Below are 57,671 nucleotides of genomic sequence, written 5' to 3'. Positions count from 1 at the left end.
CGAGCAGGCAGCCTTTTTTGTTGCGGATGTAATAACCGCCCCAGGGGTACGGCGCCTGTTCACGGCCGCCGCGGGCCGCATACTCCCACTGTGCTTCAGAGGGGAGCTGGAACTTATCTTCCGTGAATTGTCTTTTGGAAGCGCGGTAATCTTCCCAGAACTTGCTGCGCCATTCGCAGAACGAAGTAGCCTGGTGCCAGTTTACACCCACCACCGGGTAGTTGTCAAACGCCGGGTGCCAGAAGTACATGCGCGTCATGGGCTCGTTATAGGCGTAAGAGAAATCGCGTATCCAGCAAAGCGTATCCGGGTAAATGGCTACGTCTTTCTTTTCAATGAAAGTTGAGCGGGGCTTGTCTTTATTCTCACGCAACTTGGCCTTATCCCAGTTGAAAGTTTCCTGGTGATAAAGCAGCTTGCGCACGTCTACTTCCTTGCGGCCGTACAGGCGGTCTTCAGCAGAATAGATCATGGCGTCTACCTTTTCATAGGTAGCCTTGTCTTTCCAGTTGATCTTCTGCTTCCAATCCACGTAATCCTGCCCGTCTTCATTCTTCACATGGCCCATGAGCACGTGCGCAATAGAATCCGTTACCCAGTACACGAACTGGCGGTATTCATTGTTCGTGATCTCCGTGGCGTCCATGTAAAAGCCGGAAATGGAAATAGCCTTGTTCCTGGCGGTATAGGCATAGTTCACATCCTCGTCACTGGGGCCCATGTGAAAGGTACCGGAAGGCACGTACACCATTCCATAAGGTACGGGGGGGGAGTATTTTGGGCGGGGACTAACGCCAATCAGTTGCCCCTGCGCATTTTTCGGGGTTTTACCACCACCGCAACTGGCCAGCAGTATCGGTAGCAGTACAACCATCAGCCCACTGCAATAATTAAGCTTCATAAGGGTGACTTTCATTAGAATACGATTTTTCTTTAACCTGCCAGATGCATCTGCCCACGCGCAATATCTGTTTTTTAGTCACACTTTTCACCTGGTTGTTTATCAGAAAGATAGCAAATGTAATAATTATTTTTAATCCGTAGTAAGTTTTCCCACAACTTTTTCAATTCCGCTAATCAGGGCTACGTAACACATTTAAACGTTGCTTTTAACATTTTATTATGCAGTAAGGCGTAGCTTTTAAGATTTAACCATGGCGGCAAACCTACGGGGGCCTTCTCTAAAGGCTTGCCTGTCAAGGATATAATCGTATTTAATATAAATATAATATTTATTTAGAAATATTCAATGTTAATTTTTCGCTTTAAAACCAAATATATCAAAGGGAATGCAATTTACAACAAAAATCAGATTAAATTAACTATTTCTGATATGTATTCCACCGGTTTAATACAATGATAATCCTGGCAGAGATAGATCAATGTTTTGCCCGGCTGGTGACGGCCCTGCAGCAGCGGCATGCCCTCCTGGTCTCCCTCAGCGCCCAGCAGCACCTTACCGGGGATGTACAGTTTGTTCAGTTCTTTCATCATTTGCCGGTACCCGGCGCCAGACACGGCCAGTTCCGTAGTACCCTGTACCAGCCTCAGCATCATGGCCGCCCACACGCCAAAAGAGGTGGGGTAACGCACCACTGAACCGGAGAGGCTGGCCGTCATGCCCAGCGCCCGCTCCGCCCAGTCTTTCCTGTCAAAAACAATGGACAGGTGCCAAAGGTTATGGGCCATTACCGCGTTGCCGCTGGGCACCGCGCCGTCATACACTTCTTTCTTACGTACGATAACGTCTGCCTGGCCGGATGCGGTGTAATAGAAATAACGCGCGGTTTCGTCACCAAATTGTTCAATCACCGAATCCGTTATGGCGGCGGCCTTATGCAGCCAGTCCAGCTTTCCGGTAACTTCCTGCATCACTATCAGCGCACGGATGAGATAAGCATAGTCATCCAGGAAAGCCGGGTAGCGGGCCGTTCCTTTCTTGTACGTATGCCAGAAGGCCGGGGCTGCCCCGTGCTGCTTCATTTTTTCCCAGATGCACGTCATGGCCTTTTCCGCCATGGCCAGCCAGGCCTCCTCGCCAAAGGCGGCGTACGCTTTGCAGCAGGCATGTATCATCAGGGCGTTCCAACCCAACAGCACCTTGTCATCCAACCCCGGCCGCACGCGTTTACCGCGTGCCTGCAATAGCACAGCACGGCATTTTTCCATATGCGCCTCCAGTTCGGGAAGGTCCATTCCCAGGTCCGCGGCCACCTGCGCCGGCGCTTTGGGCACCCAGAGAATGTTATGATCTTCCCAGTTGCCATGGCGGCTTACATCGTAATATGCGCAGAAAGGGGGCGCATCATCTCCCAGCAGGCTTTCTATTTCTTCCAGTGACCATACGTAGAACTTGCCTTCCTCCCCTTCTGAATCCGCGTCAAGCGCGGCATAGAAACCGCCCTCCGGAGAAGTCATTTCCCGCTGTATGAAGGCCAGTGTTTGGGCCACCGTGCGTTCGTACACCGGGTTGCCGGTAAGTTGCCAGGCCTCGCAAAGCGTATCTATCAGCAGGGCGTTGTCATACAGCATTTTCTCAAAATGCGGGGCCAGCCACTTTTCATCTGTGGAGTAACGGGCAAAGCCGCCGCCCAACTGGTCGTAAATACCGCCGTACACCATTTTGTTCAGCGAAAGCAGGGCCTGTTGCAGGGCGGCCTCATCTTTTCCGGTGCGGTAATAGCGCAGCAGGTACTGTATGGTGAAACTGGCGGGGAACTTGGGAGCACGGCCAAAACCGCCCCATTCCTTGTCCGCCTGGCCCATCATGGCCAGCGTAATGTCTTTGCACTGGGCCTGGGTGAACAGTTCTTCCCTGGGTAATTGCATGTTCACCAGCTCCATACCGAACTGGTTGCTCTGGTGCAGGTGCTGGGTAAGGTTGGATGCCTGGCTTTCCAGCTCGTCCCGCTTTGTTTTGAACGCGTCCGCCACGGCCAGCAGCACGTCTGTCCACGAAGGCCGGTTAAAGGCTTTACGGGGTGGAAAGTAGGTGCCTCCATAAAACGGTTGCCGGTTGGGCAGCAAAAACACGTTCAGCGGCCACCCGCCGGAACCGGCCATGGCCTGCAGCGCGTCCATGTAGATATGATCTATGTCCGGCCGCTCTTCGCGGTCTATTTTGATATTGATGAAATGCTCGTTCATGATGGCGGCCACGCTTTCATCTTCAAAACTTTCCCTTTCCATTACATGGCACCAGTGGCAGGCGGCGTAGCCGATGCTTACCAGAATGGGTTTGTCTTCATGCAGCGCACGTTCCAGGGCTTCCTCACCCCAGGGGTACCAGTCTACCGGGTTATGCGCATGTTGTAAAAGGTAGGGGCTGGTTTCCTTTGCCAAATGGTTCATGGGAATCAATTACGGATTACGGATCAAAGCGTTTGCCGGCTACAGTTGTTGGCCGGTGGAGGCTTCTACCCAAAAATAAAACGAAAAAAGGGAGCATCTGACGATGCTCCCAAAAAAGTTAAACAGCGATTGAAATTTATTTTTTCAGGCTCAGCAGGAACTGTTCGAGCGCGGCCACCATAGAAGGGGCTTGCGGCGCAGGGGCTTTCACATCCAGCCGGAGGCCGGCTTCTTCTACCGCGGCAGAAGTGGTAGGGCCAAAGGCGCCAATGTGGGTGCCGTTCTGCTTGAACTTGGGCATGTTCTCAAAAAGTGATTTTACACCGGAAGGGCTGAAGAACACGATCATGTCGTACTCCGTATTTGTCAGTACCTCCTTCACATCGTTTGAAACGGTTTTGTAAAGAGAGGCGATGGCATATTCGCACTTGTTGGTTTTCATCCACTCCTCGATGTCTTTTTTCTGGCTGTCTGAGCTGGGGAAAAGGAACTTCTCGTTTTCCCGGTGCTTGTTCATCACTTCCAGCAAGCTTTTAGTGGAGCCGTCTGCCCCATAAAAAACCTTGCGTTTACGGTAGAGGATGAATTTTTGCAGATACAACGCAACGGCTTCTGTAATACAGAAGTACTTACAATCCTGAGACACCTTTACTTTCAGCTCCTCGCAGATGCGGAAGAAGTGATCTACCGCGTTCCTGCTGGTAAAGATCACTGCCGTATAGGTAATGATATCTACCTTCTGTTTCCGGAAATCCTTGCCCGGCACTCCCTCTACCCTGATAAAGGGATAAAAATCCAACCGCACGTTGAATTTCTTCGCCAAGTCATAATAAGGTGATTTCTCTGTCTCTGGCTTAGGTTGGGAAATTAGGATCGTTAGTTGTTTCTCCTGCAAATCTTTTTTTGGCCCGCCTTTTATCATACGTAATTTGCTCTTGTTTTAACAATAGCAGTAATCTTACGGATTACCAGTTAACCAAAGTAAAAGTACCTTTGTAATTATTAAAACCGGCACTACTTCGAATGCGCAAAGGTAAAGAAAAAAATGCAATTTGCTGAAAGAGAGATATTGGCGGATCAAAGAATAAGATCTTACGTACCGGTATACAACCAGTAATACTATAAAAAATATCGAAATATACAGGCTTGTACCGGCTATTTCAGGCGTACAGAAGGCCAGTATCACCAGAAAAGGCGCCAGCATAATACCCAGCACCTTGTTGATCAGGTACAAGATAAATACATAGGCGTCTATCAGTTCCTCGTTGCCGAACAGCCAGCCACAGAAGCGCAGCACCACAAACTTCACCAGGTAAATAATGCCTACCAGCAGCATCAGGCCGGGTATCAGCATCCAGGCTATGGCGTTGGTGGGGTAATTGAGCCGGTACATGAGCAGGTACAGGTACAGCCCCATGCTGATGGCAAAAAAGAAATTGAGTACAAAGTTGGGGAACGGAGATTGAGACAACTGGTCTTTCAACTGGCGCTGGCTGAGCGTGGGGTTGAAAAAGGCCCGGAAGAGGTCTGAAAAATATTTGAGGTAAGCCGTGCGGATCACACCCAGCAGCAGCAGTACGCCGCCCACCAGGTACACCAGCCAGTCCTGGCCGGGATCTATCCGCAACGGATTAATGTCGTATTGCGGTGTTTTATTAGCTGCCTGCAGATAGCGGTTGGTCCTTGCCAGTTGCTGCAGCACGGTATCATAAGGGTTTACCCGGGGCAGGGCGGCCTTCGCGGAATCTGCCACACGGCGGAGCGAGTCTGCCACATGCAAAGAATCTGCCGTAACTTTGTGCGTTTGCGGCCGTGGGGCAACGGTACGGGCGCGGCGGGCACTGTCTGCCTGGCTGAATGCCGGCAGCGCGCTCCATATCATTAACATGAACAACAACCAGGTACGCAACGATCCAAATTTTTTTATGCTGTTAACTATTCTTGTTCCAAAAATATCAACAAAACTCATATGTATTTTCGAGGTTTGCAAATTATCCCGATAATTCTTTCTTAAAACAGATCATGGCCGGTATTTATCTTCATATTCCTTTTTGTAAAAAAGCGTGCCACTATTGCAACTTTCATTTCTCCACTTCCCTGCAAAACCGGGAAGAACTGGTGGAATGCCTGCATGTGGAGGCCGCCATGCAAAAAGACTACCTGGCTGGCCGGCCGGTGCAAACCATCTATTTTGGCGGGGGTACGCCCAGCCTGTTGCCGCCCCCGGTCATCAGCGGCCTGCTGGACACGTTGCGGTGCCACTATAACGTACAACCGGATGCGGAAATTACACTGGAGGCCAACCCAGACGATCTGGAGGCCGCCACGCTGGAGGGACTGAAGGCTGCAGGTATTAACCGCCTCAGCATCGGCATCCAGTCTTTTTTTGAGGAAGACCTGCGCTGGATGAACCGCGCGCATAACGCGCAGCAGGCGGAAGCATGCATTGTGCAGGCTCGCGCCGCGGGTTTTGACAATTTCAGCATAGACCTGATCTACGGCGGCCCTACCCTCAGCCATGAACATTGGCGGCAAAATGTGGCAAAGGCCGTGGCCCTGGAGGTACCGCACCTCTCCTGCTACGCGCTCACGGTAGAGCCGGGCACGGCGCTTGACCATTTCATACGGCACCATAAAGTACCGGCCATTGACCCTGACAGGGCAGCGCAGCATTTTGAACTGCTCATGCAATGGCTGGAAGAAGCCGGCTACGAACACTACGAAATATCCAACTTTGCACTGCCGGGCAAGCGCTCCCGCCACAACAGCAGCTACTGGCAGGGCAAGCCTTACCTCGGGCTGGGACCTTCCGCCCATTCTTTCAACATCAGCTCCCGGCAATGGAACGTGGCCAACAACGCGCTTTACATACAGGGTGTACGCAAAGGCAGCCTTGCTTTTGAGAAGGAACTGCTCAGCCCCCAGATGGCGCTGAATGAGTACATCATGATCTCTCTCCGCACCGAAGCGGGTTGCAACCTGGATGTTGTGGCGGAGCGGTTCGGGCCTGAAAAGAGCCTCCAGCTCCATGCCGCGGGTAAAGAATTTATTGAGAAAGGCTGGATGAAGGAAGAAGCAACCACCTTGCGGCTCACGCGCGCGGGCAAGTTTTTTGCAGACGGCATTGCCGCCGCCATGTTCTTTTAGACCAACCCCTTTTCCAGTTCAAAAAAGGCCTCCTCCGTATGCAGCTGCTCCCAGAGTATGGCGTATACTTTTTGCGCAATGGGCATATAGGCGCCTATTTCAGCGTTGATCTCGTGTATGCACCGGCTGGCGTAATAACCTTCCGCCACCATGTTCAGTTCCAGCTGCGTGGCCTTTACGCTGTAACCTTTGCCTATCATGTTACCGAACATGCGGTTACGGCTGTGCAGGGAGTAGCAGGTTACCAGCAGGTCTCCCAGATAAGCGCTGGCATTGTAATTATGTACCGTAGGCTCCTTGCCGGCGCCTGCCTGGTTTTGCTCGTATTTTTCCAGGAACTCCTGCATTTCGCGGAAGCAGTTGGTGATGAATACGCTCAGGAAGTTGTCCCCATACTCCAGGCCATGCGCAATGCCGGCCCCCATGGCGTAGATATTCTTGAGCACGGACGCAAACTGTACGCCCATCACGTCTTTATTCACAATGGTTTGCAGGTAGCTGTTGTTGAACAGGGTGGCAATGGCCTCCGTTTCCGCGGTGTCCATCCCTGAAAAGGTGAGGTAAGACAGTTTTTCACTGGCCACTTCTTCCGCGTGGCAGGGGCCGGTGATGGTGAAATACCGCTCCAGCGGCAGGTTAAACAACTCGCCCAGGTAATCGTTGATCAGCTGGTTGGTACCGGTTACCAGGCCTTTGATGGCAGACACCACCTTTTTCCCTTCCAGCGCGTTGGGCGGCAGCGCGTCCAGCACCGTGCGCAAAAAAGCGGAAGGCACCGCCAGAATGATGGTATCGCTGGCTTTCACTACTTCTTCCACCCGGTGGTCCAGCTGCAGCAGGCGGGTATCAAAATAAACGGAAGTGAGATAGTGCTTGTTATGATGGCGCAGCTGCATGTGCCGGATGGTATCTTCATTCCTTATCCACCAGTGGATGTGCTGGTTGTTGTCTGTCAGTATTTTGGCGAGGGCGGTGGCCCAGCTGCCGCTTCCAATAATGCCGATATGATTTCCCATGCTCAACGTTTCCTTAATTTCCTGCAATGTAACAAAAAAGCAAAAGCCGGGAAAACGCCCGGCTTTTACATTGCTTTATATAGCGGCAGTTACTTACCGCCTTCAAAGAGTTGCGATTTTGGCACCACCTTTACCTTCTTGCCGTTTTCCAGTGTGCGGGAAACCGCTGTGTACGGGCCGCTTATCACTTCTTCCCCTTCCTTCAGGCCGCTTGTGATCCGGATGTTGTTATCGTCCTGGATGCCAGTGCTTACTTCCACCATTTTAACCGTATTGTCTTTCTGCAGCACAAACACCACTTCTGTGAAATCTTTCTTTTCATTGTCTGCCGCCGCGGCTGGGGTTGACGGTGTGGCGCCTGCCGGGGCATTCGCCTTTTTATCTTTACCGGCGGTGTGTTTGGCCGTATCTGCCGGGTTGCGGGTGGTTACAGCGTTGATGGGAATGGCCAGCACCTGTTTTTCCGTGCGGGTCTGTATGTCTACATTAGCGCTCATGCCGGGGCGGAAAGGAAAGCGGCGCTTGTTTTCCGGGTCTAGCAGATCTTTATAGGACTCCGGCAGAATACGGATATGCACCACATAGTTGGTTACCTGCTCTGCTGAAGAGGTGGAAGCGGTGGCGGTAGCCGCCCCTTTGCTGGAGCTGGCTATCTGCGTTACCACGCCTTTGAACTTGCGGTTATTGTATGCGTCTACTTCAATAATGGCGGAGTCTCCGTATTTCACCTTGGGAATATCGTTCTCCCCTACATCTACCTGCACTTCCATGGTATTCATATCTGCAATGCGGAGCATTTCCGTACCGGTCATCTGTGCGGTACCTACCACGCGTTCGCCCTTCTTTACGGAGAGCAGAGACACGGTGCCGCTCATGGGCGCCTGTATGGTGGTGCGGCCCAGGTTCTTGTTGGCTTCCGTGAGGTTGGCCTGCGCGCTGGCTACAGCATACCGGCTGCTGTTAATACGTTGCTCGGCCGCATTGTAATCTGCCAGCGCTGATTTGTAGGCGGCTTCGGCCGTTTCAAATTCGGAACGGGAAATCACCTTCTGGCGCAGCAGCTCGTTGTTGCGGTCAAAAGCGGCCCTAGACTGGTCCAGCTTGGCCTTGAAGGCGTTGAGAGACGCAGAGCTGTTGGCCAGTTCTGCCTGCTGCTGGCTAACAGAGGCGGCGGCACGGTCTCTCATAGACCCGTAAATATCCGCATATATCCTTGCCACTACCTGCCCTTTTTTCACGGAGTCCCCTTCTTCCACCAGCAGGTCGGTAATTTCGCCAGACACGTCAGAGCTTACCTTCACCTCTATTTCAGGGAAAATTTTACCGCTGGCGGAAACCACTTCAATGATATCTTTTTTGGCAACCTTGTCTGTAGCCACTTTGGTGCCTTCATCCTGGCCGGACATTTTGGTAATTACCAGCAGCACTATAATGGCTGCAAAGCCGCCAATGATCCAGTAAAGCAGTTTCTTCTTCTTCATATACGCTAGGTATTTCTGTGTCCGGCAATCGCTACAGCGATATTTTCTGGTCGCGGTAGAACTCCAGCAATTTTACTTTAAATATATAATCATACAGGGCAGATACCCGATCTATCTGCGCCTTGAAAAGATTGGTTTGAGTGGTGATGTACTCTACTGAATTCATAAGGCCCACTTCAAATCGTTTGGTGGCAAAATCATACGCTTTCTGCGAAGCCATTTCCGTGGTGATGGCCGCGTTGTATTTCTGCAGGGCGCCTATAGCGTCTGCGTGGGCGGTGTACACATCCTGCCTCAGCTGCAGGCGGTTCACGTCCATGGTGAGCTTGCGGTTCTCCACTTCAATTTTGGCCCTTTCCACCTCAGAGCGCTGCCGCCAGCCGTTGAGGATGGGGATATTGAGGGAGAGGCCGAAATTCTGGCCAAAGTTATTGCTCAGCTGGTCACCAAACGGCGTAAGGCGGGTGCCGGGCCTTTCAAAGCCTGGCTGCACCACGTTGTAGATGGTACCACCTACGTCTACGAGACCAATGGTATCTATTTTGGGCCGGGGCGAGCCATAGGCCTCCCGGGTAGTATTGGCATAGTTGGTACCGGCGCCGGCGTAAAAGCGAAGGCTCGGGTACAGGGCGCCGCGGGTTGAGGCCAGCGACCGGTCCGCCGCTTTCACCAGCATTTCATCCGCCTTGTATTGCGGCTGGTTGGCTATGGCGGCACTGAACACCATTTCTGGCGATGTTTCGAAGAGATTGAGCAGCGGCGCTTTCAGCACGTCTTCGGGCAGCTCTGTGCTGAATGGTACTGTAAACTCCAGGTTCAGCAGGGCCTTCATTTGCAGTACGGTGGTAATGGCGCTGTTTTGCGCGGCAATGAGCGTAGAACTGTCCCGCGCCAGCTGCGCCTCCATATCAGCCTGGTTGCTTTCCGGCACAGAGCCGGCGGCCACCAGTTTTTTGGTGTTGTCCAGCTGCGCCTGGCTGAGCGCTACCTGAGACTTCCCTATTTTCACCTGCTCGCTGGCCAGCAATATTTGCAGAAAGGCATTGGCAATATTCACCCCCATGTCATTACGGGCCTTTTCCAGCTGGAAGTTCTGGGCATACAGCTGGTATTTGGAGGCCCTGATGGCGTTCTGCTTGGTGAACCAGCCAAAAATGTCTGCGGAAGCGTCTATACTGAAGCCGGAGTTGAAGAGGGACTGGGTAACGAAGGTGTTCTGCGTAGGGTCAATAGAACGGCCGAAGCGGTACCCCCCGTTCAGGCCCGCATTGATGGTGGGCAGCTGGGAGAGGCGGTTCTGCTTCAGGGTAAGCGCCGCCAGCCTTTGCTGCAGCTCGCTTTGTTTGAGGGTCAGGTTATGGGCCAGCGCATAGTCCAGGCAGCGCTGGTAGCTCCAACTATCCTGGGCGGCTACAGGGCGCGGGTTCGCAAACAACAACATTACTGAGATGGATGCAAATACAACGGACTTTACTTTCATATCCTGACAAAAATATATTAATTGAAATAACACCTTTCGCGCCTTCTTGATAAATGGCAAATTGTTATTAGGTGTGGCGCGGGGCCACACGAATTTAAGGCAAAACATCATATGATGAGTTTTTAGCTTACGGAATTTCAAAAAAGCGCCTATTGCACTTTGCCGTCACTGATCTGGATAATACGGTTCCCATAGGCGGCATTGGTTTCTGAATGGGTGACCTGTACAATGGTTATCCGCTCGTTCCGGTTCAGGTCTGCAAACAGTTCCATGATGGACCTGGCCTGGTCTGAGTGCAGGTTGCCAGTAGGCTCATCCGCAAAAATAACGGCCGGCTCGGCCACTATGGCACGGGCAATGCCCACCAGCTGCTGCTGCCCCCCGGAGAGCTGGTTGGGGAACAGGTCTTTTTTGGCCACAATATTGAACCTGTCCAGTATATCTGCCACACGGCTCTTGCGTTCCGAGCCGGGCATGTTTTTATAGAGCAGGGGTGTTTCTATGTTCTCATACACGGTAAGTTCATCTATCAGGTGATATGCCTGGAATACGAAGCCGATGGCGCCCCGGTGCAGCTGGGTGCGTTTTTTATCGTTCATTTTCTGCACCAGCTCCCCCTGGAAATAGTAGTCCCCCTCAGAGGGCTCTTCCAGCAAACCGAGTATATGCAACAAGGTAGATTTCCCGGAACCGGAGGGGCCCATAATGGATACAAATTCCCCTTCGTGGATATGCAGGTTCACATCTTTCAGGATTTCCTGTTTCCCGAAGCCTACCGGGTAATGTTTGGTGATGTTGCGTAACTGGATCATGATGTTAGTTAAAATATGTTGAAGGTTTACTCTGTACGTAGTGATTTTACCGGGTTGGCCAGCGCCGCCCTGATGGTCTGGAAGCTGATGGTAATAGCCGCCACCAGTATGGCAATGAGGCCGGCGGCGAGGAAAATCCAGATATTGAGGCGGATGCTGTAGGCATAGTTGTTCAGCCAGTTGCCCATTACCAGCCAGGCCAGCGGTACGGCAATGAGGATAGACAATACCACCAGTTTCAGGAAATCTCCGGATACCAGCATGGTAATACTGCCTATGCTGGCCCCCAGCACCTTGCGCACGCCAATCTCCCGGGTGCGCTGGTTAATGGCCATCATGGCAATGGCAAACAGCCCCATGCAGGAAATGGCAATGGTGAGCAAGGCGCCGCTTACAAATATCCGGGAAAGTTTCTTTTCGTCGTTGTAAAGGCGGTTGGTATTTTCATCCAGGAAAGAGGCGTTGAACGCCGCGCCCGGCACGGCCGTCTTCCAGGCCGCTTCTATCTTCTGCATGGAACCTTGCAGGTTGGCGGGGCTTACCTTCACAAAAATATAGGACGGCGGGTCTTCCCGGTTGGACAGGAACAGCGTGAGAGGCGCTATCTCTTCGTGCAGGGACTTGAAGTGATAGTTCTTTACCACGCCCAGCACTGTGTATTCTTCCTTTGCATTCTCATCAAACCGGATGCGGTGGCCCACTACTTCTTTCACCCCCAGCTCCCGGGCCATGTTCTCGTTGATGAGCAGCCCCAGGGAGTCTGCCGCCATGGCGCGGTCCATATCCCTGCCGGCCAGCAGCCTGAGGTCAAGCGTTTTTACAAAGTCATAGTCTATGCTCATGATGTGGGTCTGCACTTCCCGGTCGTTGTGGTCAAAGGAGAGAATGGAGGTAGACATGCTGCCGTCTTTTCCCCTTCCAAAATTATTGGACGAAGCTGAAACCGCCAGCACGTCAGGGTATTGTTTCAATGCCGCGCGCAGGCGCTGCAGTACCTGGTGCCCGTCGTGCCCATTGCCTACCGGTACGCTCACTACCTCATGCGTATTGATGCCCAGCGGTTTACTGTTCAGGTAGTTCATTTGCTGCCAGGCCACAATGGTGCAGCAGATCATAATACAGGATATAACGAACTGCGCCACAATGAGGGAGTTGCGGAGGTAGTGCTTTCTGCCGGTGTTGATCTTGCCTTTGAGCACCTGCAGCGTTTTGGAGCTGGCCAGCACCAGTGCCGGATAACCGCCCGCCAGCAGGGAAATGAGCAAAAAGCACCCCACTATGCCTGCCATGATCTGCGGTTTGAGCAGCAGGGAAAGCGGCAGCTTGTTATTGAGGAAAGCGGTGAAACCCGGCATGAGTATGTACGCCAGCGCCATGCCCAATACCAGGGAAATAAAGAACAGGATCATGGCCTCCCCGCATAGCTGCAACACCAGCTGCAGCCTGGCCGCTCCCAACATTTTGCGCATGCCTACTTCCTTGGCGCGGGTAAAGGCGCGGGCCATGGTAAGGTTCATGAAATTGATACTGGCTATGAACAGCAGGAACACGGCAATGAACAGCAGCATGTACAGCACCGGCCGCTTCATTTTACTGAGGGAAGAAACAGGGTCGAAATGCACATTGTCCATAGATACCAGGCCCAGGCGCATGTACTCCTCCCCTTTGCCCGGTTTGGCCCCCATTTTTTTCAGCTCGTCGATCCTTTTGGCGTAGTGGGACGCCATGAATTTTTTGGCGGCCTGCTCAAACGCCAGCGGGTTGCCGCCGGGCTGCAGCTGCACAAAGGTGTGCAGGCTGAAGTTTTCCCATTCGTTCTGATCACTTTTGTAAGCCGGGTTGTTTTCGATGCGCAGCAGTACGTCAAACCGGATGCTGGACTCGTCTGGCGGGTCTTGCAGCACGGCGGCCACCTTGAAGCTCTCCCAATTGCTGCCCAGGCGCAGCAGCACCGTTTGGCCTACGGCATCTGCGGTCTTGAAATATCTTTTGGCGGTTGTTTCCGAGATCACGGCATCGTTGATGCCCATGGCGGTGCTGCCGGATATAGCGGGAAAGGTGAACATCTGCAGGAAGGTACTGTCTACACAAAGCAGGGTTACCTCCTGCGGCAGGTCTGTAGTACGCATGCTGGCGCCGCCGTTAGAAAAACGGGTTACCGCCTTCAGCCCCGGCATTTCCGTGGCCAGCGCCGGGCCCATGGGGTACGGCATATTGGAGCGGCCGCGGGCCTTGTCGTTATACGCTTCTTCCATATATACCTGGTACAGGTCTTTCCTGTTTTCGTGGAACTGGTCAAAGGTAAATTCCCGATATACAGTGAGGCTGAGCAGCAGGGCCACAGCTATGGCCATACTCAGCCCGGCAATGTTGATGGCAGACACCTGTTTGGATTTCCAGATGCTTCTCCATGCAATTTTCAGATAGTTCTTTATCATGACAAATCATTCAGATCTTAAAGATTTCACCGGGTTCATCCGGGCTGTTTTAATAGACTGGTAGCTGACGGTAAGCATGGCCAGCACCAGCGCCAGTACAGCGGTTACTACCAGTACCCACCAGGCTACCTCCACATGGTAGGCAAACCGGTTCAGCCATCCATGCATGAAATAAGCGGCGAGGGGCAGCGCTATAGCAATGGCTACCAGCACCAGGCGTAAAAATTCCTTGCTGAGCAAAGCCAGTATTTGCACAACGGTGGCGCCCAGCACCTTGCGGATGCCTATTTCCTTGGTGCGCTGCTGGGCGGTGAAGGTGGCCAGCCCGAACAAGCCCAGGCAGGCAATGAAAATGGCCAGCAGCGTAAATGCGGCGGCCAGCCGGCCAATCACCTGCTCACTGGCATACATGGCGGCAAAAGACTCGTCCATGTACTTGATGGTGAAAGGATAATCGGGATTGAACTGTTTGTATACTTTCTCTATACTGGCTATTGCCTTGTCTGTTTGGCCGGGTTGTATACGTACCAGCACAAGCCAGTTGCCGGCAGCCTGGTAACGGATCAGCAGCGGGCCGGTTTTTATTTGCGCATGGTTGCTGGCAAAATCTTCCGTTACGCCCAGCACTGGGCGCTGCACCTCATCTACCGAGATGAGCCTGCCCACATACGGCTTTTTGAGCTTCATCAGTTTGGCCGCCGTTTCGTTGATCACCACGGCATTGGCATCAGACAAATGATCTGCGGAAAACATCCTGCCTTCCAACATACGTATCTGCATGGTTTTTTCCAGGCCAAAACCAGCCCATAAATTATCGATCAATATGTTTTCATCTTCGTTCTTGCCGGGCCAGGATACGTTGCTGCTGTTGTTGTTCACGCTGATGGGGATCTGGTCGGCCTCTGTTACGGACACAATGCCCGGCATGCCCAGCAGCGCGTTTTTGAAGGCGGCGTTGTTCTGGGCTATGCTGCCTTCATTCTGGAAGTAGACCACCTGGTCTTTATTCAGGCCCAGGTTCCTGTTCTTGATAAAACGGATCTGCTGGTATATGAGAATGGCCCCTACAATGAGCACGGTAGACACCACAAACTGGAAAACCACCAGGCCCTTCCGCAGCCACAGCGCACTGGCCCGCAGGCGCAACATGCCACCCTTGAGTGTTGCCACCGGGTGCAGTGACGAGAGGTAAAACGCGGGGTAGCTGCCCGCCGCAAAACCGGTGAACAATGCCAGCAGCAGCAGGCCGGTTATGTTATACCAGGTAAAGAGCCGTACTGTGAGCGTAACATTTACCATTCTTTCAAAAGCGGGCGTAAGCAGCCACACCAGCAACAACGAAAGCACAGTGGAAATAAATACCAGGGCATAAGACTCTCCCAGGAACTGCCCTATGAGGGCGCCTTTGCCGGCCCCAATACTTTTGCGCACGCCCACTTCCCTGCTGCGCTGCGTAGCCCGCGCGGTGGAAAGGTTCATGAAATTAATGCAGGCTATCAGCAGCACAAAAACGGCTACAATGATGAACAGGCGCACGTACTCTATGCGCCCGCCGCTCAGCTTACCTTTCTCAAAGCGGCCTTCCAGGTAAATGTCCTGAAAGGGATAGAGGAACACGTCTGTTTTGGCGTCTGTTTTGTTGCGTTTTATGATGTCTTTTACACGGGCGTTCATTTTCTGAATATCCGCCTGCGCATCCGCCAATATGTAGGTACGGGGCGCATTTGCCCCCCATTCTTTCAGCCACTGGTTTTCCGCCACCAGCCTTTCTATGGACAGCAGCCATTCAAATTTGAAAGTAGAATTAAGCGGATGGTCTTTGATAACGGCGCTTACCTGGTAATCTTCCTTATTGTCAAGCCTCACCACCTGCCCCACTGCTTTGCTTTCTCCAAACAGGCTGCGGGCCAGCTTTTCCGTGATAACAATATCATTCGGGCGCTGCAACGCGGTGGCCCGGTCCCCTTCCAGGAGGGGAAAGGAAAATACCTGCAGCAGGTCATTATTGGCATACTGCCCCGCCATTTTCACATTCTTGTCCTTCACACGCAGCAGCTTGTCTGAGCTCCAGGAAAGGATACCCGCTTTGAGGATGCCCGGTATTTCCGCTTTCAGCTGGTCTGCCAGCGGGCCGGGGGTAGCGGTTACGGTGAATATATCGTTCTCCGCCAGGTACTGGTGTTCATATACCTGGTAGATGTTTGACAGGTTTTCATGATGGCGGTTATAGCTCCATTCATTGGCCACCCACAGCAGGATAAACATGCAACAGGTAAGCCCGAAGGTGAGCCCGGCAACATTGATCACTCCAAACATCTTGTTGTTCCAGAGGTTCCGCCATGCAATCTTTACATAGTTCTTCCACATGCTATTCTGTTTTAAGTGATTTAACAGGGTTAGACAATGCTGCTTTTACCGACTGGAAGCAAACCGTTGCCAATGCAATGAACACGGCAATGCCGCCCGCGGCCAGGAACATCCACCATTGCATGTCTATACGATACTCATAGTCTTGCAGCCAGCGCCGCATCAGGTACCAGGCCAGCGGCATGGCCAGCAAAATAGCCAACACCACCAGGCGTATAAAATCCTTGCTGAGCAAAGTCACTACGCTGCCCGCGGAAGCGCCCAGCACCTTGCGGATGCCTATTTCTTTGGTACGCTGTTCCACTACGTAGGCCACCAGTCCAAAGAGCCCCAGGCAGGCCACAAAAATGGCAAGGCCGGCAAACAGCAACACTATCTGGCCCACCTTCCGGTCTGCCTTGTACATATTGTTGAAGTCACTGTCCATAAAACTGTAATCAAAAGGCTGGCCGGGCACATGCGTTTTCCACTTGTCTTCCACGTGCCGTACCAGCGCCTGCTTGTCTGTAGCGGCGGTGCTGCGCACCAGTATGCGGGAGGCGGTCTCCCCGGGCTTATTGTAAAAGAACGCCAGCGGGCCAATGGTTTGCCGCATGTTCTCAAAATGGAAGTTGCGTACCACACCTATGATGTGGAGGGGGCGCATTGTTTCCCACTCATCGTCTTGCGGAGCGTAAATGATCTTACCCACCGGGTCTTTAAAACTAAACATTTTTGCGGCGGCCTCATTGAGTACCACGGCGTTGCTGTCTGTTCCGAACTGCCGGGAAAAGAAGCGGCCGGCGGTCATTTCCATTTTCATGGTACGCAGGTAGCCTTCATCCACAGACCAGTTTTGCAAATACACGGCTTTGGCATGCTCCCGCTCTCTGCCGGGGAACAAAGGGTTATCGTTCCGCACAGAGGGCACCGGCAAAAAGCCCGACATGGATACGGCTTCCACACCGGGCAACTGCTGCAGCTCCTGCTTGATAGCGGTTGCCTGCTGCGGCGCAAGTGTAAAACTGTTCTGGATGATCAGCACCTGCTCCTTGTCAAAACCCAGCTGCTTGTGCTGGATGTAATAAAGCTGCTTGTAGATCACAATGGTACCGGTCAGCAATATCACAGACATGGTGAATTGCAGCACCACCAGTACACTGCGCAACCTGGCGCCGCTCATTGTATGACGGATCATGCCTTTGAGCACGCTAATGGGTTGAAACGCGGACAAAAAGAAAGCGGGGTAACTGCCGGCCGCCATGCCCACCACTACCGGTACCGCGGCGGCCAGTACCATAAACCGCCAGTTCAGCAGGCTAAAGAGGCTCAACGGCTTGTCTGCCAGCCGGCTGAAATACGGCAATACCAGCGTTACCGCCACCAATGCCACTGCCAGCGCCAATACCACGGTAATAACAGACTCGGACAGGAAACGGCTTACAAGGGAGCCTTTTTTACTGCCCAGCACCTTGCGGATACCTACCTCCCTGGCGCGGCCTGCGCTTTGGGCCGTGGCCAGGTTCATGAAATTAATGCAGGCAATGAGCAGGATGAACAGGGCCACCGCGGAAAAGATATAAACGTACCGGATGTTGCCGTTGGCCTTCAGTTCATTACTACGGTTGGAATACAGGTGAATGTCTTTGATGGGAACGGCGGAATAACGCAGGTAGCTGCCCTGTTTCTCCAGTTCTTCTATAGTAATGCCCAGCTTTTGTATGCCGGGGGCTATGTGGTTGCGGTGCAACCCTTCGAATATCTTTTTGAACTCCCCGGCCCCGGCGCCTTCCCGGAGCAGCAGGTAAGTATTGAAGTTGTGAGAGCCCCAATTATCGGTTTCCAGGCTCTGGGCCTCGTCTGCCATGGCCAGCAGCATGTTGCCGTCCAGGTGGGAATTGGCGGGTATGTCTTCATACACGGCAGTGATGCGGTACGCGTGTTTGTTATCCAGTAATACGGTCTGGTCAATAGCCGCTTCCGGCGTGCTGAAGTACCGCAGGGCGGTGGTTTTGCTCATGGCCAGCGTGCCCTGGCGGGCAAGCGCCTGTTTTGCGCTGCCTGCAATTACTTTTACCGGAAATACGTCAAAAAAAGTAGAGTCTGCATAATACACTGTATGTTCCACAAACTGCCGCTCCCCGCTTTTCACCAGCCAGTTACCGGTTTTCCGAAGGCGCACAAAATTTTCCACTGCGGGGTAATCTCTTATAATGGCGGCGCCCATGGGCGAAGAGGAGGTGGCCAACGCCATATCGCTGCCGCCGTAGCGGATGTCTGAATTGATACGGTAGGTCCTTGCTGCCCGGGGGTTCCAGCGCTCATAGCTTAGCTCATCCAGCACATAAAGGGCTATCAGCAGGCAGCAGGCCAGGCCCACGGCCAGCCCGCCCACATTGATGAAGGTATACCCCTTGTTCTTCCAAAGGCTGCGCCAGGCTATTTTAAGATAGTTCTGCAGCATAGGCTACGTTTGGCCCGGGCACGGCAAGCATCCCGGAGGTTCAATAATCCGCCTTTACGGCCTGTAAGGGAATGTTCCCCTTTTCCTGTAAATGCTGATGCAGTAAAGTCCTGCTATCAGCACCAGCAAAGCCGGAACGGCTACGTACGGCAGCATCTGGAGAAGGTCTCCCGTTGCGGGCCCGCTGTATTCTCCCGTAGCATAGCCGGGGTTGAGTTGGGCGCTCACCAGTTTGTTGAGAAAGCAGGTCAATGACTTTTCCATGTTAGTCCGGTTTTAGGCTGCTCACGGCGTTTGCCGCAAGGCCGGTGGTCGGGTTTTATACGTGAAACTGTTCCTTGATGTTTTCCGTTACAACTTTGCCGTCAAAAAGGTTGACGATGCGATGGGCAAAGCCGGCATCATAGGGCGAGTGGGTTACCATAATAAGGGTGGTACCGGCATCGTTCAGCTCCTGCAGCAGCTTCATCACTTCTTCCCCGTTGGTAGAATCCAGGTTACCGGTAGGTTCATCTGCCAATATCAGCCTGGGCTTGGCCACTACGGCGCGGGCAATGGCCACGCGTTGCTGCTGGCCGCCGGAGAGCTGCTGCGGAAAGTGGTTGCGGCGGTGCATGATGTTCATTCTCTCCAGCACTTCCTCCACCCTTTTTTTCCTTTCACTGGCGGGCACTTTCAGGTACAGCAACGGCAGCTCCACGTTCTCGAACACCGTCAGCTCGTCAATCAGGTTGAAACTCTGGAACACAAAACCGATTGCCCCTTTGCGCAGCTGGGCACGCTGGCGCTCGCTCATGCGCGCCACTTCCTGGCCCCAGAAATGGTACTCCCCGTCTGAAGGGTTGTCAAGCAAACCCAGGATGTTGAGCAGGGTAGACTTGCCGCAACCGGAGGGCCCCATGATGGCCACGAACTCGCCATCCTGCACATCCATATAAATACCGTTCAGCGCCGTGGTTTCCACCTCTTCGGTAGTAAACAGCTTTTGTAAATTGACTGTTCTGATCATTGTGCTTTTTGTTTGTTTGTGATTGGATCGGTTGTAAGGTTAAAACTCCAGTACTTCTTTATTGCCGAAATTCTCATAGGGAGAGGTGATCACCTGCTCGCCGGCCTGCAGGCCTTCCAGCACTTCAAAATATACAGGGTTTTTGCGGCCCAGGGAAATGTTGCGCTTCACGGCCCGCGTGCCGCTCTTGTCTACCACATATACCCAGTTGCCGCCGGTATCTGAAAAGAACCCGCCCACGGGCAGCAACAGCGCTGATGAAGACTTTCCTAATTCTAGGCGGATAGGAGAGGATTGCCCGCGCCGGATCCCTTCAGGTGCCGCGGCTGAAAAATTCATATCTACTTCAAAGCGCCCGTTCTTCACCTCCGGGTATACTTTGGATAGTACCATTTCGTTGTTTTTGCCGTTGAACTCAAAGCTGGCCTTCAGCCCGGAAAATACCCTGGAAATATAGTGCTCGTCTACTTCCGCACGCATCTTGAACCCGTCCAGGTCATCTATCTGGCCAATGTTCTGGCCGGCGGAAATGCTGGTGCCTACTTCCACGTTGATGGAAGACAACTGCCCGTCTACCGGGGCGCGCACCACCAGGTTGTTAAGGTTTTCCTTCATCATGGCCAGGTTGCGCTGCGTTCTGGCAATGGTGCCCTCCAGCTGGGAGATCTGCGTCTGGGAGTTGTCTATCTGGTAGGCTTGCGACTTTACTTCTATTTCCCGCTGCCGCACCAGCTTTTCATAATCCCGTTTGGTTTTCAGGTACTCCTGCTCGGCTATCACCTTTTCTTTGAACAGCTTGGTGTTGCGGTCGTAAATGTCTTTGGCCTGGTCTACCTGGTAATCCAGGTCGCTGAGGGTCTTTTCCAGCGCAAACCGGTCTTGCCGCAACCGCAGGCGGGTGTTCTGCAGCTCGTTGATGAGGCGGTACATTTCCGTTTCGCGGTTCACGAAGTCCATCATCAGGCGCTGGTTCTCCAGCCGGAGAATGGAATCGCCCTGTTTCACCATGCTGCCGCCTTCCAGGAACTTGCGGGCTACATAGCCGCCCTCAATGGCATCCAGCCGGATGGTTTTCAGGGGGTGTACCACTGCTGTTACCACAATATATTCGTCAAAAGACCCCTGGGTTACCGTAGAGATCGTGATCTTGTCTTTTTCAACATTCAGCTTGCTCCTTTTGTCCGCAAAGATGAAGCTCCACAAGATGAGCAGTACCAGTATGCCCCCTCCGCCAACGAGAAAAATGCGTTGCCTGGTCCAATATTTCTTTTTGAGTTGTCTGTCCATGATCTTAATTGCTGCGTACATTTAACCAATCCATGTGCCAAGCCATGCCAAAGAGCCAGATTGGGCACCATGGCCTATTTGGGAAGTATGGCCGCCAGCCGCCCTGTTCCAAAGCGGACAGGCGGTGTCCGTTTCCGGACACGGCAGACGGGTGGCGGACACCCCCTAAAATAACCATACAACCCAAAAAATCTTTCTTTAATATTGCTTCCGGGGCCGTTTTGGCCGTTTTTCGCCATTGCGGCGGCAGAAGCGGCGGGGCGGAACGGAACAGGTTTTGCGTATTGGCTAACACAAGGAAATTTTAATACCGATGAGTACACAGCAAGGAAAGATCCTGATAGTTGACGATGACGTAGATGTATTACGGGCAGCGCGCCTGTTGTTAAAACGGCACTTTGCCCAGGTAGACTTTGAAAAGAACCCGCAGAAGATCCCCTACCTGGTCAGCAATTTCGACTATGACGTTATTTTGCTGGACATGAACTTTACCCGGGACCTCAGCAGCGGCAAGGAGGGCTTTGAGTGGCTGGACCGCATCCTGGACATTAACCCCAAAGCCACCGTAGTGCTGTTTACCGCGTATGGCGATGTGGAAATGGCCGTGCGCGCCATCAAGGCCGGCGCGGCAGACTTTGTGCTGAAGCCCTGGGAAAACGACAAGCTGCTGGCTACCATGCAAACCGCCGTGCAAACCCACCAGGCCAAGCAGGAGAAAAAGGCCGGCGGCGCCACCCTGCATACAGACAACGTATTGATCGGAGACAGCCCCGCCATGCAGGAAGTGATGGAAACCGTATCGCGCGTGGCCGGTACAGACGCCAACATTCTTGTACTGGGCGAAAACGGAACGGGTAAAGACCTGCTGGCCCGCCATATCCATGCGCTCAGCCAGCGGAAAGACAAACCTTTTGTAAGCGTAGACCTGGGCGCCCTCAGCGAAACCCTGTTTGAAAGCGAGCTGTTCGGCCATGTCAAAGGCGCCTTCACGGATGCGCGGGACGACCGTGCCGGCCGCTTTGAAGAAGCCAGCGGGGGTACTATTTTCCTGGACGAGATCGGCAACATCTCCATCCCCTTCCAGGCAAAGCTCCTGACCGTGCTGCAAAACCGCTCCGTTACCCGCGTGGGCTCCAACAAGGCCGTGCCCGTAGATGTGCGCCTCATTTGCGCCACCAACCGCAACATCCAGCAAATGGCGGCCCAGCAGCTCTTCCGGCAAGACCTTCTTTACCGCGTCAACACCATAGAAATACAACTGCCGCCGCTGCGCAACCGTGTGGAAGACATTGTGCCCCTGGCCGAATACTTCCTCGGCATGTACCGTAAAAAATACAACCGGCCCGTAGCTTTCCTCCACGAAAGCCTCATTACCCAACTGGAGAAATATGACTGGCCCGGCAACATCCGAGAGCTGCAGCACGCCATAGAACGCGCCGTGATCCTTTGCCAGGGCAAAACGCTGATGCCTAAAGACGTGTTCGTAAAAACCAATAACGCCTCGGAACAGATGGACACCGGCTTTAACCTGGAAGACATGGAGCGGAACATGATATCGCAGGCCCTCAAGAAATGCAACGGCAACATCACCGATGCGGCCCGGGAACTGGGCCTGAGCCGTGCCGCGCTGTACCGCCGCATGGAAAAATACAACCTTTAACACATGAACCGCTTCAGCCTTAATATCCTACTGCGCATAGTGGTGTTGATTGCCACTATTATGGCCGGCTGCTGGCTGTGGTGGAACGGGTACCAGCTGGTGATACTGCTGATGGTGCCTTTCATAATTGCGCAGATAATGGGCCTCTACTATTACCTGAACCGGGTGAACCGCAAGCTCACCCTCTTCCTGGAGGCCATCCGGTATGAAGATTTTTCCATCCGTTTCAGTGCGGACAACAAGCTGGGAAAGAGCTTCAGCGCCCTGAACCACCAGTTCAACGAAGTGCTGGAGGCCTTTCGCCAAACCCGCGCGGAAAGGGAAGCCAACCTCAAATACATAGACACTATTATTCAGCACATCACCATCGGCGTACTTTCCTTTGACGCAGACGGGAAAATTGAACTGATCAACCCCGCCGCCTTCCGCCTCATGGGCATCTACAGGCTGCGTTACCTCGACGAGCTGAAGCATGTACATCCAGACCTGGCGCAAACCCTGCTGCAGCTGCCCGCGGGCAGCAAATCGCTCTACGCTACGCAGAACGGGCAGCAGCTCTCCATACAGGCCACCACCGTGCGTTTGCAGGGCAGGCTGATAAAACTCATTTCCCTGCAGAACATTCATGCGGAGCTGCAGCAGAAAGAGCTGGAAGCCTGGCAGAACCTCACCAAGATACTGCGGCACGAGATCATGAACTCCGTAACGCCCATTGTGAGCCTGATAGGCACCATGCAGGATATTGTGGAGCATGACATGGCGCCCACCGCAGAACAGTCTGAAGCGGTAGGAGACCTGAGAGAAGCGCTGGAGACCATTGAAAGCCGCAGCAAGGGCATCATGAACTTTGTGAACGCCTACCGCGACTATACGACCCTGCCCAAGCCGCAATTCACCAATGTGAACCTCAAACAGCTGATCAGCTCCATCAGCAACCTGCTGCAATCAGACATGAAAGCGGCCGGCATCATTTATACGGCCCACGTTTCGCCAGACAACCTGGAGGTGCATGCGGACGAGGCCCAGTTGCAGATGGTGCTGATCAACCTGATAAAAAACGCCATGGACGCGCTGGAGCATACAGAGCGGCCGCGCATACAGGTAAAAAGCGCCATGGGCAACGCGCAGCAGATCATCATAGAAATTACGGACAATGGGCCCGGTATTGAGCCGGAAGCGCAGGAAAGGATATTCATCCCCTTCTTTACCACCAAAAAGAAAGGCTCCGGCATCGGGCTGAGCCTTTCACAACAGATCATCCAGATGCACGGCGGGCAGCTCAAGGTGGTGAGCACCCCGGAAAAGGGTACAACTTTTTACGTATTGCTTACCAGCTAAAATGGAAGTAAGTTGCCCAGACAATTCCGCGATATGCAACCAAAATACCTGGCAGTACTATACTTCCTGGTGCTGCTGGCAGATATGGCTGTAATAGCTGCAGACATCCCTTACGCCCGCTTCGCCACCAAACCTTTGCTCATGATAGTGCTGGGGTTCTTTTGCTGGGCCCGTACCGGCGGCTTACACCTTCGTGCCAGGAACCTCATTTTTGCCGCCATTATTTTTTCCTGGGGCGGAGACGTACTGCTGCTTTTCCCGGAAAACTTCGTACCCGGCCTCCTCAGTTTTCTTACGGCCCACGCCCTTTATATTGCCTTTTTCCTGCAGGTAAGGCCCAGGCCGCGCATCGGCATACCGGAAATAGCCACCGCCGCCGGCGTTGCCGTATATGCCATCCTGTTAGTTAGCCTGCTGGCGCCGCGCCTGGGGGTGCTGAAGCCGGCGGTGATGGTATACACGGTGGTGATCTCCGTCATGCTGCTATCTGCCCTGCGGGCCTTTGGCTGGCAGAGCGGCATTACCGGGCGGCTTTGTGTGGCCGGCGCCCTGCTGTTCGTACTCTCGGATTCCGTGCTGGCCGTAGAAAAATTCCATACCGCCTTTACAGGCGCCGGTTTGCTGGTAATGCTCACCTACGGCCTGGCCCAGTGGATGATAGTGGAAGGCAGCGCCCGCTACTTCGGGGCATTGCGAAGAAAATAAAGCGGCGCCACCGCTATAAAGAGAGCAGGTGAAATAAGCCATAATTGACTAATTTTGATGTTCTATGCATCAAACAGACTTCCTGGTAGTAGGCTCCGGGATTGCAGGACTCACTTATGCGCTAAAAGTGGCGGAGCAATGCCCGGACAAGAAAGTGACCATTATCACTAAAACACGCGAAGACGAAACAAATACCAAATATGCGCAGGGCGGCGTTGCCGTGGTGAACGACCTGGAGAACGACAGCTTTGAGAAGCATATTGAAGACACCCTCATTGCGGGAGACGGCCTCTGCAACGAAAAAATAGTGGAAATAGTGGTCAAGGAAGGTCCGGAAAGGGTCAACGAGCTTATTTCCTGGGGCGCCAACTTTGATAAGGCGCCGGATGGCGACTTTGCGCTGGGCCGGGAAGGCGGCCACTCGGAGTTCAGGGTGATCCACCACAAAGACGTAACCGGCCGCGAAATTGAACGCGCCCTGCTGGAGGCCATCCGCCGCAAGAGCAATATAGAACTGGTTACCCACTGCTTCGTCATAGACCTCATCACACAGCACCACCTGGGATACCTGGTCACCAAATCCACACAGGACATTGAGTGTTACGGCATTTACGTGCTCAATCTCAAGACCAACAAGATCGAAAAGATACTTTCCCGTATTACCCTGCTGGCCACCGGCGGCAACGGGCAGGTATACCGCACCACCACCAACCCCGTGATAGCCACTGGAGACGGCGTGGCCATGGTGTACCGCGCCAAGGGCCGCATCGAGAACATGGAGTTCATCCAGTTCCACCCCACCGCCCTGTACCAGCCGGGAGAAAGCCCCGCCTTCCTGATCACCGAAGCGGTGCGCGGGGATGGCGGCATTCTGCGCAACAAGAACGGGGAAGACTTTATGCACCGGTATGACGAGCGCCTTTCCCTGGCGCCGCGGGATATTGTGGCCCGCGCCATAGACAGCGAGATGAAAATTACCGGTACCGAGCACGTGTTTCTCGATTGCCGGCATATGGACCTCGAAAAATTCATCCATCACTTCCCCAATATCTACGAAAAATGCCGCTCCCTGGGCATAGACATCGCAAAAGACATGATACCCGTGGCCCCCGCGGCACATTATAGCTGCGGCGGTATAAAAACGGACGAATGGGGCCGCACTTCCATCCGCCATCTGTACGCGGCCGGAGAATGCGCCAGCACCGGCCTCCATGGCGCCAACCGCCTGGCCTCCAACTCCCTGCTGGAAGCCATGGTGTTTGCCCACCGCTGCTACCAGGACGCCGTGAAAGTGATCGGCAACACCGCTTTCAAAACCAGCATCCCTGATTGGGACACGCTGGGCACCACGGCCCCCAAAGAAATGATCCTCATTACACAAAGCCTCAAGGAGCTGAAGCAGATCATGAGTGACTACGTGGGCATTGTGCGCACCAACACAAGGCTGGAAAGGGCCATGCGCCGGCTGGACATACTGCACCTGGAAACGGAGGCCCTTTACCGGGAAACCGCCGTGTCTCCCCAGCTGTGCGAACTACGCAACCTCATTACCGCCGGCTACCTGGTGGTAAAAGGCGCCGCGTTCCGCAAGGAAAGCAGGGGCCTGCATTACAATACAGATTACCCATATAAATCAGAACTGGTTCAGAACATCATCCTGTAACGGTAAAAAGCGCGAGTGGCCCATGTATTACATTATTCTGGCATTCTGTTACGGCGTTTCCATACTGCCCCTGTGGTTGCTCTACCTCATCAGTGACGGGCTTTGCTTCCTGGTGTACAATGTGTTGGGCTACCGCCGGAAAGTGGTGCTGGACAACCTGCGGCAGGCCTTTCCCGGCAAGCCGGAGGCGGAGGTCAGGCAGCTGGCCAAAAAGTTCTACCGCAACCTCACAGACATGATGGTAGAAACCATCAAGCTGCTGACCATGAGCCGCCGCAGCCTGGTGAAGCGGTTTGACTGCGACCTGTCTGTACTGCACCAGCTCTATGCGCAGGGAAAAAGCTGCCAGTTGCACCTGGGCCACAATTTCAACTGGGAGTGGGCCAACCTCTTCTGCATGCAGGGCGTGCCCTACCCCTTCCTGGTAGTATTCATGCCCATTACCAACAAGGCGGTGAACCGCATGTTCATCCACTTCCGCGAAAAGTTCGGCACCAAACTCATTCCCGCCAATGACATGCGCAACGGCATGGCGGCGTGGGTGGGCAAACAATATCTGCTGGCGCTGGTGGCAGACCAGAACCCCGGCAACCCGCGCCGCAGCTACTGGTTCCCTTTCCTGAACCGGATGACGGCCTTCTACAAAGGCCCTGAAATGAACGCCCGCCGCTTCGACATTCCCGTGGTGTTTGCCCATATCAAAAAAGTAAAACGCGGGTATTATAAGGCCACGCTCACGCTGGCGTTTGAAGAACCGCGCCGGGAGCCCGAAGGGAGGATCACGGAAGCGTTTGTGCAATACCTTGAGCAACGCATTCTTGAGCAGCCGGAAACATGGGTGTGGAGCCACCGGCGGTGGAAACATGCATACCGCCCGGAAACGGACGGGTTGCGGGGCGGGGTAGAAAGTGAGGAATAGCTGTGCGCAGAGAAAACAGGAACAGGGAATAACCGCGCAGGCCGCCGTCAGGCAGGCGCAAAACAGATGGCCATGGTGTAACCTCCGCGCAAGCGGCGGCTACACCATAAGCAGTAAAGGCGTACCGGATGTGGTACGCCTTTACTGCTTATGGCAGCCTGCAGGTATCAGGCTGAAGGTATCTTCAACTTCTGCCCGGGATGAATGATATCCGGGTTCTTGATCTGGTCTTTGTTGGCTTCATAAATTTTCTGCCAGGTAAGACCAGGGTAGTTTTTGGCTATTTTGCTCAGGCTGTCTCCCGCTTTCACTTCATACTCCTGTTCTGCGCCCTCTGCCACTGAAATGTTCAGCACCAGGTCCCCGGAACGCATTTCGGGGTCCAGCTTCTCGTAAGTGCTCCATATCTGGTCTTTTACGGCGCTGGAAGGGGCCGTGCCGGTTACGTACAGTACGCCATTTTGCTCGGCCACCTGCAACCCGGTAACACCGGCGCCATTGGCCTGGTTAACGAGTTCTGCGTATTTATCTTGTAGTGCCATCGTTTTACTTTTTTAAGGTTAATGGTGTGGAATGAAAAGCCGGTTATTGAAGGGTCAGTTTGTTCACCACCTTTTTAGGCTTGGACTCATTAGCGGCCTGCATTACTTTTTTCAGGTCAGCTTTTTTGATAGTACCGGTGAGGGTCACTTCACCGTTGGCTACGGTGGCGGTTACGCCTGAAATGCCGGCGGCCTGGAGGGAAGAATCCACGCTGTTGCGCACCAGGTCATCAGGGTTGATCACCACCGGTGCGGGCGGAGGAGGAGGAGGGGTTACCATTACATTGTTGGTCACTGACTTGATTCCCTTCACTCCCTGGGCAGCTTCTTCAGCTCCGGTTTTTGCAGCCTCATCCATCACTTCCCCGCTTAACGTGGCCACGCCGCCCTTCACTTCAGCAATAACGCCCGGTGCCGCTGTTGCCAGCTTGTCGTTCACCTCTTTCTGGAGTTTGGCATCGCTTGGTTTACAAGCATACAATAGAACACCCATCATCATAACGAGACAGGTGAGTAAAAAGGATTGACGCTGTTTCATACGATTAAAATTTTATAGGAATTTAGCCAATTCCGGGGGAAATAGCAATTATTTTTTTGTTTAAATAATTGTTAAGCAACCAGATACGTACACTTCTGCAATCACGAAAAATCATATGTGTATAATATACAAGATATATCTGTATTGAAGATATAGCGTTGGGGTGCATGTGGGGAGGTCAAAAAGAGAATAGTGTTTAAACACACTTTTTCCGGGCGGGGTGTTTATAACGGGGATGGGGGTACGATGGGAAGGAATTGAAAAGGACACCCGTTAGCGCCGGAGTAGCCGGGGTTACAATGTGAGGGCACAGAGGAACAGCCCCTCTGCCAGGTAGCCGGAATCAACCGCCGGTGGCGGAGCCATCAGACCGCCCGGTAAACAAAACCGCCGGAAGCAAAGCCTCCGGCGGCACTAATAATCCTATTCGCTGCCAGCTAGTTCAGCACGTTCTTTTCTTTCACTACGTCTATCCCTTTCTGGTCTTTCATTTTGCCGAACCCGCCGTTTACGTTCCGGAGGTTGTGAATGCCTTCCTGCTTCATGATGGAGCAGGCAATTACGCTGCGGTAGCCGCCCTGGCAATGAACATACAGGTTATGGTGATCGTCAAAATCAGACAGGGCGCCGGCGCGGTCCGTCAGGTCTCCCAGGCTCAGGTTAACAGCGTTTTTTACATGCCCGTCCGCATATTCTGCCGGTTTGCGCACGTCCACTATTACCAGGTTCTCATCATGCGGGATGTCCATGGCCAGCTCGTCCGGATCTACGGAAATGATCATGTCTATTTTTTCACCGGCGGCCTTCCAGCCCTCAAAGCCTCCTTCCAGGTAACCTTCCACCTTGTCAAATCCCACGCGGGCCAGTCTCACAATTGTTTCTTCCGCCTGCCCTTCTTCCGTAACCAGCACCAGGGGGCGCTCAAAGTTGAGCAGGCTGCCTGCCCACTCTGCAAAGCGGCCTTCCAGCCCTATGCTCATGGAACCGGGTACAAACCCTTCTGTAAAGGTGCCGGCATTGCGGGTATCCAGTATCATGGCGCCCTCTTTTACCTTTTCCCTGAACGCTTTTACAGACAATGGTTTCAGGCTCCTGTCCATCACGGTTTGCATAGCGTCATACCCTTCCTTGTTGATCTGCGCATTGATGGGGAAATACTGCGGGGGCGTGCTGAGGCCGTCTGTTACCTGGCTGATGAACTCATCTTTGTTATCCGCCAGCAGCGCATAATTGGTGCTTTTTTCCTCACCGATGGTGCTGAAAGTATTGGGCCCAAGGTTTTTGCCGCAGGCAGAGCCAGGGCCATGCGCCGGGTAAACGATCACGCCGTCAGGCAGGGTCTTTATTTTGGTCTGCAGGGAATCGTACAGGAGGCCGGCCAGCTCTTCCTTGTTCAGGTTGCCGCTGAAAAGATCGGGGCGGCCTACATCCCCTACAAACAATGTATCTCCCGTGAAAATGGCATGCGGCTGCTTGTTTTCGTCCAACAGGAGGTAGCAGGTAGATTCCAGGGTATGGCCCGGCGTATGTAACGCGCGCACGGTCAGTTTACCGATCTGGAAATCTTCCCCGTCTTTCGCAATATGCACAGGAAAACCGGTGCTGGTCTCCGGCCCGTACACAATAGGCGCTTTGGTGGCGGCGGCCAGGTCAAGGTGGCCTGACACAAAGTCTGCATGAAAATGGGTCTCGAAAATGTATTTGATGGTGGCATTCCGTTCCCTGGCAAGTTCCAGGTAGGGTTCAATATCGCGCAGAGGGTCTATTACTGCGGCCACACCTTCAGATTCTATGAAATATGCGGCTTCCGATAAGCATCCCGTATATAACTGCTTAATGAACATATGGTTTTTGATTTCAGACAAAAATACGAAGAAGTTGAGAAGTGACCGCCAGTGGTCGTTAGCCCGGAGGGTAAAAACCGTTGTCAGCAACAGATTATTTCTAATATGCCAGCGCCAGCTATGGGACTACATTTAGCCGTGACCACCATATAGCTGCCCATGACCTTTGCTATGGATGGAGCATGGCTCGTCCATACTTGCCCTATAAATCTGGCCAACATCAGCAGAAACCGTTCGCCCGGGGCCGGATACGACAAAAAAAACCGCCTTCAGTTGAAGGCGGTTGTCAGTATGGTGCCGGCACAAAAAGTGCCTCGGATTTGAAAAAGATTGGAGATAAATTAACCCTTATCCCACCAGCTCTTCGACGAATTTTGCTACTTCTGCAATACGTTGCTTGTTGATGGTATAGTGGATGAATTTACCGTCCCGCTCGGTAATTACGATGCCGGCCCTTCTCAGGATGGCCAGGTGCTGGGATGCTACTGATTGTTCCAGACGCAGCTTCACATAGATCTCCGTTACGGTCATGCGCTTATGGTCTTCCAGCAGCTTGATCATTTGCTGGCGCAGCTTGTGGTTGATGGCTCTCAACACCATTGCGGCCTTCTTAACGGCAATGTAATCCAATTTGATCTGATCTTTTTCATTGTTACCTCTAGAAATAATAAGAGTATTAGAAGAGGTGGTTAATAATTGTTTTTCCATCGCAAAATAGTTTTAAAAATAAATGAAATGACAGGGATCAACGGACAGTAAAACGCGACTATTAGACAACAATCACGGATATTGATTACACAAAATTATAATATCTGTCACAATAAAAAAAATTTCTATACCTTCTTTTTTAATATATAAACCGGAATATCCCTCTTTTTCCCGTAATTTGACAATTCAATGACACTCCGGCAGGCTTTTTACTGTCCCGATCAGCCGTCTCAGATTATAACGCGTTTTGATGCGTAATATGATGCAGGGAAATGCTAAAAATCTGCTAAAAAAATAACGGATGTTAGGGCTTTCCGGGGGTGAAGAAGGGTTTAATGTAGTAGGGCGAGAAGTAGGCAACATCCTTGAAATCCTTATCTGCAAAGGCTTTTTCGGCAAGGGGCATCATATGTTCGGCAGAAATCCGATATGGTGGAAATTCTGAATTGGTATGCTCTCCTAACAATCCCTGCCATTTGGGGGCGCCGTCACCAAAAAAAAGTGTGTTTTTTTCCGTCATCAAATCATGGAATGAACCGGGTTGCAATACCATGGCCTGCGGTTCCAGTACAGGCTCCAGGCGGGCATTGTACACGGCGGTAAATACCTCCATGCGGCGCGCGTCTATCATGGGAGCATAATACACTTCTTCCGCAGGGCGCTGCCGCTGCATGCCGGCGGCCATCATCTGCAGGGTGGAAACGGCCAGCAGAGGTTTTTGCCAGGTATAACAAAGGCCTTTGGCGGTGGCCACTCCTACCCGCAAGCCTGTATAGGAGCCTGGCCCGGCGCTCACGGCCACGGCATCCAGCTGGCGGTGGTGCAGCCCGTGGTGATGGAGCAATTGACGGATGAAAAGGGTGATGGTGGCCGCATGGTCCCGCTGCTCGTTGTTCTGCAGGGTGCCGAGCGTTTTGCCGTTTTGTGAAAGCGATACGGAGCCGGTGGCGGTAGCCGTGTCTATCAGTAATATCAGTGCCAATGTCTGCGGTTTTATAATTGCGCTTCATACTCCTGCTGCAGCAGCGGGCTGATGCCGTAACGCTCGTTGCCGTTTTCCCGGGCTACGGCCTGCAGCACTTCGTATACGTGGCGGATGCCTATCTTTTCACACCATTCAAAAGGGCCGTATGGATAGTTGGTGCCCAGTTTCATGGAGGTATCAATATCTTCCCGCGAGGCGGTGCCTTCTTCCGCGGTAAAGTATGCTTCGTTGATGATCATGCACACCACCCGTGGCGTTACCATGCCGGTGGCGGGTTGTATTACATCGTACTCCCAGCCCAGTTGCCGCATGATGTTTTCCAGTTCTTTGCCGGGCGCGGCTGTGGCCACTTCCAGCCGCGGCATGCTGATGAAGCCGGGCAGCAGGTTGCAACCGTAAATGTGCGGGTAATGGGCCCAGGCGGCGGGCGCTGTTTTGACCAGGCAGGCCAGCACTGGCACTTCGGGCTTCATGGCATACAGCATCAGGTTTTCCGGCTGCTCGTCCAGGCTGAGGTCTATCACCAGGTCTGCCGGAGAACGCTGCGGCTGCAGCTCCTGCTCCCAGTGTACGGTATGCCCGTCAAAACTGCGGCTATTGCGCAGTTCTTCCCAGCGTTGCGGATGGCCCGTTACCAGAATTTCCATACGTTATTTGATGGCGATCATGGATATCTCCACGTTAACGCCTCTCGGCAAACCGGCTACCTGCACGGTTTCGCGGGCGGGGAAATAACCGGAAAAATACTTGCCGTACACCTCGTTGATCTGGGAGAAATCATTCATGTCCGTTATGAAAATGGTGCTCTTCACCACGTCTGAAAAGTCCATGCCCGCTTCCGTCAGAATGTTGCGGAGGTTTTGCATAACGCGGTGTGTTTCCACGATCACGTCATCCTGCTCCAGCTTGCCTGTTTCCGCATTCAGGGCTATCTGCCCTGAAATGAACAACATGCTGCCGGCTTTCACGGCCTGGTTGTACGGGCCAATGGGCGCGGGCGCATTGGTGGTGTTGATGATCTGTTTTTCCATATGTGGCAAAAATAAGGTTTTAGGCGCGCTCCGTCAATTGAGGGAATAATATTGCGCCGCATATACAAAATGCTTATATTAGTAACCTGTTCAACCAAAGTACCATTATCTATCGCAAACATCATCTTCCCGATTATGTATGTCAAAACCCTGAATGGTCTTTCTCTCAACGGCGCCTGGAAAATGCAGCTCATGCTGTATGGCTGCTGGGTCCTTGGCTTTGCGCTTGCCTGGCTGCTGGCCGGCAATGACTTGCTCCAATACCCGTCCCTGCTCCTGAGCGTTTTCCTGGCATCTGGCGTAACAATGATCGTATATGCACTGGTGCGGCTGAAAGATAATTTCACGCTGGTCCCGAAAATCAACATTTCCGTAGACACCTTTCTGCTGGCGTTTTCCATGGCGCTGGCGCTGGTAGTGGTGAAAGACGCGCTGGCTTACGTGCAGCCCCTGCCGGCCTGGCCGGAACTGTCTTTTACGTCTATTCACACCGGGTCTCTCTACGCCATTGTGGTGTCTGTAATGCTCAGCGCGTTTATGGAAGAGCTGCTGTTCCGCGGCATCGTGATGGAAGCGCTGCTGCAAAGATATTCCGGCGGGGTGGCCTTGCTCCAGAGCTCGTTACTGTTCATGCTGGCACACCCTGACCCCGCGCAAATGCCGGGTGCGTTGCTGCTGGGGTTGCTGGCCGGTTACTTTTACCTCCGCCTCCGCGACCTTTGCAGCTGCTTTCTGATACACCTCGTACACAATGCCGCCACAGCGGTTATTGCGTTGAGCGGCGGCTCGCTGCAGTTTGCCGTTACAGACCCTTATACATACTCTGGCCTGGTGCTCGGCTGCGCCCTGGCGCTGGCCGCGGGTTATTTCCTTCTTCGCAGCATTACGCCCGGCAGCACCGTTAAACGCCCGGTGTTATTTGCCAAATAGCAGCTTGGCCAGCTTGGCATCGTGCCCGTACACATCATCACGGAAGTTGAGCTTGCCTTCACTGTTCACCCAGGCGGTAAAGTACCCGATGAACACGGGCAATTTGTTTTTCAGCGTTACATATTTTTCTTTCCCGGCGTTCATAGCGGCGTCTATCTTTGCCTCCGTCCAGGTAGAATCTTTCCGCAGCACCCATTGGGCCAGGTGTTTGGGCTCGGCCACCCTGATGCAGCCATGGCTGAAAGAACGGCGGGTCTCATTGAAGAGGCCCTTGGAAGGCGTATCGTGCAGATAGATGTTGTACTCGTTCGGGAACAGGAACTTTACACGGCCCAGGGAGTTGGAGCCGCCGGGCTTCTGGCGCACTATATAAGGGAAGTTGCGGCCGGAGTATTTGCTCCAATTAATAGAGCCGGGCGAAATGGCCTTGCCGCTGGCCCCCACCACTTCCATATTGTGCCGCGCCAGGTATGACGCGCCGCTGCGCCTGATGCCGGGTATCACCTCATTGCCGAGAATGCCGGGCGGCACGTTCCAGTAGGGGCTGAACACCACGTATTTCATATCCCTGCTGAAAATAACCGTGCTGGCGCCGGGGGTGCCTACCACCACGTTGCAGCTCCAGGCCAGCTGGCCGTCTTCATACGCATGCATCCTGAACTCGGGGATGTTTACCAGTATATAGTCTGTAGATACTTCCACAGGCACCCAGCGCAGGCGTTCCATGTTCAGCAGCAGCTGATGCATGTAGTGCTGAAGCGGGCGGTTGAGAGCCGCCAGCGTTTGCGGGCGTATCACCCCGTCCGGCTTATGCCCCATGCGGGCCTGATAGCTTCTGAGCGCCGAGTCCAGCACAGGGGTGTACTGCGTGGAGGAGTCTTTGTCCTGCATATCTCCCAGCAGCTGCAGGCGCTTTTTTACGCCGGCAATCACGGTGGAGGAATCCCCTTTCTGATAGGTTTTCTTTTTATCTTCCATGCGCAGGGAATCCCAGGCAGGGTGTTCTTTCACGATCACGGCCATTTTCTGCAGCTCGTCCCGCAGCAGCTTGTACTGGCGGTTTACCGGCTCTTCTTCCGTAATGCCCTTTTTGGGGTTGGCAATAACGGCGTTGAGCACGCTTTCCACATCTATTTTTTTACGGGGAATGAACCACTCGAGGTCTTTGGCGGAATCACTCGTCATACCGCCCCATACCTGGTTGGCATATACGAAAAACTGGCCGGTAAGCGTCAGCTCTGTAATGGGCACAATGGTATCGTTCCGGTTGAGGCTGTCTCCCTGCGTGGCCAGGGAATCGTACAGGGCCTGGGCCCTGCTCTTGTCCAGCAAACCGCCTTGGGTAATGCCGCTTTCCTCGTCGCTGCGCATCATGTTCAGGAAGCCGCCGGCCTGTTCCGTTACACCATGCTCATCTATCCAGGCGTAGTGGTAGCCGCGCTTGTCATAAAATTCACGGATCAGCTCTCCGTATGGCGCAAATTCCGCATGTTGTGCCAGAAAGGCCCCTACCTGGCTACTGTCCAGCGTCTGGGCAATGTATTCCTGTTTGGCGTAATGGGTGGTATCACGGTTAACAGCTTCGGATACGGGCTTTTTGCCGCCCTGCCGGCAGGCAGCCGCCAGCAATACAACAAGCAATAGTGAGTAGTAGGTTCTTTTGATCATAACAGAGGTATAACAATTTTATGATGAGTATGTTGCGGCAAAAGTAAGCAACAATTGTGCAGGAATAAAAAAGGGAACAGCGGCGGCTGTTCCCTTCAAATATCGGTGGTGTGGTTTTTAGAGCTTGATCTCTTCATCGTTGGCGTCAAAAAAGCGGTATTCTGTGAGGTGGTAGTTGGAGTCACCCTTGAGTTTGATCCACTTTTTGTAGGTGAAGTACCACTTCCACTGTCTCGACCTGAGCCAGCCCTTGGTGAGGTACGCGTAGAGGATGGGGTGTACGCGGATGGTGAGGCCTTTGTGCTGGTGATTGAGCAGGTACTGGAGATTTTTTTCGATGTCTTCCACAATGAGCATGGAAGCGCCGATCTTTCCGGTGCCTTTGCAGGCGGGGCAATCTTCCGCCACAGAAATAGTGATCTCCGGTTTTACCCGCTGCCGGGTGATCTGCATCAGGCCAAACTTGGAGATGGGCAATATGGTATGCTTGGCCCGGTCCAGCACCATGAATTTTTCCATGGCTTCGTACACCGTCTTTTTGTTCTCGGGCAGCTTCATATCAATAAAGTCTATGATAATGATGCCCCCGAGGTCGCGCAGCCGCAGCTGGCGCGCTATCTCGGCCGCCGCTTCGAGGTTGGAGGCCAGGGCGTTCTGCTCCTGGTTGTTGCTGGAGCTTTTGTAGCCGCTGTTCACGTCTATGACGTGCAGGGCTTCCGTAGCTTCAATAATGAGATACACCCCGCTATCCAGGTTCACGGTTTTGCCGAAAGAAGCCTTTACCTGCCGGGTAACGCCAAAGTGATCGAAAATAGGGGCGCCGTTGTGGTAGTAGGTCACAATGTCCTGCTTTTCCGGCGCTATTTTCTGGATATACGTTTTGGTGTCCGTATAAATATTTTTATCGTTGATCACGATGCGGTTGAAGCTCTCGTTGAGCAGGTCCCTCAGTATGCTGGTGGTTTTGGTCTGTTCACTCAGTATCTTCTGGGGGGCCGCGGAGCCGCGGAGGTTTTCCTGGATGGTTTTCCAGGTGCTCACAAGGGTGGTCAGGTCTTCATGCAGCTCGGCCGTTTTTTTGCCTTCCGCCGCTGTTCTCACAATTACGCCAAAGTTATGGGGCTTGATGGCCTCCACTATCTTTTGCAGCCTTTTCCTTTCTTCAGAAGAATGGATCTTTTTAGAAACGGCTACAATGTTGTTGAACGGGGTGATCACGATGAAGCGGCCGGGAAGGGATATTTCGCAGCTCAGGCGGGGGCCTTTGGAGGAAATGGGCTCCTTCAGGATCTGTACCAGTATGTTGGGTTTGCCGCCCAGCACTTCGGTGATCTTGCCGGTTTTGACGATCTCGGGCTCGTTCTTGAACTTGGCGAAATCGAATGTTTCCGACTTGTCGCTAATAGCCTGTTGGGTAAATTTGAGAATGGAGCGGATGTAGGGGCTAAGGTCTGTATAGTGCAGAAAGGCGTCTTTTTCAAAGCCAACATCCACAAAGGCGGCGTTAAGGCCGGGGATGAGTTTCTTTACTTTGCCCAAATAAAGGTCTCCCACTGCAAAGTTAGGGTTACCGCTTTCGTGGTGCAGCTCTACTAACTTCTTATCTTCCAGCAATGCAATTTCAACACCGGAGGGTGCGGCATTTATAATCAATTCCTTATTCAAGCGTCAAAATTTTATCCATAAATACTTCACTTTTATGCCGTCCTTTTTCACCAGGCAAAAGTACAGCATGCCCAAATGATACCGGTCTGGGAACCGGCGTTTCACACGAGAGAGGATTGCAAAGGGTTTAGTGATATATACAGGGTGAAGTCCGGATTTTTTAGGCCGATCTACGAAACAACCTGCATGACCTTAGCAATTTAACAATTAAAGCTAAAATCATGCAGGATTGCTATAAAAAATTTATCGAGTCCGCCTCCGGCTACTTATACCTGTGCAGTATAAATGGCGGGGAAACAGGAGGATTATTTCTTGCCTTTCTTATGACGGTTCTTTCTCAGTCTTTTTTTCCGTTTGTGGGTTGCGATCTTATGTCTTTTTCTTTTCTTTCCGCAAGGCATACGCTTGTATTTTTTTAAATGTTTATAATTTTATTTGACAGCAGGCCGGAGCTTACTGAATGCTTTTAATATATCCGTCTATTTCGGCGGCCAGTGACGGGTCTTTGATCAGTTTCCGGCACTGCCTGAGCAGTTCTACCGCTTTGGCGTTGTCTCCCTTGCTCTGATAGGCCACGGCCAGCAGGAACAACGCTTTAGGTTCTTGCGGGTGGCGCTCCAGCACACTTTCCATACGCTCAATGGCCTTGTCATACTGGCCGGAGGTAATGCTGAAATTGGCCAGTGTGAGCTGCGCGTCCAGGAAGTCAGGGTTCCTTTCAGCCACCTCCCGCAGGATGCCGATGCCTTTCATAGGCTCCCCGGTGTTGCTTACCAGCAGGGCCCCCTTCTTTATCTTCAGCGTGTCATTGTTTGGTTCAAGCGCAATAGCCTTATCCAGCAATTCCAGGGCCGTATTGGCCTGCCACACCCTAACGCCTGCGTCTTGCGTATGCGAGAGATGCTCCAAAAATAAATTGGCTGCAAAGGTGAGGCTTTTTCCGGAATTTTCCAACTTGGCGGATTCTGCGGCGTAATGGGCGGCTATAGGAAGCTCGTTCAGCCCGTCCCAGATGGTATATAATTGCTGGTAGGCAGCAATCTGCTGGCTTTTTACATCACCGCGTACAACGGTATTCTCAAGGCTAGTGATCTCCACCAGCTTGTCTGCGGGAACCTTCTCCTTCGCTTTCTTCAAAAGGTCAGAAAAATTGGCCGCTACGGCACTTTGGCCCTGGGGCATAGCCCCCCCCGGCGCAGCGGCATGCTCATGCCCGTGCACCTTTGGCGTAATACGGCCAAATGCGAACAGTGCCGTTGCTACAACGACAGCCAGGCCAATAACGAGTAGTTGATTTCTTTGCACCCTAAATTAGATTAGGATGCAAATCTAAGAACTTTTGAGCTTCTTTACTTCTGCAACGAACTCTTTAGATGGCTTAAATGCTGGAATGTAGTGCTCGGGAATTTCCACGGCAACATTCTTTTTAATGTTACGGCCTATTTTGGCAGCCCGTTTCTTGGTGATAAAACTGCCAAACCCGCGGATGTAGATATGTTCGCCATTTGCTAACGCCTCCTTAACTTCCTTGAACATGGCTTCGAGTGTTACTAACACATCTACTTTGGGGATGCCGGTTTTTTCAGCAATGTTGTTAATCAAATCAGCTTTTCTCATAATGAAGCGGAGGATTACTTGTTTTCAAAGTTATTAAAAAAAATTTAATTGCTGAATTTTCAAGCAAATAAAATTTAATATTTTTTATTATAGATAGCGCATTCTAAAAATACGTTTATTTGTGCTCCCGTCAAAGCGTAAATCACTGCAATTCAGCGAGAATCAAGACTTCCGGGACACGAATATATACAAAAACATCGACATATATAAATTATTTTAGGCAAATGACCGATACTAGGAATTTTTTTACTGACTGTATTATGACCTGGGACCGGGTCAAAAACAGCCGGGCCATGCCCTGGAAGGGCGAAAAAGACCCCTACCGCATCTGGCTGTCTGAAATTATTTTACAGCAAACACGGGTGGAGCAGGGCTGGCCCTATTATGAACGTTTCATAGCCGCCTACCCCACCGTAACCCACCTGGCCGCCGCCACGGACGAAGAAGTGTTCCGCCTCTGGCAGGGGCTGGGCTACTACGCCCGCTGCAAGAACATGCTGGCCGCCGCCCGCACCATTGCCGGCACGCATAAAGGCCGGTTCCCGCAAACATATGAGGGCATTGCCGCGCTCAAAGGCGTAGGCGCCTATACCGCCGCCGCCATTGCTTCCTTTGCTTTCAACCTGCCGCACGCCGTGCTGGACGGCAACGTGTACCGCGTGCTGGCCCGGTATTTTGGCATTGATACGCCTACAGATACCACCGCCGGCAAAAAACTGTTTACGCAATTGGCCGGCGAAGTGCTGCACCTGCGGCAACCGGGCATTTACAACCAGGCCATCATGGACTTTGGCGCGGTGGTATGCAAACCCCAGCAACCGCTCTGCCAGGGCTGCCCCCTGGCAGCCAGGTGCCAAGCCTTCCAGCAAGGGCTTACGGACCTGGTGCCGGTGAAATCCAAAAAGCTGGTGATCAGAAAACGGTATTTCAACTACCTGCTGCTGCGGAAGAAGGGCCTCCTCTTCATCCGCAAGCGCACGGAAAAAGACATATGGGAAAATCTGCACGAGTTTGTGCTGATCGAAACACCTGCGCCCGCCGCAGACGAAATAGTGCTGCAATCCCCTCTCTTTCAACGCCTCATGGGCAGGCACGCCTATAAAATAACGGCGCCCGCAGTGGAAATAAAACAACAGCTCACCCACCAGACCATTCATGCCCGGTTCCTCCAGCTGTCCGTTCCGGCGGCGTTCAACATGCCGGAAGGATACCTGCAGGTAACCGAAGAACAATTGAAGAACTACGCCTTTCCCAAGATCATTGTGGATTACCTGCAACGTTGACGGCACGCGGAACAGGGCTAAAAATTTGATGTGTTGATTGGAAAAAAACATTAACTTTAGTAAGGTTGACCGTGAGCAGAACTATATTATAATAGGACAGATTAAAACCTACAATTATGAGAGGTGTTAATAAAGTAATCCTGATTGGCAATCTTGGCAGAGACCCCGATGTTCAATTCCTGGAAGGCAATATTGCAGTAGCCAAATTCTCCCTGGCTACTACCGAAACTTTTAAAGACCGTGCCGGCAAGCTCATTTCCCAAACAGAATGGCATACCGTAGTACTCTGGAGAGGGTTGGCGGAGCTGGCTCAAAAATACCTGCACAAAGGCAGCCTGGTGTATATAGAAGGGCGCCTGCGTACCCGTAGCTGGGAAGACAAGGAAGGCAACAAGAAATTTGCCACGGAAGTAGTAGGCGATAACCTGGTGATGCTGGACAAACGGATGGACGTGAACAACGGGGACCACCCGGTACCTCACCACCATGCCTCCGGCACATCCGGCGGGCATGCAACCCAGGGCCACGGAGAAGGTTATACAGGCCTGGAAATACCGCCCATGAACGAAGCGACAGACGATCTTCCCTTTTAAAAGACCCTAAAGGTCACTGGTTTTACAAGAATATCCGCCCGTAACGGTACATTCTTTATATTTGCATGCGGGAAAGCGATTCAATCAGCAAACTGAATTTCTTTCCCATTATTTTTGACCAAAGCTTAAATATCTTGGTTCACCTATCGGCTGGTATTTTACCGTTCAAGAGTGTTTTGTTACAAGAGCTGGCGTCTCCATCGCCGAATATTGTGGTGTTTCTGCTCGTTATCTTCTTCCTCCTGCTGCTGACCTTCATTGTTTCCGGGGCGGAAGTGGCTTTTTTTTCCCTGAATTACAAAGACCTGAACGTGCTGAAAACCCGGCAAAACAATGCGGGCAAAATGATCACCCGGCTGCTGGAAAACCCTAAATCCCTGCTGGCATCCCTCCAGATCGCCAACATCCTGTTCAACATTGCTTTCATTTTCATCACCAATTACCTCATATACCAGGTAGAAAGCCTGCAACACCTGGCCCTGGTCTCTTTTGTGGTGCGTATTGCCATCATCACCTTTGTACTGCTGTTCTTCGGGCAGATATTGCCCAGGGTGTGGGCCACGCAAAACAACCTGCGCTTTGCCACCTACTTTGCCTGGTTCGTACACATCATTCACGCCACCCTGGAACCGGTGAGCAACTTTTTCGTGAACCTGAGCGAGAGCGTGGAGGCCCGTCTTTTTCATCGCAACACCCGGCCCATCAACTACCAGGAAATAGACGAGGTGATCGAAATGAGCGTGGAACCGGGCGCCTCCCAGGAGGAAAAGAACATTGTGCGCGGCATCCTCAAATTCGGCAACATTGCCGTAAAGCAGATCATGCGCACCCGGCTGGACGTGAACGGCCTTGAATACGACGCTCCCTTCAGCGAAGTGGTAAAACAGGTAGCAGACCTGCATTACTCCCGCCTCCCCGTGTATAAGAACAACCTGGATACCATTGTGGGCGTAATACACACCAAAGACCTGCTGCTGCACCTGGGCAAGGGAGATGCCTTTGACTGGCACGAAGTACTGCGCCAGCCGTTTTTTGTACATGAGCACAAACTGATAGAAGACCTGCTCAATGAGTTCCAGACCCGGCACATGCACTTTGCCGTGGTAGTGGACGAATTTGGCGGCACCTCCGGCATTGTTACCCTGGAAGATATTATGGAAGAGGTGATCGGCGATATCAAGGACGAGTTTGACGAGGAAGAGTTCAACTACAACAAGGTAAACGACCATACCTACGTATTTGAAGGCAAAACCATGCTCAATGATGTTTGCCGCATCCTTAACATTGCCCCTGATACCTTTGAGGCCGTAAAGGGCGAAAGTGATTCCATTGGCGGGCTGATACTGGAATTGTCCGGCAAATTCCCGGAAGAGAACAGTGTGATCACCTACGGGAACTTTGATTTTACCATACTGGAAGTCACCAAAATGCGCATCCAGAAGGTGCAGGTGACCATTAAATCTGGCGTAGAAACGGAATGAGAGCAGTAATTTTTTTAGCGGCGGCGCTGCCCCTGTTGCTGGCAGCCTGCGCACAACAGGGCTCCACACCCAAACCCAGGGGCTATTTCAGGATAGACCTGCCTGAAAAGAAATACCAGACCTTCAATGAACCGGGCTACCCTTACACCTTTGAGTACCCAGTGTATGCCGGTATCGTAAAAGACACCCTTTTTTTTGACGAAAAGGCCGAAAATCCCTGGTGGATCAATATTGACTTCCCCTCCTTCAACGGTAAAATTTACCTGAGCTACAAGGAAATAGGCGCCCGCAACAGCCTTGACAAGCTGGTGAACGATGCCTTCAAGCTCACCTACAAGCATACCTACAAGGCAGCATCCATTGAGGAGCAGGATATTCAGACCAGCCACGGGGTACACGGGCTGTTTTACGAGGTGGGTGGCAACGCGGCCTCGGCCAAACAGTTTTACGCTACAGATTCCGGGCGTCATTTTTTGCGCGGAGCTTTGTATTTTTACGCACCGCCCAATGCGGACTCCCTGGCGCCGCTGCACCGCTTCCTGGAAGAAGACATGTGGCACCTGGTCAAAACCCTGCAATGGAAGGCAAATTGAGAGACCGATGATAGTGATCGATGATAAATATATCAGTGACGAAGTGGTGGAAAAAAACTTTGTATGCAACCTCACCGCCTGCAAAGGGGCCTGCTGCGTGGCCGGGGATTGCGGCGCGCCGCTGGAAGAAGCAGAGCTGGCCATACTGAAAAAGATCTACCCGAAAGTAAAGCCGTACCTGCGAGAGACGGGGATTGCGGAAATAGAACAAACGGGCTTCCACACCTGGGACGATGAGCACGGGCACGTAACGCCCATTGTAAACGGGGCCATCTGCGCCTATGCCACCATAGATGACAACGGCCTTGTGGGTTGCGGTATTGAAAAGGCGTATAAAGACGGGGTGATCGATTTTAAAAAGCCCATCTCCTGCCACCTCTACCCCATCCGCATCACCAAATACGAGAGCTTTGAAGCGGTGAATTACGACAAGTGGAGCATTTGCAAACCCGCCTGCAAGCTGGGCAACCAGTTGCAGGTACCGGTGTACCGCTTCCTGGAAGAAGCGATCACCCGCAAGTACGGTGCCGAATTTTACGCCGTGCTGGATAAGATCGCCACCGGTCAGTACCAGGAGGAAGAAGATATTTGATACGATTTTTGTGTTTATTGATACAATAGCTGCAATCCCGTCAGGGACTCAAACACCCGAACACTTTTTAATTATCTTTACAGGCATATGAACAAGACGGCCAGTACCTTTCTTTCCGAAAGTGAAGTAAAAGCGGCGGACCTTGGGCACCGCAATACCATCAACTTCAACATCAGCAAGTATAATGCTGCCGTGAAGAACGGCAAGCAGCAGTTTGCGGACCTCCCCACGGCCCGAGAGCGCGCCAAAAATGTGAAATGGAAAGCCATTGAGCATCTTGACAAGCACCTGGAAGATTTCGAGATGCATTTCATGAAGCGCGGCGGCAAGGTGATATGGGCGGAGAACGCGGAACAGGCACGTGAAGAAATATTGGCCATCTGCAAGGCCAAGAACTGCAAAACCGTGGTGAAAAGCAAATCTATGGCCACGGAAGAGATCCACCTGAACGATTATTTGCAGGAACACGGTATTGAAAGCGTGGAAACGGACCTGGGCGAGTACATCCAGCAACTGGACAATGAGCCGCCCTACCACATTGTAACGCCGGCCATGCATAAAAGCAAGGAGCAGGTGGCGCAGCTTTTTGCTGACAAGCTGGGCTCAGACCCCGGCCTCAGCCCGGAAGAAGTAACACTGGTAGCCCGGGAAAAACTGCGGCAGAAATACCTGGACGCTGAAGTAGGCATTACCGGCGCCAACTTTATTATTGCAGACATCGGCGGCATTGCCGTTACGGAAAATGAGGGGAATGCAAGGCTTACCACGTCTTTTCCCAAAACCCACATAGCGCTGGTGGGCATTGAAAAAGTATTGCCTTCCATTGCAGACCTTGCCCTTTTCTGGCCACTGCTGGCCACTTACGGTACGGGGCAGCAAATCACTTCCTACAACACCATTCTGACCGGCCCCCGGCAGGAAGGAGAAATAGATGGCCCTGAAGAGATGTACGTGATCTTTATTGACAACGGGCGCACCAACATTCTGAAAGACGTGGAAGCCCGGGAAAGCCTTTATTGCATCCGCTGCGGCTCCTGCCTCAACGCCTGCCCCGTGTACAAGAACATTGGCGGCCATACTTACAAAACCACCTACAGCGGCCCCATTGGCGCGGTAATTACCCCGCACCTGCAAGGCATTGAAAAATACATGCACCTCAGCTTTGCCTCTTCCCTTTGCGGCAACTGTACAGAAGTATGCCCCGTGCGCATCAACTTGCACGAGCTGCTGCTCCACAACCGCCACAAAGCGGTAGAAGAGCACCACACCTCAGGCGGCGAAAAACTGGGCTGGTTCGGCTGGAAACAGGCCTGCCTCAGCCGCAGGATGATGAACCTGGTTGGCGGGAAAACCAAAAACATGGTGATCGGCAAACTCTTCGGGAAAGCGTGGGGAGACGATGAGAGGGGCATGCCCATTTTTGCACCCAAATCTTTCAACCAGTTGTGGAAGGAGAAGAATAAATAAAACAGTACCGAAAAACTTCCAAAGGATATAAAACAGGGGCGTATCGGGTTTTGTGGTGCCCCCCAAAAGTGTCTAACTTTTCGGGGCGCTCTATTCACTGATATGCCCTGCTCTTTTTTAGCAAGTTTACTCCTGCTTCAGCAGCAGCAGCGGCACTGTTACTTCAGCGGCAGCCCTTTTGCCGTTAGATGCAGGCGCCCATTTGGGGCCTTCCTTGATGATCCTGATAGCGGCCTTGTTGGCTACATCGCCCATAGACTCCAGTACTTTAAAGTGCCTTAACGTACTGTCAGGCATCACAGTGAAGGATACACGCACCTGCCCGCTTTTGTTCTCCAGCAGGCCGGGTACCACCAGCTTTCTGCGGGATTCCAGGTAGTCACTGTAATTTTTGATAGACACGGCCGGGTGCGGGGCTTTGGCTTTTTCTGACGGCTGGCTGCTGATGCCCCTGATGTAAATATCAGTGGCCCCCGTTACCTCCCGTTTTTTCTGCGCGCCGTAACCTACTACTACTACGGTCTCTCCCAGCGCCTGGTTAGTGGCCGGCAGCTTCACGTTGAGTTTATCAGCACTGTTAGCGGAAACGGCCACATTGGTCTTTTCATACCCGATGTAGGAGAAGTCCAGCTTCACATCATTGCGGGGGCTTACCCTCATGGCAAAATTGCCGGAAGTATCTGTTACCACGCCCCGGTTGGTGCCGCTCTCCATAACAGCTACGCCAGGCAGGCGGCGGCCGGTTTCCGCATCTACCACCACGCCGCTGATAAGGCGCTCATCATGCTCATTATTATAATTGGGATAAGGGTTGCGCGCACCGGTTATTTTACCTTCCACCTTGGATGGAGGCGCCTGCATGGCGTAGGTAGTAGAATCTGCGGCGTACTTGCCTATCCTGATAGTGTCTATTTTTTCCGTGTATGCCAGGGGTAGATGCTGTGGTGCCGTTTTTTCAGCCTTGGCCTTCCCCAATAATAATTGTTTGTTGCCGATGTTTCTTTGTTCAGCAGAAGCCGTTTTACGGTTGGCCAAAACCTGTTGCCCAGGCGTTCCAGCTGTTTCCGTTGCGGGCGGCGGCGCAGGTTGCGCTGCCTCATCAGCCCTCGAAGATGGTATTCCCCTGGCCGTTAACGGGGTGTGGGCGTCTTTTGCCTGTTTAGCGGTGCTGGCGGCCGGTTCAGACGCCGGCGGTTTTGTCTCGTCTGCGGCTGCCGCCTGCCCTGCAGTATCGGCTTCAGATGCCGCCGGGGCGGGCAGTGTGTACGGGGTGGCGGCCGCAGGGGCGGCAGAATCCTTACCGGGGATCTCTTTCACCTGGGCAATGTCGTTTACAGGCTGCAGCGGGCGGTCCATGATCATCAGGGCGCCTGCGGCTATTATCAGCAGTACGGCTGCGGCAGCCAGCCACCTGTAATCCAGGCGGCGCACCTTGCCGCCACCGGCGGCCGGCCTTTCGTTATCCTTTACCCGGCTTTCGAGGCGGGACCGTAAATCCTGCAGGGCAGGCTGCTGATCAGGCGGGTGCATGGCAAAACCTTCCAGCGCTTCTGCCAGCAACGGGTCGTCCAGCGCCTGTTTTTCAAGGGCATGCATGGTCTTATCGTCCAGGGTGCCCTCCAGGTACTGGCGGATCAGCTCCGCGGTAGGTTTGATATATCCTTGATTATCAGCCATTAATTTTTCTCCATACAGATCTTCAGATTTCTTTTCCCGTTCTGTATATAGCTTTTTACTTTATTCATGTCATAGCCTGTAATATCTGCCACTTCCCGGTAGCTCTTCTCCTGCAGGTAAAACAGGTGTACGCTCCGCTTCTGCTCTTCCGGCAGGCCTTCCAGGCACTTTTCCATGGCCTGGAGATCGTTTTCCAGGCTAAATCCATTATCAGGATGATTATTTTCCCCCAATTCCATAAACCCGTTGTCTTCTATAGACACTACCCGTCCTTTGGCGGCCCTGATCTTCATCAGGCAATGGTTACGGGCCAGCACATGCAGCCACCCGCGGAAGCGTTCGATCTCATGCTGCTTCACCTTGTCAATCAGTTCTTCAAAGATCTGCATCACGGCATCCTTGCTGGCCTCTTCATCAAAGTATTTGAGGCATACGCCGTATACCAAATCCATATAGCGCTCATATAACGCGGCCAGATACGTCAGTTCTCCCGTTTCCTTGTATTCCCGGATCAACTGCGCATCATCGGCTTCCTTCATCATATGTTGCTGTAAGAATGGCATCTGCGATGACAATAGTACAAAATTAATGGTAAAATGATGTAGTGTTGAAACCCCACGCACGGGGCATGCAAGAACGTGCTGGGCCTGGATGGGATGAACTTCCACACCGGCAATAAAAGAGTTGAACGAAAAATAACAGGAGCAGCCTGTACATACTCAACTAAAAAGGGCTAACCTGTTTGGTCAGCCCTCTATTAAGATAAACGTGCTTGTTGCTAGTGGCGGAAATGGCGCATGCCGGTGATCACCATGGCCATGCCGTTCTCCTTGGCATAGGTAATGGAATCATTGTCACGGATGGAGCCGCCGGGCTGAATAATGGCGGTGATGCCTTCTGCCCTGGCAATGCGTACGCAGTCATCAAAGGGGAAGAACGCGTCTGAGGCCATTACAGCGCCCTGCAGGCTGAACTCGAATTGTTTGGCCTTTTCAATAGCGTGGCGCAGCGCGTCTATACGCGAAGTTTGGCCGCAGCCCTTGCCTACCAACTGGCGATCTTTCACCAGGGCTATAGCGTTGGATTTCAGATGCTTGCACACAATGTTGGCAAATTCCAGGTCTGCTTTCTGGGCTGCCGTAGCGGGTTGCGCACCAGACTCGTCCCAGGTTTTGAAGCTGCCTTCATCATTATCCTGCACCAGCACACCGTTCAGTACGTTCTTGAACATCTGCGGTGTTTTCAGCGGCTGTTTCTGCAACAGCAGGATGCGGTTCTTTTTGGCCTGCAGAATTTCCAGCGCGGCAGGCTCAAAACCCGGCGCTATCAGTATTTCAAAGAAAATTTCGCTGATAGACTGTGCGGTAGCGGCATCTACGGTCTTATTGCAAACCAGCACCCCGCCAAAGGCGCTTTCCTTATCTCCTGCCAGCGCTGCTTCCCAGGCGGCGGCCAACGTGGCGCGGGTGGCAATGCCGCATACATTGGTGTGTTTGATCACGGCAAAGGTGGTGTCTGTAAACTCTGCAATCAGCTGTACGGCGGCATCTACGTCTACCAGGTTGTTGTAAGACAGTTCCTTGCCATGCAGCTTGTCAAACATATCGTCCAGGTTGCCATAGAAAACGCCTTTCTGGTGAGGGTTTTCACCATAACGGCAAACCTGGCCCTGCGGTACGGAAAGCTGGAAGTAATCTTTTTCCGTGTTCTGGAGGAAGTAGCCTGCAATGGCCACATCGTAGTGCGCGCATACTTCAAAAGCCCTGGCGGCAAACTGGCGGCGCTGCTCCAGGGTAGTGGCACCCTTGCCTTCTACCAGCGCTTTTTCCAGGTCTGCGTACTGGTTTTTGGAAGCCACTATCACTACGTCTTTATAATTTTTACCGGCCGCGCGGATGAGGGAAACGCCGCCGATGTCAATTTTTTCTATGATAGCCTGTTCTTCTGATGTGCTTTTAACGGTTTCTTCGAAGGGGTAAAGGTCAACGATCACCAGGTCTATTTCCGGTATTTCGTACTGTGCCAGCTGCTCCAGGTCCTGCTTGTTTTCCCGGCGTGCCAGGATACCGCCAAACACTTTGGGATGAAGGGTTTTCACACGCCCGCCCAATATGGAGGGGTATGCGGTCAAATCTTCTACCGCCACGCATTTCACACCCTGTTCTTCAATAAACTTCTGTGTACCGCCGGTGGAGTAGATGGTAACACCCTGCTGGCCCAATGTTTTAACGATGTTCTCCAGGTTGTCTTTATAGAAAACGGAGATCAATGCTGATTTGATTTGCTTTTGCATGCAAGGAAATAATTAGAGATTTACAACAAAGGCTCCTTTATCCGGAACCGAAAAGCAGCGCAAAGGTAGTTTGTTACATTTACTTTTCCATTTCCGGAGCAGGAAAGCTGGGCATGAGGCATCAAAAATTATTTTTTCGTATATAAAAAAATCATCAAACCGCTCAATGTGCTGTGGCGCGTCAGCAGACAGCACCAGGTAATGCAGCTTTATTTTGCGTTGTGGGGTTGCGGCGGGCAGGAAACGGCCCTTCCACAACAGTATGCGCTTGCCGTTGCAGACCAGCAGCACTGGTGGCGCTGTAACGGCGGGTGCGGCGCCCGGGTGATTTGTGGTGGCGGTACCTGTGCGGAAAGCCGGCGGAACGGACGGATTAACAATGGCTGGATGACCATTATGGTTTAGCGGATAGCCGGCAGCGTCAGAACGGCCTCCCGCCTCAAGACCAGCAGAGCTGACGGACATTGTTTTTACCCCCATTACCAGGTGAGCCGGCGCGGTATATCTTTCACTGGCCGCCAGCGTATCGCCAAAACGTACGGCATGCCAGCCGCTTACATACTCCACCAGCGTTTTACGCGGTACATTGTACACCACCAGCTTTTGCTGCGCGGCTATGTTCAAATTACGAACAGCCCGCAGGCCGGTATATCCCAGCAATGCGGCCAGCGCCCACAGGCAGGCTACTCTCCGTTTGAGCAGCCACCACACGCAAACCGCCACCGTAAAGGCGTAAAGGCAATACATCTGCGCAGGGCTGATGTAAATATTTGCCGTAACCGCGCCGGGCAGGCCATCTATCCATTGCACGGCAGCGTTCATAATACGAATGCCCCATTGCAATACAACCCCGCTAACGCCGCCCAGCCATGGCAGGGCTACCAACAATATTTCCCCGTAAAGCAGCGCGGTGGAAAGCGGTACCGCCACCAGGTTAGCGGGTAAAAAATAATTGGGGAACTGCCGGAAGTACAATAAACATACCGGCCAGGTGAAAACCTGTGCCGCCAGTGATACGGCGGTCATCTGCCACACTTTGTCCAGCCAGCGGTTGCGCACCATCCAGCAATCATAAACAGGTTTATAGCAGGTCAAAATACCGGCTACCGCCAGAAAAGACAATTGGAAGCCGGCATCCAGCAGAAAGAACGGGTTGTAACACAACAGTAAAAATGCGGCGGCGGCCAGGGTGTTGAATGTACTGGCATGGCGGTTGATCATGAACTGCCCGGCGGCAATGGTAGTGAACATAACAGCGGAACGCAATACTGACGCCGAGGCCCCGGTAAGCAACGCAAAGGCCCAGAGCACGGCCATCAGGAGCAGTGCTTTTGCAATGTTGGTGAGGCGGCGGGAGGGCAGCCAGCGCAGCAGTTGCAGCAGCGTTACATAGATGAGGCCAAGGTGCAGGCCGGAGATGGCAATGATATGTATTACGCCGGTATTGCTGTAGGCCTGCACAATGTCTTTGTCCAGCTCCCCGCGGTAACCTATGAGCAGGGCCTGCGCCACGCCGTACTCCTCACGGCGCGGGATATACGTTTTCAGGGTGTTGAGGCAATAGTTGCGCATGGCTATCAGCCATTTTTCCAGCCGTTGCCCCTTATTGCCCGGCAGCTTTTGCCAGTTGCCGGGCTGCAGAAAAGCCTGATGAAACAGGTTATGATAACGGCAATACCCCGCATAGTCAAAAGCGCCCGGGTTGCCCGTTCCGCGGATGGGCGTTACGGCAGTACGCAGCAGGATACGGTGGCCGTAGTGCAGCGGCGGCTCTTCTTTGAAGTACAGCAATATGTTGCCCGTGGCCGGTTGAGGGCTTTCTCCGTATACATGATCAACGTGGGCCTCCGCTTTCCATGAGGCCGTTTTTTTGACAGGGCTTTCCAGCAACGTAACGGCCAGCGTTAAGGTGTTACCCGCAGCATCCGCACTGTCAGCCTGGCCGGCTGCTGCTGCAAAGTGCCCGTACCAGCTGGCCTGATGCCGCACATCCTGCTGGTATACCAGCCACATGCCGAGCCAAAATACGGTGCCTGCCACCGCGGCGCCCCGGAGGTATCGCAAACGGTAACGCCATGTAATGCTCAAAAACGCAGGGGCCAGCCAGCAGGCGCAACAAACGGCCAGCAGCGGCCACGGTATAACGGGCAGGTTCAGCCCGGTAATGATGCCGGCTATTAGCGGCCATATCAAACGCAGGAAAGGCGCGGATTTCCAGAGATTAACAAACATATTTTACAAACAATGGTGCGCACTAAAATTAGGGAATTTCCGGCAGCGAAAATGTAATTCCACATTCACTATCAGCAAAAAAGGTGTACCGCATTTCCGCGATACACCTTTCGTTATTTCATCAGCGCCTGTTATTTGCTCAGGTGCATGCTTCTCTCTTTGTATAGTGTTCTGAAGTAAGGATCACGCAGGTCTTTGATGAAGCGGATCGCCTCTCCTGTAGATTTCATTTCGGGGCCCAGCGCCTTGTTTACGTTCGGGAACTTGTTGAAAGAGAATACCGGCTCCTTGATAGCAAAGCCTTTCAGGTTTTTCTCGATCTTGAAGTCTGTGAGTTTGTTGGCGCCCAGCATTACTTTGGTGGCAATGTTGAGGTAAGGCACCTGGTATGCTTTGGCAATGAACGGCGTGGTGCGGGATGCACGGGGGTTGGCTTCAATCACGAACACCTGCCCGTCTTTGATGGCAAACTGGATGTTGATGAGGCCGCGGATGTTCAGCGCGCGGGCAATTTTTTCCGCGTAGTACTCCATGGTGGTCACTATGAGCTGGCTGAGGTTGAAGGCGGGCAGCACGGCGTTGCTGTCTCCGCTATGAATGCCGGCCGGCTCAATGTGTTCCATCACGCCCATTACATGAAAATTCTCCCCGTCAAAAATGGCATCTATTTCTGCCTCCTGGCAACGGTCCAGGAAGTGGTCAATCAATATCTTGTTACCCGGCAGGTGCTTCAGCAGGCTCAGCACAGACTGTTCCAGCTCTTCCTCATTGATCACGATGCGCATCCGCTGGCCGCCCAGTACGTAAGAAGGGCGTACCAGTACGGGGTACCCTACTTCCTTGGCCACATCAATGGCATCGTCTGTATTATAGGCGGTGCCGTATTTCGGGTAGGGTATTTCCAGTTCTTTCAGCAGGTCGGAGAAACGGCCGCGGTCTTCCGCAATGTCCATGTTGTCAAAAGACGTACCGATGATCTTGACGCCTTTCGCCGTGAGGCGCTCGGCCAGCTTGAGCGCCGTTTGGCCGCCCAGTTGCACAATAACGCCTTCCGGTTTTTCCAGCTCTATGATCTCCCAGAGGTGCTCCCAGAATACCGGCTCAAAGTAGAGCTTGTCTGCCATGTCAAAGTCGGTAGACACGGTTTCCGGATTACAGTTGACCATAATGGCCTCGTAACCGCACTCCTGGATGGCCTGCAGGCCGTGGGTACAGCAGTAGTCAAACTCAATACCCTGGCCAATCCTGTTGGGACCGGAGCCGAGCACTATCACTTTCTTTTTATCGGAGGGAATACTTTCGTTCTGGGTATCGAAGGCGGAGTAGAAGTACGGCGTTTTAGCTTCAAACTCGGCACTGCAGGTATCCACCATTTTGTAGGTACGGGCAATACCGGCTGCCTTCCGTTTTTCGTACACTTCGTCCTCTTCACAATTGCCAAAAATGAGCGCCAGCTGTTTGTCTGAAAAGCCCATTTCCTTGGCCGTTTTCAGCATGTCAGCAGGAACTGACGCCAGGTCGTGCTCGCCCAGTTGTTTTTCCAGCGTCACAATATCGTTGATCTGGTGCAGGAACCAGCGGTCTATTTGTGTTGCCTGGTGAATGGACTTAACAGACATGCCTTCCATCAGCGCGTCTTTGATGCGGAAAATACGGTCCCAGGTAGGGCGCTTCAGTTTTTCCACCAGCTGTTCGCTCTTCATCAGGGATTTGCCGTAGTAGCCGAGGCCCACGGCATCGTTCTCCAGGCTCTGGCAGGCTTTCTGCAGGGCTTCGGGGAAGGTGCGGCCAATGGCCATCACTTCGCCCACAGACTTCATCTGCAGGCCTAGGGTATCATCCGCCCCTTTGAATTTATCAAAGTTCCAGCGCGGCATTTTTACGATCACATAGTCCAGCGCGGGTTCAAAATAGGCGGAAGTGGTTCTGGTGATCTGGTTCTCCAGTTCGTCAAGCGTATAACCGATGGCGAGTTTGGAAGCTATTTTGGCGATGGGGTAGCCGGTAGCTTTGGAGGCCAGGGCGGAGGAGCGGCTTACACGGGGGTTGATCTCGATGGCGATCAGCTCCTCGTTTTCAGGGTTCAGGGCAAACTGCACGTTACAGCCGCCAGCAAAGTTGCCCAGCTTGCGCATCATCATAATGGCCTTGTTGCGCATGTCCTGGTAAGCGGTATCGCTCAGGGTCATGGCCGGGGCCACGGTTATGGAGTCTCCGGTGTGGATGCCCATCGGGTCAAGGTTTTCCACGGTACAGATGATCACCACGTTGTCATTTTTGTCTCGCAGCAGCTCCAGTTCGTATTCTTTCCAGCCCAGTACCGCTTTTTCTACCAGTACTTCATGTACGGGCGAAGCGGTGAGGCCGCGGTCAAGCGCCTCGTCCAGATCATCCTTGCTGTGCACAAAACCACCGCCGGTGCCACCCAGTGTGAAGGAGGGGCGTATTACCAGCGGAAAGCCTATTTCCTGGGCAAACTCCTTGCCTTCCAGCAGGGAATTGGCCGTACGGGCGGGAGCCACCGGTATGCCCAGTTCTATCATCCACTGGCGGAACTGCTCGCGGTCTTCAGCCTTGTCTATGGCTTTGATATCTACCCCGATCAGCCTTACGTTATTTTTTTCCCAAATTCCCAGTTCATCTACTTCCTTGCAGAGGTTGAGGGCCGTCTGGCCACCCATGGTAGGCAGCACGGCGTCTATCTGGTTCTCTTCCAGTATCTGTTCAATGCTTTCCACTGTTAGCGGCAGCAGGTAAACCTTGTCTGCCATCATAGGGTCCGTCATGATAGTGGCCGGGTTGGAATTGATCAGGATCACCTTGATCCCTTCTTCCCGCAGGGAGCGCGCCGCCTGGGAGCCGGAATAGTCAAATTCACAGGCCTGACCAATAATAATAGGACCGGAGCCGATAATGAGAACAGATTTGATGGAGGTGTCTTTGGGCATCTTTTTTTATTAGCTATTGATAATGAAAAACCATGCGATCTCTCAGCCCGCATCGAACTAAAAAATCGTGCAAAGTTACGGGAATAATTGATTTCTGGATGGAGAAATTTGGGGAAATGAGGGGTATACTGTATAAATATAATTTATATTTGAAATAATCCGAAAATGAAGGAACCTGGACTTTGCGGAGCCGCGCCCCGGCTGCCGGCCCTTTGTTCTTCCTGCCATAGTGTTTCACAGCAGGCTACTCCTCTTCCGCCGTTGCATACACGTACACCAGTTTCCACCCGCCGTTCACTTTCTGGAACTCAAAATCCCCCACGGAAGCAGAATCGTCCGTTACCAACGCCATGTCATCTTCGTTGAGCGTTTTACGGGCCCGCAGCAGCCCGTACTTGTTGCCAAAATCTCCGGCAGCGGGCAGTTCCAGGTAGCCATTAAAAAACACGGGGAACTCTTCGCGGCCAACGGTTTGTACTGTTGTATCCGCCAGGTTTTTTTTCACTACCAGTGGAAACTCCGTGTACTGGCTCAAAGCCTGGTAATCTTTTTTGATAATGGCAGTATGGAGCTTTTTCCAGAATGCTTCAAACTCTTTCAACGCCGGTGCAGAAGCGCGCTGAGCCTTTCCACCCAGTAACAAGAGGCACATCGCCACAGACAATAGACAGCTCTTCATAGCTTATAGGGATAATCGTAAAACAGATATAGAATATGCTAATATATGTAATATGCCTTAAACAGGCAAGGCCCTCAAGGGGATATGGTGAAAAAAAATTCCCATATCCATAAATCGTTTTCCCGATAGCGGGGTATGAAGGGAAGAATTGCGGTTAACTTGCAGGGGATTATAATTGGAATTGCATATATCATCCTTTGACTACTGAGAACCCCTTGGTGCTGTTGCCCTCCAGGCAGCGGCACCTTTCTTTTTCAGGAGGCCTGATTACGCAGCTCTTCCCTGAGACGCGCTATTTCTACCAGTACCTTGTTATGGTCTTCAAGCAGTTTGTAGTACTTGTCTTTCCAGCTTTCTACATCGGCCAGGTCTACGCCTCCGTCTTCCAAACCGCTGTGCCCAAGAAATTCCTTCTGGCTCACTTCCAGCACCTGGCATATTTTTTTCAACTGGTCCGTGCTGAACATGGCCTTCTCCAGCAGGTTGTACAACGCCCGGCGGCTCAGGCCCATCCGCTCCGCCAGCTTGGTTTTGTTCAACCCTTTTTCTTCTATCAGCTCGTTCAGGCGCTGCCCGTAGTGAAGGTCCGATGCGGGCTGCGGGGCGGGGCGCCGGGGATTGGACCAATTGTAAAACTCGTCCAGGCTAATGCCCAATAATGTGCAGAACTCCAGGAGGGTGGATCTTTTGATGGCTTCCTTGCGAAAATAATAATGCGCAATCTGGTTTGAAAAGTCCGCCAGCTCAGCAAAATCAAGGATCTTCATACGCTTGTCACGCACGATCTGTTTTAACCGCGCGCCCTCGTGAATTATATTTTTCGAGACTGATTCCACTGTAAATAAATTTTGGTATACTTGTACTAATTGTCAATGAATTGTATGATATGCACTATATCAATATAACATTTTCATTGACATTTTGCGCATTTATTCATCAATCTGACAAAATTATTCGCAAATGGAACCAAAAAAACTTTCATCCTTCAACCTCTTGTCTGACATCCACACTGAAATGATACAGTTGCCGAAATCTTTCCGGGAGTCTGTATGCCAGGAGTGTGGCTGGAGTGAGGCTACCTTTTACCGGAAAACAAAAACGAAAAAGGCGTTCAGCAACGCGGAAAAAGACAAGATACTGGCGGTTGGTGACAGCCTGCTGAAAACCCTGCTAGCCCACAGCAACAAGTACAGGCCACGCTGATGCACAATAGCGTAAACAACGGGTAGCCTGCCCTGCATGTACCAAACGTGTTCTATCATCCAAAAAAACAAACGCCATGCAACAATCTGACACTACTACCATGCATGAGGAACAACTTCGGGCAGTAATTGCCGGATTCATCCACCAGCTTCATGAAACCGGCGGCAATTCCATTTCACACGTAACCGTTACCGTACATGGCGAGTTACAACATTTTTCTCCCGACCGTGAAATCAACGCCATCCCGGTTACCAGGATCAAAGGCGTCAGCAGCCTCTCCTATCAGGAAATGCCCATTGAGGCACCGCTGGCCAACAGGGTCACTATTATCACTACGGGGTAAAAGGTGACCACCTGAAAAATCAACCATGTTCAATTTTCTGAAAGCAAAAAGGAGTAATATCCTTTTTGCTTTTTTTATTGGCCCATGATACAATACACCGCAGTCAACTAAATTTTTCTTTTAATAACTAAAATATTAGTTTTATGACAAGAAAAATCCGAACTGTATGAAAAAGATCCTTTTTGCCGCTTTAACGCTGCTTTGCGCCGCCCCTGTACACGCGCAGGAAAGCCAGCCGCAAGACCAACTGGACAAAAGCCTGGTGATGGACTATATTCAGGAGCAACAGTATGACAAGATCATCCGGTACCTGGAAGAAACCGTGAAACCGCAACATGCCAACGGGCTCTCCCTGCTGGCCAACGCCTATTACCAGAGCGGGCAGCCGGCCCAGGCGGAAAGCAATTATAAGCGCGTACTGGAGCTGAACCCCGACCATATTGCCGCCAACCAGCACCTGGGCGTACTGGCCAGCAACCGGCAAAACCATGCGCAGGCAGTGGTATACTTTGAAAAGTTGCTGCAGCTGCGGCCCAACAACGCCGCGTACTACAAACAACTGGCTATTGCCTGCTCCAACGTGGCAGGCATGCAGGATACAGCTTTCTACTACATGCAACAGGCCTACGCGCTCAACCCGCGGGATGTAAGAGCGGTCACCTTCCTGGGCGCGGAATACCTTGACAGAAAAGATTTCACTATGGCAGACAGCCTGCTGAAAACCTATTATGCCATAGACAGCTCGCAACTGACGGTAAGCATGCAACTTATCCGTTCTGCATACCAGCAGAAAAAATTCCGGGATGTAACAGTGTATGGGGAACACTTACTGAACCGGCAGGTAGTAGACCCTACGGCCTGCATGTTCCTGGCCGTATCTCATTACGCCCTGAAACAATATGACAGCTGCATACGGGTGCATGACGAAATGATGGCCCGGATACTGGCGGCGCCGGAAACAGTGAAATATTATGCCGCGCTGGCCTATTCCGAAAAGCGGCAGTTTGACAGCAGCAACGCTTTGCTGCAAGAGTGCATTGACATGGCCAAATCCAGATCGCTCGACGATTATTATACTGCGCTGGCAGGCAATTACGAGCACATGAAGCAGTACCGCACCGCCATCAAACACTACGATACGGCTTATTACCTGTTTCATGACCCCATGCGCCAGTATGGGATTGCACGCATTTACGATCATTACATACAGGACCCTGTACGGGCAAAACGGTTTTACCAGCAGTTTGTCAGAGATGCACGGCCCGAAGGTAAAGACCAGGTAAACATTCACAACTACGCCAAGGAACGCCTGAAGAATCTCTAGACCAGGCGCGGAAATAACGGTTACAAGCGGCAGCTAAAACAGGCTGCCGCTTTGTTTTATTATACTATATTCAATTTTCTTGGTAGTAAATTCGATAATCTTCAATCTTTATTCACTAAATTTAAGCCCCGTTTACAAAAACTGTTATAAACTAAAAAAACGTTTTGGGAATCATGTCGTACCCATATCAACTCAAGAATTTTGAAGACTATCAGCAAGCCTGGCAGCACAGTGTAACAGACCCGGAGGGATTCTGGGCCAACGTAGCCGATCATTTTTACTGGCGTCGGAAATGGGACAAAGTGCTGGAATGGGATTT

General features: G+C 52.4%; 49 protein-coding genes (2 of these 49 only partly in view). 17 read left to right on the top strand and 32 right to left on the bottom strand.

Translation table 11 applies throughout. From position 1 onward, the window contains the following. From porK to D3A97_RS08405, 4 genes are all read right to left on the bottom strand, one after another. Window positions 1-874, bottom strand: the 5' portion of a protein-coding gene (porK, locus tag D3A97_RS08420; protein WP_232825888.1) for a T9SS ring complex lipoprotein PorK/GldK. It extends 380 nt beyond the left edge of the window; only the first 874 of its 1,254 coding nucleotides appear in the window; it begins with the start codon at window positions 872-874; its stop codon lies beyond the left edge, outside the window. Window positions 875-1,308: 434 nt separating this feature from the next. Continuing rightward, window positions 1,309-3,351 carry a thioredoxin domain-containing protein gene (locus tag D3A97_RS08415; protein ID WP_119077926.1) on the bottom strand — a complete coding sequence of 681 codons (2,043 nt, stop codon included), beginning with the start codon at window positions 3,349-3,351 and terminating at the stop codon, window positions 1,309-1,311. Window positions 3,352-3,487: 136 nt separating this feature from the next. Next, complete coding sequence (locus tag D3A97_RS08410; RefSeq protein WP_232825887.1) at window positions 3,488-4,174, bottom strand: uroporphyrinogen-III synthase; 687 nt, start codon at window positions 4,172-4,174, stop codon at window positions 3,488-3,490. 135 nt (window positions 4,175-4,309) lie between these two features. Further along, window positions 4,310-5,239 (bottom strand): DUF4271 domain-containing protein, encoded by a 930-nt coding sequence (locus D3A97_RS08405; protein ID WP_157986423.1) that lies wholly within the window; start codon window positions 5,237-5,239, stop codon window positions 4,310-4,312. A gap of 134 nt (window positions 5,240-5,373) precedes the next feature. Between D3A97_RS08405 and hemW the strand changes: the two genes are divergently transcribed. After that, window positions 5,374-6,498 (top strand): radical SAM family heme chaperone HemW, encoded by a 1,125-nt coding sequence (hemW, locus tag D3A97_RS08400; RefSeq protein WP_119077923.1) that lies wholly within the window; start codon window positions 5,374-5,376, stop codon window positions 6,496-6,498. Here hemW and D3A97_RS08395 read toward each other — a convergent pair. The 10 genes from D3A97_RS08395 to D3A97_RS08355 form a co-directional block, all read right to left on the bottom strand. Beyond that, the gene (locus D3A97_RS08395; RefSeq protein WP_119078485.1) at window positions 6,495-7,514 is read right to left on the bottom strand and encodes an NAD(P)H-dependent glycerol-3-phosphate dehydrogenase; all 1,020 of its coding nucleotides are present in this window, start codon (window positions 7,512-7,514) and stop codon (window positions 6,495-6,497) included. The two genes, hemW and D3A97_RS08395, sit on opposite strands and share 4 nt — an antisense overlap. 89 nt (window positions 7,515-7,603) lie before the next feature. Next, window positions 7,604-8,995, bottom strand: coding sequence for an efflux RND transporter periplasmic adaptor subunit (locus D3A97_RS08390; RefSeq protein WP_119077922.1), 1,392 nt, complete (start codon window positions 8,993-8,995; stop codon window positions 7,604-7,606). A gap of 31 nt (window positions 8,996-9,026) precedes the next feature. After that, window positions 9,027-10,475 (bottom strand): TolC family protein, encoded by a 1,449-nt coding sequence (locus D3A97_RS08385; protein WP_198673895.1) that lies wholly within the window; start codon window positions 10,473-10,475, stop codon window positions 9,027-9,029. A 149-nt stretch (window positions 10,476-10,624) separates the two neighbouring features. Further along, on the bottom strand, window positions 10,625-11,287 hold the full coding sequence (locus tag D3A97_RS08380) for an ABC transporter ATP-binding protein (RefSeq protein ID WP_119077920.1): 663 nt from the start codon (window positions 11,285-11,287) through the stop codon (window positions 10,625-10,627). Window positions 11,288-11,313: 26 nt separating this feature from the next. Continuing rightward, complete coding sequence (locus tag D3A97_RS08375) at window positions 11,314-13,725, bottom strand: ABC transporter permease (RefSeq protein ID WP_119077919.1); 2,412 nt, start codon at window positions 13,723-13,725, stop codon at window positions 11,314-11,316. Window positions 13,726-13,731: 6 nt separating this feature from the next. Further along, window positions 13,732-16,092: an ABC transporter permease gene (locus tag D3A97_RS08370; protein WP_119077918.1), complete on the bottom strand. Its 2,361-nt coding sequence runs from the start codon at window positions 16,090-16,092 to the stop codon at window positions 13,732-13,734. A gap of 1 nt (window position 16,093) precedes the next feature. Beyond that, window positions 16,094-18,535 carry an ABC transporter permease gene (locus D3A97_RS08365; RefSeq protein ID WP_119077917.1) on the bottom strand — a complete coding sequence of 814 codons (2,442 nt, stop codon included), beginning with the start codon at window positions 18,533-18,535 and terminating at the stop codon, window positions 16,094-16,096. Window positions 18,536-18,589: 54 nt separating this feature from the next. Then, the gene (locus D3A97_RS24800; protein WP_157986422.1) at window positions 18,590-18,799 is read right to left on the bottom strand and encodes a hypothetical protein; all 210 of its coding nucleotides are present in this window, start codon (window positions 18,797-18,799) and stop codon (window positions 18,590-18,592) included. Window positions 18,800-18,854: 55 nt separating this feature from the next. After that, window positions 18,855-19,544 (bottom strand): ABC transporter ATP-binding protein, encoded by a 690-nt coding sequence (locus D3A97_RS08360; RefSeq protein ID WP_119077916.1) that lies wholly within the window; start codon window positions 19,542-19,544, stop codon window positions 18,855-18,857. Between the two features lie 39 nt (window positions 19,545-19,583). Further along, on the bottom strand, window positions 19,584-20,831 hold the full coding sequence (locus tag D3A97_RS08355; protein ID WP_119078484.1) for an efflux RND transporter periplasmic adaptor subunit: 1,248 nt from the start codon (window positions 20,829-20,831) through the stop codon (window positions 19,584-19,586). A 313-nt stretch (window positions 20,832-21,144) separates the two neighbouring features. Between D3A97_RS08355 and D3A97_RS08350 the strand changes: the two genes are divergently transcribed. The 5 genes from D3A97_RS08350 (at window position 21,145) to D3A97_RS08330 (ending at window position 27,116) form a co-directional block, all read left to right on the top strand. Beyond that, window positions 21,145-22,491: a sigma-54-dependent transcriptional regulator gene (locus tag D3A97_RS08350; protein ID WP_119077915.1), complete on the top strand. Its 1,347-nt coding sequence runs from the start codon at window positions 21,145-21,147 to the stop codon at window positions 22,489-22,491. 3 nt (window positions 22,492-22,494) lie between these two features. After that, entirely contained in the window at window positions 22,495-23,829 is a 1,335-nt protein-coding gene (locus D3A97_RS08345; protein ID WP_119077914.1) for a sensor histidine kinase, read from the top strand. Window positions 23,830-23,862: 33 nt separating this feature from the next. Then, window positions 23,863-24,534: a lysoplasmalogenase gene (locus D3A97_RS08340; RefSeq protein ID WP_119077913.1), complete on the top strand. Its 672-nt coding sequence runs from the start codon at window positions 23,863-23,865 to the stop codon at window positions 24,532-24,534. 64 nt (window positions 24,535-24,598) lie between these two features. Then, window positions 24,599-26,197, top strand: coding sequence for an L-aspartate oxidase (nadB, locus tag D3A97_RS08335; RefSeq protein WP_119077912.1), 1,599 nt, complete (start codon window positions 24,599-24,601; stop codon window positions 26,195-26,197). Between the two features lie 22 nt (window positions 26,198-26,219). Next, complete coding sequence (locus tag D3A97_RS08330) at window positions 26,220-27,116, top strand: lysophospholipid acyltransferase family protein (protein WP_119077911.1); 897 nt, start codon at window positions 26,220-26,222, stop codon at window positions 27,114-27,116. Window positions 27,117-27,283: 167 nt separating this feature from the next. Here the strand turns inward: D3A97_RS08330 and D3A97_RS08325 are convergent, their stop codons facing one another. The 7 genes from D3A97_RS08325 to D3A97_RS08295 all read right to left on the bottom strand — a co-directional run bounded on the left by D3A97_RS08325 (window position 27,284) and on the right by D3A97_RS08295 (window position 32,764). After that, complete coding sequence (locus D3A97_RS08325) at window positions 27,284-27,658, bottom strand: LysM peptidoglycan-binding domain-containing protein (protein WP_119077910.1); 375 nt, start codon at window positions 27,656-27,658, stop codon at window positions 27,284-27,286. Window positions 27,659-27,701: 43 nt separating this feature from the next. Continuing rightward, entirely contained in the window at window positions 27,702-28,196 is a 495-nt protein-coding gene (locus D3A97_RS08320; RefSeq protein WP_232825886.1) for a BON domain-containing protein, read from the bottom strand. 437 nt (window positions 28,197-28,633) lie between these two features. Beyond that, window positions 28,634-30,040, bottom strand: coding sequence for an MBL fold metallo-hydrolase (locus tag D3A97_RS08315; protein WP_119077908.1), 1,407 nt, complete (start codon window positions 30,038-30,040; stop codon window positions 28,634-28,636). A gap of 348 nt (window positions 30,041-30,388) precedes the next feature. Beyond that, the gene (locus D3A97_RS08310; protein WP_209145680.1) at window positions 30,389-30,670 is read right to left on the bottom strand and encodes an ArsR/SmtB family transcription factor; all 282 of its coding nucleotides are present in this window, start codon (window positions 30,668-30,670) and stop codon (window positions 30,389-30,391) included. A 382-nt stretch (window positions 30,671-31,052) separates the two neighbouring features. After that, entirely contained in the window at window positions 31,053-31,730 is a 678-nt protein-coding gene (tsaB, locus tag D3A97_RS08305) for a tRNA (adenosine(37)-N6)-threonylcarbamoyltransferase complex dimerization subunit type 1 TsaB (RefSeq protein ID WP_157986421.1), read from the bottom strand. 11 nt (window positions 31,731-31,741) lie between these two features. Then, window positions 31,742-32,380: a 3-hydroxyacyl-CoA dehydrogenase family protein gene (locus tag D3A97_RS08300; RefSeq protein ID WP_119077906.1), complete on the bottom strand. Its 639-nt coding sequence runs from the start codon at window positions 32,378-32,380 to the stop codon at window positions 31,742-31,744. 3 nt (window positions 32,381-32,383) lie between these two features. Next, window positions 32,384-32,764, bottom strand: a complete 381-nt coding sequence (locus tag D3A97_RS08295; protein ID WP_119077905.1) for a RidA family protein — start codon at window positions 32,762-32,764, stop codon at window positions 32,384-32,386. 135 nt (window positions 32,765-32,899) lie between these two features. Between D3A97_RS08295 and D3A97_RS08290 the strand changes: the two genes are divergently transcribed. Beyond that, entirely contained in the window at window positions 32,900-33,694 is a 795-nt protein-coding gene (locus D3A97_RS08290) for a CPBP family intramembrane glutamic endopeptidase (RefSeq protein WP_157986420.1), read from the top strand. On the opposite strand, the gene D3A97_RS08285 is transcribed toward D3A97_RS08290, so the two are convergent. The 4 genes from D3A97_RS08285 to D3A97_RS08270 all read right to left on the bottom strand — a co-directional run bounded on the left by D3A97_RS08285 (window position 33,680) and on the right by D3A97_RS08270 (window position 38,644). After that, the gene (locus D3A97_RS08285) at window positions 33,680-35,362 is read right to left on the bottom strand and encodes a L,D-transpeptidase family protein (RefSeq protein WP_119077903.1); all 1,683 of its coding nucleotides are present in this window, start codon (window positions 35,360-35,362) and stop codon (window positions 33,680-33,682) included. The genes D3A97_RS08290 and D3A97_RS08285 overlap by 15 nt on opposite strands. A 117-nt stretch (window positions 35,363-35,479) precedes the next feature. After that, window positions 35,480-37,027 (bottom strand): Rne/Rng family ribonuclease, encoded by a 1,548-nt coding sequence (locus D3A97_RS08280; protein ID WP_119077902.1) that lies wholly within the window; start codon window positions 37,025-37,027, stop codon window positions 35,480-35,482. Between the two features lie 453 nt (window positions 37,028-37,480). Continuing rightward, on the bottom strand, window positions 37,481-38,164 hold the full coding sequence (locus D3A97_RS08275) for a tetratricopeptide repeat protein (RefSeq protein ID WP_157986419.1): 684 nt from the start codon (window positions 38,162-38,164) through the stop codon (window positions 37,481-37,483). A gap of 192 nt (window positions 38,165-38,356) precedes the next feature. Beyond that, window positions 38,357-38,644, bottom strand: coding sequence for an HU family DNA-binding protein (locus D3A97_RS08270; protein WP_029464490.1), 288 nt, complete (start codon window positions 38,642-38,644; stop codon window positions 38,357-38,359). A 224-nt stretch (window positions 38,645-38,868) separates the two neighbouring features. Between D3A97_RS08270 and mutY the strand changes: the two genes are divergently transcribed. The 6 genes from mutY (at window position 38,869) to D3A97_RS08240 (ending at window position 44,653) form a co-directional block, all read left to right on the top strand. Continuing rightward, on the top strand, window positions 38,869-39,927 hold the full coding sequence (gene mutY, locus D3A97_RS08265; protein ID WP_119077900.1) for an A/G-specific adenine glycosylase: 1,059 nt from the start codon (window positions 38,869-38,871) through the stop codon (window positions 39,925-39,927). Between the two features lie 116 nt (window positions 39,928-40,043). Next, window positions 40,044-40,520: a single-stranded DNA-binding protein gene (locus D3A97_RS08260; protein WP_119077899.1), complete on the top strand. Its 477-nt coding sequence runs from the start codon at window positions 40,044-40,046 to the stop codon at window positions 40,518-40,520. A gap of 176 nt (window positions 40,521-40,696) precedes the next feature. Next, window positions 40,697-42,001 carry a gliding motility-associated protein GldE gene (gldE, locus tag D3A97_RS08255; protein ID WP_232825884.1) on the top strand — a complete coding sequence of 435 codons (1,305 nt, stop codon included), beginning with the start codon at window positions 40,697-40,699 and terminating at the stop codon, window positions 41,999-42,001. Beyond that, on the top strand, window positions 41,998-42,594 hold the full coding sequence (gene gldD, locus D3A97_RS08250) for a gliding motility lipoprotein GldD (protein ID WP_119077897.1): 597 nt from the start codon (window positions 41,998-42,000) through the stop codon (window positions 42,592-42,594). The genes gldE and gldD overlap by 4 nt, the downstream gene beginning before the upstream one ends. Before the next feature lie 7 nt (window positions 42,595-42,601). Further along, window positions 42,602-43,186 carry a DUF3109 family protein gene (locus D3A97_RS08245; protein ID WP_119077896.1) on the top strand — a complete coding sequence of 195 codons (585 nt, stop codon included), beginning with the start codon at window positions 42,602-42,604 and terminating at the stop codon, window positions 43,184-43,186. A gap of 87 nt (window positions 43,187-43,273) precedes the next feature. Then, complete coding sequence (locus tag D3A97_RS08240) at window positions 43,274-44,653, top strand: LutB/LldF family L-lactate oxidation iron-sulfur protein (RefSeq protein ID WP_119077895.1); 1,380 nt, start codon at window positions 43,274-43,276, stop codon at window positions 44,651-44,653. 126 nt (window positions 44,654-44,779) lie between these two features. On the opposite strand, the gene D3A97_RS08235 is transcribed toward D3A97_RS08240, so the two are convergent. From D3A97_RS08235 to D3A97_RS08205, 7 genes are all read right to left on the bottom strand, one after another. Next, a complete protein-coding gene (locus D3A97_RS08235; RefSeq protein WP_119077894.1) occupies window positions 44,780-46,330 on the bottom strand; it encodes an energy transducer TonB family protein in 1,551 nt (516 codons plus the stop codon). Then, window positions 46,330-46,872 (bottom strand): RNA polymerase sigma factor, encoded by a 543-nt coding sequence (locus D3A97_RS08230; protein ID WP_232825883.1) that lies wholly within the window; start codon window positions 46,870-46,872, stop codon window positions 46,330-46,332. Before D3A97_RS08230 ends, D3A97_RS08235 begins: the two co-directional genes overlap by 1 nt. 236 nt (window positions 46,873-47,108) lie before the next feature. Further along, entirely contained in the window at window positions 47,109-48,623 is a 1,515-nt protein-coding gene (gene purH / locus D3A97_RS08225; protein ID WP_119077892.1) for a bifunctional phosphoribosylaminoimidazolecarboxamide formyltransferase/IMP cyclohydrolase, read from the bottom strand. A gap of 12 nt (window positions 48,624-48,635) precedes the next feature. Continuing rightward, entirely contained in the window at window positions 48,636-50,855 is a 2,220-nt protein-coding gene (locus D3A97_RS08220) for a ComEC/Rec2 family competence protein (RefSeq protein ID WP_119077891.1), read from the bottom strand. A gap of 131 nt (window positions 50,856-50,986) precedes the next feature. Next, complete coding sequence (carB, locus tag D3A97_RS08215; protein ID WP_119077890.1) at window positions 50,987-53,803, bottom strand: carbamoyl-phosphate synthase large subunit; 2,817 nt, start codon at window positions 53,801-53,803, stop codon at window positions 50,987-50,989. A gap of 244 nt (window positions 53,804-54,047) precedes the next feature. After that, complete coding sequence (locus D3A97_RS08210) at window positions 54,048-54,482, bottom strand: hypothetical protein (protein WP_157986418.1); 435 nt, start codon at window positions 54,480-54,482, stop codon at window positions 54,048-54,050. Window positions 54,483-54,736: 254 nt separating this feature from the next. Continuing rightward, complete coding sequence (locus D3A97_RS08205) at window positions 54,737-55,318, bottom strand: helix-turn-helix domain-containing protein (protein WP_347876194.1); 582 nt, start codon at window positions 55,316-55,318, stop codon at window positions 54,737-54,739. Window positions 55,319-55,442: 124 nt separating this feature from the next. Between D3A97_RS08205 and D3A97_RS08200 the strand changes: the two genes are divergently transcribed. From D3A97_RS08200 to acs, 4 genes are all read left to right on the top strand, one after another. Further along, entirely contained in the window at window positions 55,443-55,685 is a 243-nt protein-coding gene (locus D3A97_RS08200) for a hypothetical protein (protein WP_119077887.1), read from the top strand. 76 nt (window positions 55,686-55,761) lie between these two features. Next, window positions 55,762-56,028: a hypothetical protein gene (locus D3A97_RS08195; RefSeq protein WP_119077886.1), complete on the top strand. Its 267-nt coding sequence runs from the start codon at window positions 55,762-55,764 to the stop codon at window positions 56,026-56,028. 166 nt (window positions 56,029-56,194) lie between these two features. Beyond that, on the top strand, window positions 56,195-57,352 hold the full coding sequence (locus D3A97_RS08190; RefSeq protein WP_119077885.1) for a tetratricopeptide repeat protein: 1,158 nt from the start codon (window positions 56,195-56,197) through the stop codon (window positions 57,350-57,352). Window positions 57,353-57,525: 173 nt separating this feature from the next. Next, window positions 57,526-57,671, top strand: partial view of an acetate--CoA ligase gene (acs, locus tag D3A97_RS08185; RefSeq protein WP_119077884.1) — the beginning only. The gene runs 1,768 nt beyond the window's last position; only the first 146 of its 1,914 coding nucleotides appear in the window; its start codon is at window positions 57,526-57,528; its stop codon lies beyond the right edge, outside the window.

The organism is Chitinophaga alhagiae, from assembly GCF_003568665.1.
Classification (GTDB): domain Bacteria; phylum Bacteroidota; class Bacteroidia; order Chitinophagales; family Chitinophagaceae; genus Chitinophaga; species Chitinophaga alhagiae.
This window is presented reverse-complemented; position numbering and strand designations above follow the sequence as displayed.

Bases quoted from the DNA above. Each gene is read 5' to 3' on its own strand.
- D3A97_RS08415 (WP_119077926.1), bottom strand. From the start codon at position 3,351: ATGAACCATTTGGCAAAGGAAACCAGCCCCTACCTTTTACAACATGCG.
- D3A97_RS08405 (WP_157986423.1), bottom strand. From the start codon at position 5,239: ATGTTAATGATATGGAGCGCGCTGCCGGCATTCAGCCAGGCAGACAGT.
- hemW (WP_119077923.1), top strand. From the start codon at position 5,374: ATGGCCGGTATTTATCTTCATATTCCTTTTTGTAAAAAAGCGTGCCAC.
- D3A97_RS08395 (WP_119078485.1), bottom strand. From the start codon at position 7,514: ATGGGAAATCATATCGGCATTATTGGAAGCGGCAGCTGGGCCACCGCC.
- D3A97_RS08390 (WP_119077922.1), bottom strand. From the start codon at position 8,995: ATGAAGAAGAAGAAACTGCTTTACTGGATCATTGGCGGCTTTGCAGCC.
- D3A97_RS08385 (WP_198673895.1), bottom strand. From the start codon at position 10,475: ATGAAAGTAAAGTCCGTTGTATTTGCATCCATCTCAGTAATGTTGTTG.
- D3A97_RS08380 (WP_119077920.1), bottom strand. From the start codon at position 11,287: ATGATCCAGTTACGCAACATCACCAAACATTACCCGGTAGGCTTCGGG.
- D3A97_RS08375 (WP_119077919.1), bottom strand. From the start codon at position 13,725: ATGATAAAGAACTATCTGAAAATTGCATGGAGAAGCATCTGGAAATCC.
- D3A97_RS08370 (WP_119077918.1), bottom strand. From the start codon at position 16,092: ATGTGGAAGAACTATGTAAAGATTGCATGGCGGAACCTCTGGAACAAC.
- D3A97_RS08365 (WP_119077917.1), bottom strand. From the start codon at position 18,535: ATGCTGCAGAACTATCTTAAAATAGCCTGGCGCAGCCTTTGGAAGAAC.
- D3A97_RS24800 (WP_157986422.1), bottom strand. From the start codon at position 18,799: ATGGAAAAGTCATTGACCTGCTTTCTCAACAAACTGGTGAGCGCCCAA.
- D3A97_RS08360 (WP_119077916.1), bottom strand. From the start codon at position 19,544: ATGATCAGAACAGTCAATTTACAAAAGCTGTTTACTACCGAAGAGGTG.
- D3A97_RS08355 (WP_119078484.1), bottom strand. From the start codon at position 20,831: ATGGACAGACAACTCAAAAAGAAATATTGGACCAGGCAACGCATTTTT.
- D3A97_RS08350 (WP_119077915.1), top strand. From the start codon at position 21,145: ATGAGTACACAGCAAGGAAAGATCCTGATAGTTGACGATGACGTAGAT.
- D3A97_RS08345 (WP_119077914.1), top strand. From the start codon at position 22,495: ATGAACCGCTTCAGCCTTAATATCCTACTGCGCATAGTGGTGTTGATT.
- D3A97_RS08340 (WP_119077913.1), top strand. From the start codon at position 23,863: ATGCAACCAAAATACCTGGCAGTACTATACTTCCTGGTGCTGCTGGCA.
- nadB (WP_119077912.1), top strand. From the start codon at position 24,599: ATGCATCAAACAGACTTCCTGGTAGTAGGCTCCGGGATTGCAGGACTC.
- D3A97_RS08330 (WP_119077911.1), top strand. From the start codon at position 26,220: ATGTATTACATTATTCTGGCATTCTGTTACGGCGTTTCCATACTGCCC.
- D3A97_RS08325 (WP_119077910.1), bottom strand. From the start codon at position 27,658: ATGGCACTACAAGATAAATACGCAGAACTCGTTAACCAGGCCAATGGC.
- D3A97_RS08320 (WP_232825886.1), bottom strand. From the start codon at position 28,196: ATGAAACAGCGTCAATCCTTTTTACTCACCTGTCTCGTTATGATGATG.
- D3A97_RS08315 (WP_119077908.1), bottom strand. From the start codon at position 30,040: ATGTTCATTAAGCAGTTATATACGGGATGCTTATCGGAAGCCGCATAT.
- D3A97_RS08300 (WP_119077906.1), bottom strand. From the start codon at position 32,380: ATGGAAATTCTGGTAACGGGCCATCCGCAACGCTGGGAAGAACTGCGC.
- D3A97_RS08295 (WP_119077905.1), bottom strand. From the start codon at position 32,764: ATGGAAAAACAGATCATCAACACCACCAATGCGCCCGCGCCCATTGGC.
- D3A97_RS08290 (WP_157986420.1), top strand. From the start codon at position 32,900: ATGTATGTCAAAACCCTGAATGGTCTTTCTCTCAACGGCGCCTGGAAA.
- D3A97_RS08285 (WP_119077903.1), bottom strand. From the start codon at position 35,362: ATGATCAAAAGAACCTACTACTCACTATTGCTTGTTGTATTGCTGGCG.
- D3A97_RS08270 (WP_029464490.1), bottom strand. From the start codon at position 38,644: ATGAGAAAAGCTGATTTGATTAACAACATTGCTGAAAAAACCGGCATC.
- mutY (WP_119077900.1), top strand. From the start codon at position 38,869: ATGACCGATACTAGGAATTTTTTTACTGACTGTATTATGACCTGGGAC.
- D3A97_RS08260 (WP_119077899.1), top strand. From the start codon at position 40,044: ATGAGAGGTGTTAATAAAGTAATCCTGATTGGCAATCTTGGCAGAGAC.
- gldD (WP_119077897.1), top strand. From the start codon at position 41,998: ATGAGAGCAGTAATTTTTTTAGCGGCGGCGCTGCCCCTGTTGCTGGCA.
- D3A97_RS08245 (WP_119077896.1), top strand. From the start codon at position 42,602: ATGATAGTGATCGATGATAAATATATCAGTGACGAAGTGGTGGAAAAA.
- D3A97_RS08240 (WP_119077895.1), top strand. From the start codon at position 43,274: ATGAACAAGACGGCCAGTACCTTTCTTTCCGAAAGTGAAGTAAAAGCG.
- D3A97_RS08235 (WP_119077894.1), bottom strand. From the start codon at position 46,330: ATGGCTGATAATCAAGGATATATCAAACCTACCGCGGAGCTGATCCGC.
- D3A97_RS08230 (WP_232825883.1), bottom strand. From the start codon at position 46,872: ATGATGAAGGAAGCCGATGATGCGCAGTTGATCCGGGAATACAAGGAA.
- purH (WP_119077892.1), bottom strand. From the start codon at position 48,623: ATGCAAAAGCAAATCAAATCAGCATTGATCTCCGTTTTCTATAAAGAC.
- D3A97_RS08220 (WP_119077891.1), bottom strand. From the start codon at position 50,855: ATGTTTGTTAATCTCTGGAAATCCGCGCCTTTCCTGCGTTTGATATGG.
- carB (WP_119077890.1), bottom strand. From the start codon at position 53,803: ATGCCCAAAGACACCTCCATCAAATCTGTTCTCATTATCGGCTCCGGT.
- D3A97_RS08210 (WP_157986418.1), bottom strand. From the start codon at position 54,482: ATGAAGAGCTGTCTATTGTCTGTGGCGATGTGCCTCTTGTTACTGGGT.
- D3A97_RS08200 (WP_119077887.1), top strand. From the start codon at position 55,443: ATGGAACCAAAAAAACTTTCATCCTTCAACCTCTTGTCTGACATCCAC.
- D3A97_RS08195 (WP_119077886.1), top strand. From the start codon at position 55,762: ATGCAACAATCTGACACTACTACCATGCATGAGGAACAACTTCGGGCA.
- D3A97_RS08190 (WP_119077885.1), top strand. From the start codon at position 56,195: ATGAAAAAGATCCTTTTTGCCGCTTTAACGCTGCTTTGCGCCGCCCCT.